Consider the following 56,827-nt stretch of genomic DNA (forward strand, 5'->3'; position numbering starts at 1 on the left):
GGCCAACACCTCCGCTACGCTACCCATGGCGGCATAACCACCTGTAACACCGTGTCCACGATCAAGGGTCAAGGCCCCACATCGAGGTCTTTCGGATAGGCGGTGTAGGAACTCCCATCATCGAAAGACCTCGATCTATTTCCTCATCGCCACTCCGGGCACCACCTCTACACCCTCAATTACGAAGAGCCGGCAAAACTGCTGAGTACTTCGGTCGCGTTCCTGCTCGGCGAAGTTGATTACGATGGAGTCTTGGTGCAGCAAGAAACCCCCGCCCCTATCGCGACGGGGGTTTCAGATCTGTGCGCCCCGAGGGATTCGAACCCCCGACCTTCTGATCCGTAGTCAGATGCTCTATCCAGCTGAGCTAGGGGCGCATTGTCGGCTTCACCAACCAGAAGAACATTACACGAGTCGGGTCTGCTCCTCAAATCAGGGTCGGCGGATCGTGTCGCGCGGGCGTGTCGCGTCTTTCCTGGTGGACCGGGCCTCCCAGTTCGAGTCAGCGACTCGCTCTGCTCGCGCCGACCGGCCGCTCCACCGATTACCCTGGTTCACGTGCCGGAGATCCAGAACGACCATCTCAACATGCCCGCCTTCCCCGATTCGAGCGCCGAGCTCGAACGAGCGGAGTCGCTGATCCTCGAGATCCCCGACTACCCGAGCGCGGGGATCCTCTTCCGCGACATCACGCCGCTGCTGGCCGATGGTGCTGCCTTCCGGGCCACCGTCGATGCCCTCATCGCACCGTTCCGCGGCATGTTCGACGTGGTCGCCGGCCTCGAGGCCCGCGGCTTCCTGCTGGCGAGCGCGGCCGCCTACGCGAGCGGCGCCGGGCTCATGCCGATCCGCAAGGCGGGCAAGCTGCCGCGCCCCGCCGCGAATGTCGGATACTCGCTCGAGTACGGCATCGCAGAGGTCGAGGCGCACGCCGATTTCCCTCGCGGCTACCGCGTGCTCGTGATCGACGATGTGCTCGCGACGGGCGGCACCCTGGCCGCCGCGCACGAGGTGCTCCGCAAGCTCGACTACGAGGTGGCCGGCACGGCGGTGCTGTTCGAGATCGAGGGGCTCGGCGGGCGCGACGCGATCGCCGACCCTCGGCTGCACACGGTCTTCCGCAGCTGAGCCGCGAGCGATGTCGGTGGTCGTCGCTAGGCTCGGATCATGCGCGGAGCACAGGGGCCGAACAGCGAGGGGCCGCATGAGTCCGATCCCTTCGACTTGGAGGGGTCCGATCCCGAGCTGCTGAACACGGGCCGGATCCCCGATCCGCAGCCCGAGCACACCGCGCTGTTCAGATGGCTCGCGGGCGTGCTCACCGCCGTCGAGGCGAGGCTGCGCGCGGTGGGCGGGGTCTCGCTGCGATGGATGATCAGGATCGCCTGCGGGCTGATCGGGGCGGTCGGCGTCTTCCTGCTGGTGGGCCCGGTCATCAACGAGCCCATGGACTTCGACGATGTGATCGCCTCGGCAGAAGTGGACGAGGTCGACTGGATCGCGCGCGACGTCGAGATCGACTACGTCGTCGAGCGGGATGCCGACGGCGCGTTCGCGTCGCGGGTGGAGGAGAGCTACACGGCCGACTTCCGCAACGGACCCGAGGCCGCGGTCGAGCGCACGATCGTCACCGAGTTCCGGGGGCACGACGTCGAGTTCGAACTCGGCGCCGTCACTGTCGATGGCGAGGAGGTCGAAGCCGAGGTCGAGCGCGCCGCGACCACGACCACGGTGCGCATCGAGCCCGCCGACGGCGGTCGCTTCGAGGGGGAGCCGCGGATCGCGATCGCGTATGAGCTGCACCATCTCATCGCGCCGGAGACCGACGAGGCGACCGGTCGCACTGTCGACAGTCTGTCGTGGCCGCTCTTCGCGCCCACCTGGCCGCAGGCGACCAAGGGCATCGACGTCTCGCTCACTCTGGCTCCCGAGCTCGACGACGCGCTCGTGCGCCAGCCTCGCGCGTATGTGGGGTGGCTCCTGGTCAGCGGCACCGCGTGGCTGTCTCCCGAGGGCGAGTCAGCGGCGGGGGTGCGATACTCCTTCAGCAACGACGACTCCCTTCCGCCCAACGCCGACATCTGGATCGACGCGAGCTTCCGCGAGGGCACCTTCGCGCAACCGCCGAAGACGACGCTGTTCTGGGTGCAGAGCTACGGCCCGCTGCTGCCGCTCGCGGTGCTCGGCGTGCTGCTGCTCTTCTCCCTCGCCGCGAGGCGCATCGTCTGGGCCGACAGCGCGGGCGAGGCCTGGTACGTGCCCCGAAGCGAGCCGCCCGACGACCTCTCGCCTGAGCTCGCGGCGCAGCTGCTGGGAAGACCGCGGCACGCGGAACTGGTCGATGCCCTGGCTGAGCGACCGACGGCGCGGCGACGCGGCGGCGGGAAGCGAGCCCCCGGCGCGGAGGAGCGCGCCCGCTGGATCGCGGGAGCGGCTCGGGCCGGCCGACGCGCCGGCAGGTGGGGGAACACCCCGTCGGCATGGCGCTGGACGAGACGGTGGAGGGTCGGCGGCGAGGTCGAGGCGCGGGGCCTGAGATGGGTGCCGGACAGCTACGTGCGCGATGTCTTCCTGCTCGCGCCTGTCGCCATCACGCTTGTGCAGTGGGGGCTCCTGCGGCAGCTGTCGCACCAGGTGATCCTGCTGGTCGTCTGGTGGCCGGTGGCCTTCGTCGTGGGCTCGACGCTGCTGGCCGTCGCGACGGTGGCGGCCGTGCGGCGACCGCGACCGCTCACCCGGGAGGGCGCGCTCAGCGTGCAGCAGCTCAAGGGCATCGAGGCGTACGCCCGCGCGGTGAGGCTGCGGGATCGGGGCCCGCTCGACGACCCTCTGCTGCCGTACGCGCTGCTCTTCGAGAGTCCCCGTGATGCGGGGCGCGCGGTGGTGGACCAGGCCGCGCGCGAGTCGGTCGATCCCGACCCGGCCGGCGGCTGGCGCACGGACCACTTCGTCTCGGTCCCCTCGCTGCTCGCGCTCGCCGCGGCGGTCGCGGTGCTCGCCGGATCCGTCATCGCGGTTTCCACGCAGCCGCCGCCGTACGACAGCTCCGTCGACCCGGTCACCAGGCACGACGAGCTGCCCGGCACCTTCTACTCGGAGGTGCAGGGCTTCGAGATCGAGGCCGAGCTGTCGCGGTCGAGCGACGGCCGTGCCGAGTTGCAGGTCACCGAGACCAGTACCGTGCGCTTCGACGGTTCGGGATCCCGGGTGCCGCAGTTCGCTCGCGAATGGCCGGATAGGAGATTCGGACAGGATCTGGGGCTCGAGGTGGGCGAGGTGCGCGTCGACGGCCGGCCCGCCCCGTTCCGCGAAATGCCGCAGCGCGAGAGCCTGGCCGTGGTCACCCAGTTCGAGGAGGTGCTCGACGGATCGCACGAGGTCGAGGTCGAGTACACGCTGACGAACGCGGCGGTCGATGCCCCCGGAGCGGCGAACTCGAACGAGCAGGTGCGATGGGCCGCCTGGTACTCGTTCTGGGAAGACGAGTTCTACACCACGGCCGGGGAATACTTCGAGGGGCGCTCTCCCGTGAGGCCCGTGCGGGTGCAGCTCACAGTCGCTCCCGATCTGGTCGGCGAGATCGTCGACGCGGGGTGGATCGCCTCCGATCACGAACGACGCAAGCACCCGGGAGAGCACGGCAACTGGATGCGGCCCTGGGTGTACGAGAACCGGGTCTACGACGATCGCGGTGATGCCTTCGACCTGCGGATCGGCTCCGAAGAGCAGCGCGACGACGGCGCCGTCGTGGTGACGCTCGACGTCGACGAGGTCGGCTCTCGCCCGGGAGCGCGGAGTGCGGCTGGGGAATCGGGGGAGCCGTTCGAGGCCGATCCGGAGGTGAACTCCTGGCTCGGCAAGCACGAGCTGAGACTGAGCTCCGACCTCGGGGCGCGGATCGACTTCGCCCCGGGCACCTTCGCGGGACTCGACACGGGCGCGTACGAACGGTATCTCGCCGGATACCGGCTCCCATTCACGACATTGCTGGGTCTCGCGGGCGCCGTCATCGCCGCATCGATCGGGGTCATCGCATACGTCGTGCGCACCTCCCGCCGGGCCGGCCTCTCGCTCGCCGCGGTCGCCGTCGTCGCGATCCCTCTCGCCGCGGTCGCGCAGTGCGTGCTCTTCTTCTGGACGGTGCCCACGATGAGCGGCAGCGATGCGCGAGGCGGGCTCGGGATCGCTGTGGGCGGTCTCATGCTCGCGGCGGTCATCACGCAGGCCATGCTCGTGCTCAGACGCCGAGCCTCGGAAGCCGATGCGCGAGGGCAAGGTGCGGATGTCGGAAGCGGATCCCGTGCCCGCGCGGCTCGGAGGAGGCGCTGACGAGGGGCAGAATAGAGACCATGACTGACATCGACGCCACGCGCGCCTTCTTCTCGGCCCGCGACCAGTTGCTCGACCTCGCGGGAGATCCTGCTCGTGCCCGCTCCGAGTTCCGCTGGCCCGATGTCGGTCAGCGCTTCAACTGGGCGCACGACGTATTCGACGCGATCGCCGAGAACAACGACCGGACGGCGCTCTGGATCTCCGAGGAGGACGGCTCCGAGACGAAGCGGAGCTTCGCCGAGCTGAAGCAGCGCTCGGATCAGGTGGCCAACTGGCTGCGGAGCATCGGCGCGAAATCGGGCGATGTCGCGATGCTCATGCTCGGCAACCGCGTCGAGCTCTGGGAGATCATGCTGGCCGCACTGAAGATCGGCGTCATCATCCTGCCGACTTCCGTGGTGCTCGGCTCGCACGAGCTGCAGGATCGCGTCGAACGGGGCCGAGTGCGGTGGGTCTTCGCCGAGGCGGAGGACGCGGCGAAGTTCACGGAGGTTCCCGGCGAGTATCGCGGAGTGGGTGTCGATCTCGAGAACGCGTCGCGGGATCATCGCGCACTGCTCTTCGACTGGATGCGCTATGAGGAATCGCGATCCGCATCGCTCGCCGCGATCCGCAAGACCACCGCGAGCGACGACCCCGCGCTGCTCTACTTCACGTCGGGCACCACGAGCCTGCCCAAGATCGTCGTGCACTCCCACACCAGCTACCCGCTCGGCCACCTCACCACCATGTCGTGGCTCGGTGTGCGCCCCGGCGACGTCCACTCCGTCATCAGCGCCCCCGGCTGGGCCAAGCATGCCTGGTCGAGCTTCTTCGGGCCGTGGCAGGTCGGGGCGACCGTCTTCGTCGCGAACCAGGCGCGCTTCGACCCCGAGGCGCTCGTCGCCGAACTCGATCGCGCCGGCGTCAACACCTTCTGCGCACCGCCGACGGTGTGGCGCATGCTGATCCAGCATCGCCTCGATCGGAAGCCGCGCGGCCTGCGCGAGGTCATCTCGGCCGGCGAGCCGCTCAACCCCGAGGTCATCGCTCGCATCCGCGAGTGGTGGGGCCTCGACATCCGCGACGGCTACGGCCAGACCGAGACGACCTGCCTCATCGGCAACATGCCGGGTGACCCGATCGTGCCCGGCGCGATGGGGAGCCCGCTCCCCGGAGTGGACGCCGTGCTCGTCGACCCCCTGACCGGCGAGGAGGCCGCCGAGGGCGAGATCTGTCTGCGGCTCGCCTCGGAACCGGTGAACCTCATGCCCGGGTACTTCGGCAACCCCGAGGCCACGGAGAAGGCTACAGCCGGCGGCTTCTTCCACACCGGCGACGTCGCGCAGCGGGATCCCGAGACGGGCGTGCTCACCTTCGTCGGGCGCACGGACGACATCTTCAAGTCGAGCGATTTCAAGGTCTCCCCCTTCGAGGTCGAGAGCGCGCTCATCGAGCACGAGCTCGTCGCCGAGGCCGCCGTCGTGGGCGCCCCTGACAGCACCCGCCTCAACGTCACCAAGGCCTATGTCGCGCTCGCCGCCGGCGCGACCTCCGATGCCGAGACGGCGCGCGCGATCCTCGCCCACGCCCGCGTCGCGATGCCGCCGTACATGCGCGTGCGGCGCGTCGAGTTCTTCGAGCTGCCGAAGACGACCTCGGGCAAGATCAGGCGCGTCGAGCTGCGGCAGCGCGAAGAGGCGGCGCACGCCGCGGGCGAGCGCATCGCGACCGAGTGGCGTGAGGAGGATTTCCCGGGCCTCAAGGGCTGAGGGCTCCGAGTCATCTGTCGTCATACTCGCCCTGAATGTCGGTGGGCTCGTTTAGATTCGGAGCATGAGCACCATCGAGACGACCACCGCGGGCAGCCTGCCCCGCACCCGTGCCCTCATCGAGGCGAACGCCGCCCGCGAGTTCGAAGACGACGGCTTCACCCTGAAAGTCACGCCCGAGTTCGACGCGCTCGTCACCGAAGCGGTGCGCGACGTGGTCGAGCGGCAGCGCGAACTCGGCATCACGCAGCCGGGCGACGGCGAGTTCGGCAAGGCCATGTCGAACGCCGTCGACTACGGCGCCTGGTGGGGCTACTCGTTCCAGCGCGTGAACGGCCTCTCGCTGACCGAGGTCAACGCGTTCAATGAGCCGCCCCGCCGGTCCGAGCCCGGCAGCATCCGGCTCACGTCGTTCCTCGACCGCCGCGACCGGCAGATCTTCGCGGATGCCTACGGCGATCCCGAGAGCGGCATCGCCACCGGCCGCAACGCCACGGCGTTCCCGACCACGACCGGTGAGATCAGCTACCGGGGGCAGCAAGCGGTGGCCGCCGACACCCGCAATCTCCGCTCGGCGCTGGGGGAGGGCGAGATCGGCTTTCTCACGGCGATCGCTCCGGGCTCAGCGGCCCGCGTGCGAAACGACTTCTACGAGACCGAGCAGCAGCACATCGATGCGTGGGTCGAGGCGCTGCGCGAGGAGTACCGCGCCATCACCGACGCGGGGCTGATCGTGCAGCTCGACGACCCCTCGCTCGCCGAGAACTGGGATCAGATCAACCCCGAGCCGAGCGTCGAGGAGTACCAGGCCTTCACGCAGATCCGCATCGACGCGATCAACGAGGCGATCAAGGGCCTGCCCAAGGAGCAGGTGCGCCTGCACCTCTGCTGGGGCTCGTGGCACGGCCCGCACACGACCGATATCGAGCTGAAGCACATCCTGAGGACCGTGCTCGGCGCGAACGTGGGCCAGATCTCGTTCGAGGCGGCCAACGCCCGCCACGAGCACGAATGGTCGGTGTGGGAGGAGAACAGGGACCTGATCCCCGACGATCTGATTCTCGTGCCCGGCGTGGTCGGTCACTCGACCAACCTCGTCGAGCACCCCGACCTGGTGGCGCAGCGCATCGAGCGTTTCGCGAGGATCGTGGGCCCCGAGCGCGTCATCGCAGCGACCGATTGCGGCCTCGGCGGGCGGGTGCACCCGCAGATCGCGTGGGCGAAGCTCGAATCGCTCGGCGAGGGCGCCCGGCGCGCCGCGACTCGCGTCTGAGCGGGTGCTGCCGGCGCGGCGCCCCGTGCTCGCACCCAGGCGCTCTGCTCAGCACCCGTGAGAGGTCGAAAAGGGCCGCGCTTTCTTTGACGATGCGCCCTTATTGACCTCTCACAGGGCGGCGAGGAGCGCGTGGCAGCGCGCCACGCGCTCCCGCCACCAGCGTTCGCGCTCGGGAGGCGCGGCGTGTCGATCGAGCAGCGCGGCATCCAACGCGGGGCGCCGCACTTCGATCGAGCCCTCGCGGGGGATCAGGGGATCGGCGGTCACGTCTCCCTCCAGCAGCGTGACCGTGCCGAGACCGCAGGCGCCGTGCAGCACCCCGGCCGATCCCGAACCCGCCGCGGATCCTGCGCCGCCGGCTGATCCTGCGCCGTCGGCCGATCCCGAGCCGAGCTCCGCTCCCGAGGCTCCCTCGTTCCCCGCAGCGGGCAGCGCCGCCGCGAGATGCAGCCCCATCGAGATGCCGACCGAGGTGTCGAGCGCGCTCGACACGACCACGGGCAGGCCGGCCTGCTCCACGATGTCGAGCGCTTGCCGGATCCCACCCAGCGGTTGCGCCTTCACGATGAGCAGGTCCGCGGCGCCCGATCGGGCCACCGCCAACGGGTCGGCGGCCTTGCGCACGCTCTCGTCGGCGGCGATGCGCACCAGGGGGGCGGGGCAGCGGACTTGTAATCCGTGGGTCGCGGGTACGGTCTCATCGAGGCCGCTCGAACCGTGCACCCGCTGATCAGGAGTCAGCCTGCGCCGCACCTCGACCAGCTCGGTGACGCTCGCGCACGGCTGCTCCGCGTAGTCGAGATCGAACTCGGCGAGGGCCCGCAGCGCGGCCTCGCCCTCCTCGACCGACCAGCCGCCGTTCGCGTCCACCCGCACCAGAGCGTCCGCGCCCATCGCCTCGCGCACGGCGCCCACCCGCGCGACGTCGTCGGCGAGGGACTGGCCGCGCTCGGCCACCTTCACCTTGGCCGTGCGGCAGCCCGGGAAGCGGGCGAGGATTCCGGGAACCTCCCCCGCCGGCACCGCGGGCACGGTGGCGTTCACGTCGATGCGATCCCGCACCGGCGCCGGCTGCTCGGCCCACCCGAAATCGAGAGCGGCCGCCAGCCACGCCGCCGCCTCCGCGTCCCCGTACTCCGGGAACGGCGAGAACTCGCTCGCGCCGAGGGGCGCATCGAGGATCACGGCCTCGCGCACCGAGATGCCCCGGAAACGGGTACGGGTCGGGATCGAGACCACACGCATCGATTCGAGCACCTCGGTGAGGGGCGGAAGAGCGGATCCTGGTCTCGAGAAACTCATGCCTCGATCCTGCCACCGAACCCGGCTACTCTGGCCGCATGAGCACTCGCGCGGAGACCATGGAGTTCCTTCTCGACCAGCTGAGCGCGCTGCCCGGGGTCCGCAGCCGCAAGATGTTCGGCGAGTACTGCGTCTATTACGACGAGAAGCCCGTCGCCTTCGTGTGCGATGACGAGTTGTTCGTGAAGCCCACCGAGGCCGGCCGCGGCTACATCGGCGACCCCGACGAGGCGCCCGCCTACCCCGGCTCGAAGATGTACTTCCGGGTGAGCGGCGACCGCTGGGAGGATCGCGAGTGGCTCGCGGGGCTCATCGACCTCACCGCCGCGCAACTGCCGGCTCCGAAGCCGAAGAAGCCCAAAGCGCCGAAGGCGCGCACCGCTCTTTGAACCTGTCGAGGGGAGCCTGCTGAAGGAGCCCTGGGATGCAGTGCCCATCCACCCCTCGAGATACGGATTTCGCACGCCGATTCGCGGTGCGGCGAGCGAGATTCGTATCTCGGCGAGGTACGAAGCGGGTGGGAAGCGCGCGGGTGACGAGGGCGCTCACGGACGCGAACTCCTATGCTGGATCGCATGACGCAGCAGGATCCGCACCCCGCCCATCCCCGCGAGACCGAGCAGCCCGAGCTGGTCTCCGATCTCTTCGATCCCGCAGAGTGGGAGGCGGCCCCCGGCTCGGCCGACTACACCGACATCACGGCGCATCTCAGCCGCGACGGCCGCATCGCCCGTGTCGCATTCGATCGACCCGAGGTGCGCAACGCCTTCCGCCCCCACACCGTCGATGAGCTCTACGACGCGCTCGAGCGCGTGCGCGTCAACCCGCGCGTGGGCGTGGTGCTGCTGACGGGCAATGGACCCTCGCCGCGCGATGGGGGCTGGGCGTTCTGCTCGGGCGGCGACCAGCGCATCCGGGGGCGCGACGGCTACAAGTACAGCGACTCGGAGACGCAGGTCGGGCCCGATGCGGCCGCGCGAGCCGGGCGCCTGCACATCCTCGAGGTGCAGCGTCTCATCCGCTTCATGCCGAAGGTCGTCATCGCGCTCGTGCCCGGGTGGGCCGCGGGCGGCGGGCACTCGCTCAACGTGGTCTGCGACCTCACGATCGCAAGCCGTGAGCACGCGAGGTTCAAGCAGACCGACGCCGATGTCGGATCGTTCGACGCCGGTTACGGCAGCGCGTACTTCGCACGCCAGGTCGGGCAGAAGAACGCCCGTGAGATCTTCTTCCTCGCCCGCGAGTACTCGGCGGATCGTGCGCGCGAGATCGGGGCGGTGAACGAGGTGGTGCCGCACGCGGAGCTCGAGCGCACCGGCATCGAGTGGGCGCGCGAGATCCTCGGCAAGTCGCCGACGGCGATCCGCATGCTGAAGTACGCCATGAACGCGGTCGACGACGGGCTCGTAGGGCAGCAGCTCTTCGCCGGCGAGACCACGCGCCTCGCGTACGGCACCGACGAGGCCGTCGAGGGGCGGGACTCGTTCCTCGAGAAGCGCGACCCCGACTGGGCGCCGTTCCCGTACTACTACTAGGGGTTTCGCTCCCCGCGCGAGGGCGGGCCGGCGTTCCGGCCTGCCTCGCGCCCGTACACCACGTCTGCCTCGCACTCCGCACACCACGCTTGCCGCACCGATCGACGTTCATGCACCGCATTCAGGTGGATCGGGGTGCGTGAACGTCGATCGGTGCGCTTGGGGCGGGGAGGTCAGGCTGCAGGCACCAGGCACCAGGCACCAGGCACCAGGCACCAGGCACCAGGCACCAGGCACCCGGCACCCGGCGGCACCCGGCTTCGCGCCGCGGGAACCGCACGGGTGTAGCATCGCAGGTGATGACGAGGCTCAACAGACGACCACCTGGCTGGGCGACTGTCGCCGCACTCGCGTTCGCGGGGCTCACCTCCGCCTTCATGTTCACGCTGGTCGTGCCGCTCCAGGGCGAGTTGCCCGAACTGCTCGACGCATCGCGCGAGGACACCACCTGGGTCGTGACGGTCACGCTGCTCGTGGCCGCGGTCGCGACGCCCATCTCGGGTCGGCTCGGTGATATGTACGGCAAGCGGCGGGTGGTGTTCGTGCTGCTCATCGCGTTGATCGTGGGTTCGCTCGTCGCCGCCCTCTCGTCCTCGATCGTCGGGGTGATCATCGGGAGGGGCCTGCAGGGCATGACGACCGGGGTGATCCCGCTCGGTATCGCGATCATGCGCGACGTGCTGCCTCCGGCGAGACTCGGCACGGCGGTCGCGCTCATGAGCGCGACGATGGGCGTCGGCGGAGCGGTCGGTATGCCGCTCGCCGCATTCATCGCGGAGACCTCCGACTGGCACGCGCTGTTCTGGATGTCAGCCGGCCTGGGCATGATCTGCATCGTGGCGGTGGTGTTCGCGGTTCCCGAGGACACGATGATCTCGGGCGGTCGCCTCGATGTCCTCGGGGCGATCGGGCTCGCCGTCGCCCTCACGGGCCTGCTGCTCTTCGTCTCCCGCGGCGCTGAGTGGGGGTGGGGTTCCCCGCTCGCCCTCGGGTCGGTCTCGGTGGGTGTGATCGTGCTGCTGGTCTGGGGCGCCTATCAGTTGCGCGCGAAGGATCCGCTCGTCGACCTGCGGGTAGCCGCGCGCCCGACGGTGCTGCTGACGAACCTCGCGGCGATCGGCATGGGTTTCTCGCTCTTCGGATCCAACGTCACCTTCCCGCAGCTGCTCGAGATGCCGCCCGAGACGGGGGCCGGCTTCGGCCTCACCATGATCGAGGCGGCGATCTGCATCATGCCGTCGGGCCTCATCATGATGGTGCTGTCGCCCCTCTCGGGCAAGCTCGAGCGGGTCTTCGGGCCCCGCCCGCTCTTCACCATCGGTACGTCGTCGATCGTGGTGGCCTACGTGTTCGTGCTGCTCTGGTCGAGCGAAGTGTGGCACATCGTGGTGGCGAACGCGATCATCGGTGTCGGGATCGCTTTCTCGTTCGCGGCGATGCCGATGATCATCATGGGTGCGGTCCCCGCGCACGAGACCGGGGTGTCGAACGGGCTGAATGCGCTGTTCCGCTCGGTCGGCACCTCGGGAGCGTCGGCGGTCATGGGCGGCGTACTGGCGGCGATGAGTTCGGAGCATGCGGGACGGGTCGTGCCCACCGCGGACGCCTACGCGGTCTGCTTCTGGATCGCGATCGCGGCGGCGGCCGTCGCGACGGTGCTCACGCTCTTCATCCCGCGAGGTCCGTGCTCGGAGCCGCGCCCCTCTCTGCCTCCGTCCCGCTGAGCCGGGCCGGATCCGCTCGTCAGACCCGGGTAGTAACCTGGACCGGTGACTGCGTCTCATGGACTCCGCGCCATCCCCACCGAGGATCGAGCCTGGCTCATGGCCGCGCTCGGCGACGCGCTGAACGGCGGTACGCCCGTTCTGCCGGTCCCCGGCGGGCAGTTCGAGGACGAGGCCGTGCTCGCCCTGCAGCAGGCCGAGCTGCCCGAGGGCACCGCGGTGGTGGTGCGCACCTCGGGGTCGAGCGGCGTGCCCAAGTCGGTCGCCCTGTCGGCCGCGGCACTGCGAGCCGGGGCGGAGGCGACGCATGTGCGGTTGGGCGGAGCGGGGCAGTGGCTCGTGGCGCTTCCCGCGCACCTGATCTCCGGGCTGCAGATGCTGGTTCGCAGCGAGGTGGCCGGCATCGCGCCGCGCTTCTTCCCGACTGCCGAGGGATTCGATCCCGGTCGACTGCTCGAGGAGGCCGAGCATCTCGAGGCCGAGCGGCGGTATGTCTCGCTGGTGCCGGTGCAGTTCTCGAGGCTGCTCGATCTGGCCGAGCAGGATCGCGACGCCGCCGACGCGCTGCGACGGTTCGATGCGGTGCTCGTCGGCGGGCAGGCAGTGCCGCTGCAGATGCGGCGGCGCGCGTTCGAGCTCGGGGTTCCGCTGAAGCGCACCTACGGCATGACCGAGACCGCGGGCGGTTGCGTCTACGACGGGGTCGAGATCGGCGACACCCGGGTGCGCATTCGCGAGGGCGAGGTGCAGCTCGCCGGGCCGTCGCTGGCGCTCGGCTACGTCGGCGATCCCGAGCTCACCGCGGAGCGTTTCATCGAGGACCGCGACCGCGACGGCACCGCGACCCGCTGGTACCGCACGGGCGATGCCGGTGAGCTGCTCGGCGGAATGCTGACCGTGACCGGGCGTCTCGACCGGGTCGTCATCTCGGGCGGGATCAACGTGTCGCTCGACGAGGTCGAGCGCGTCGTGCGTGATTTCGACGGCTGGTCGAGTGCCGTCGCGGTGGGAGCGCAGCACCCCGAGTGGGGGGAGCGGGTGAGCCTCGTCGTCGAGGCGGATCCGGGTGCGGTCGCATCCCCCGAACGTGTCGAAGGGGGCGAGCGCCCCGCGCGGGGCCGGGCCGCCACCCGGGCGAGCTTCGACGAGGTGAGCGCCGCGGTGCGGGATCGCCTCGGCGTCGCGGCGGAGCCCGTGTGGGCCACCGAGACCGACAGCATCCCGAGACTCGCGGGCGGCAAGCCCGATCTGCGAGCGGTCGAGGAGTGGTTGGAGCGTCTGCGGGCGAGCTTCCGCGAGACGCGGATCGCTGCGGGGGAGGAGCAGGAGTGAGCGCGAAGGACCGGCGAAGGTCAGGCAACCCGGCCGTGCGGGCCGCGGCCGAGCGGCAAGTCCAGGCCGGTGAGACGCCGAGGATCACCTGGCGCAGCTGGGTCGGCGGAGCGCGCCTGCGCACGCTGCCGCTCGCGGTCGCCCCGGTCGCCGCCGGATCCGGGATCGCGCATATGGTGCAGGGCTTCTCGCTGCCGCTCGCACTGCTCGCGCTCGCGGTCGCCGTCTTCCTACAGATTGGCGTCAACTACGCCAACGACTACTCCGACGGCATTCGTGGTACCGACGAGTTCAGGGTCGGACCGGCCCGGCTCACGGGTTCCGGCCTCGTGAACCCCAAGAAGGTGCTCGCGACCGCCCTGGTGTTCTTCGCGCTCGCCGCCGTGGCCGGGCTCGTGGCCGTGGTCATGAGCGGACGCTGGTGGTTCCTCGCGCTCGGAGTGCTCGCGATCATCGCCGCCTGGTTCTACACGGGCGGCAAGCGCCCCTACGGGTACGCCGGCCTGGGCGAGGTGATGGTGTTCATCTTCTTCGGGCTTGTCGCGACCGTCGGCACGGTCTACCTGCAGACGGAGATCGAGACCCAGGAGGCCTGGGTGACCGGTGCCGCGGTCGGGTTCTTCGCGGTCGCCGTGCTCGTCGTCAACAACCTGCGAGACATCCCCACGGACCGCCTCGCGGGCAAGAAGACGCTCGCGGTGAGGATGGGGAATCGCGCCTCCCGCGCTCTCTACATCGTGTGCGTGCTGCTGCCGTTCGCGGTGCCGGCGCTGTACGGGCTCGTGAACCCCGGCATGGTGCTCGTGTGGTTCGTGCTGCTGATTGTGGCGCCCTGCGTGCTCATCGTCATCACCGCGAAGACGCCGCGCGAGCTGATCCTCGTGCTGCAGCTCACCAGCCTCGCCGCGCTCGCCTACGGAGTGCTCGTCGGTATCGCCTTCGCGTTCTAGCCGGGGCGCCGTCCCGCTATTCGGAGCTCACCCGTCTTTCGGATCGATCCGCGGGTTCTCATCCGAGATACGGGTGAGCTCCGAAGTTGTGGCCGGCTCGGCGGGCCCTCCCCCGGGTGAAGCCCGGCCCGCGGGGGTCACTCCTTCGTCGCCCGCTCGGAGATGCGCACATCGAGCGGGAAGTCGACCGGGGCGCCGCCGAAGAGCAGTCGCCCCGCAGCCTCGGCCGAAGCCCTGACCGCGTCAGCGACGGTTTCCGCCTGAGACGCCGGCGCGTGCACGATGACCTCGTCGTGCAGGAAGAACACGAGATGCGGGCGGCGTTCGAAGGCGGGGCCGGAGGCGGAGGCGGGATCGACGCGCTCATCGAGCGGCAGCGCGGCGAGCCGCAGGCGCAGTTCGGCCAGCCAGGCCAGAGCCCACTCGGCTGCGGTGCCCTGGACCACGAAGTTGCGGGTGAATCTGCCGAACTCGCGGGCCGCGCGCCGCGCCGCGCCCTCGTCGCGCGAGGTGGCCCCGGGAAGGCTCGCGCGCGATTGCAGTTCCGCCCACTCGGAGCTCGGCGCGGGGGAGGACCGGCCGAGCCAGGTCGACACGATGCCGCCCTGCTCGCCGACCTCGGCGGCGCGATCCACGAGCCGCATGGCGGCGGGAAACCCCTGTCTCAGCCGGGGCACCAGGCGGCCGCTGTCGCCGGTCGTGGAGCCGTACATCGCCCCGAGCACGGCGATCTTCGCCTCCTGCCTGGTGGCGACGATGCCGCTCTCCATGATGCCCGAGTAGAGATCCTTCCCGTATCCGGCCGCGGCCATCGCGCGGTCTCCGGCCATGGCCGCGAGTACCCGAGGCTCGAGCTGCGCGACGTCGGCCGAGACGAGCATCCAGCCCGGGTCGGCCCTGAGCGCCGGACGCAGCGCGCGGGGCAGCTGCAGCGCGCCCCCGCCGCTCGACGCCCACCGGCCGGTGACCACCCCTCCCGGCACGTACACGGGGCGGTACCGGCCCTCGTGCACCCACTCGTCGATCCAGCTCCAGCCGTTCGCGTTCAGCAGCCGCGACAGCTTCTTGTAGCGCAGCAGCGGTTCGATGGCGGGGTGCTCGAACTCCGCGAGTTCCCAGCGCGAGGTCGAACCGGCGTCGATGCCCGCCCGCCTCAGGGCGCGAAGCAGCTTCGGCGGAGAATCGAGGCTCGCCTCGCGATCCCCGAGCGCCGTGCGCACCTCGTCGGCCACGGCCTGCATCTTCGCGGGCTTGAAGTCGCCCGGCGGCCGCGGGCCGAGGGCCTCGGTGAGCAGGCGATCGTGCTCGGCGGCATCCCACGGCACGCCCGCCGCCCGTAGTTCGACCGCGACGAGCGCGCCGGCCGATTCTGCGGCGAGCAGCAATCGCAGGCGCCCCGGATCGGTGCTCGCCGCGATCGCCTCGAGCTGCCGGTCGAACTCGGCGCTCACGGACGCGGTGCCGTGCGGCGCTGTGCTGGCAGGCCCGCTGGGTTCGTCGAGATCGAAGAGCGCGGTATCGGCCGACGGGCCCTCCGGCTCGGCCGTCGGTGCGGCATCCCACTCATGGGCGGCGAGCAGTGGGCCCCGATCCCGCACCAGCTCCGACTGCCGCAGGATCGCGTGCCCGAGCCGCAGATCGTGGCAGCGCTTCACGCGCACCCCGGCCGCGAGCAACTGCGGATACCAGCTCGGTGCGTCGCTCCACACCCAGCGCGGGGCAGATCCGCCTCGCTCCCGCTCCTCGACGAAGTCGGGCAGCGCCTCGCTCGCGAGACCCACCGTTTCGCCGCGGGTGCCATCGGCGCGCACGTCGACGGCGGTCACTGCCCCGGTCCCATCGCGCCCCAGCAAGCACCACCGGGGTGCTGCGGTCGCGGTCGTCTCAGTCACAGCTCAACGGTACTGCGACCGCCGGCATTCCCGCCCCGGCGGTCGCAGCGGCCGGGCCTCACCCCGAGAGGTCGAAAAGGGCTCCGGATCGCGAGAACCCGAGCCCTTTTCGACCTCTCGGCGGCTCGGGGTCCGCCCCGATCCCGATCAGCCGCGGATCACTCCGAGCGGGTGCGAGGGGAGTGCTCGGATCCTGCCGGTCGATCCCGAACCGCCTCGGCACTCTCGTCAGCGAGATCCTCGTCAGCGACTGCCTCGACCGCGTCGACGGACTCGTCCTCGACGATGTCGTCGGCCGTGCGATCCCGATTGCGCCACTCGTAGATGCTCTCCGAGGCCGCCTCGCGCGGTTTCGCCAGCAGCAGCACCGAGAGCGACACGCTGATGAGCGCCGCGAGCACCGCCGCGATGAGCGCCGAGAGCATCATCGAGAACCGCAGCGACAGGCCCAGCACGTAGATGAGCGCGAACGGCACGGCGAAGAAGAGCAGACGCAGTGCGGTGTAGGTGATCCAGGCGGAGCGGGGGGTCTTCACCCGCCCGAGTGTACCGAGGCAGTCTGAACCGCTCCTGGCCGCAGATCCGCTGTCTGCCTCTCAAACGCGGAGTGCCGAACTGCTGCAACCCCGACGGGTGATGTAGCAGTTCGGCACTCCAGGTTTGAAAGGACTCGATCTTGCAAGGCCCTGATCCTGCGGACTTCGGAGCACCGGGCCGGGAGACGGCCGGGATTGGTCCAGTTGGAATCGGTACGATGGGTATATGGTGCGGTTCGTGATTATCGGGGTCGTCATCGCCGTCGCGTTCACGCTGTACGCGCTGGTCGATGCGGCGATGACCGACGGATCGCGCGCCCGCGGCGTTTCGAAGCCCGTATGGGTGGTGCTCGTGGTGCTGCTGCCCGTGATCGGCGGCGTGCTCTGGTTCCTGATCGGCAAGGGCGCCACGCCCGCGAAGCGCCCGGTCGCTCCCGACGACGATCCTCGGTTCTCGGGAACCCGCATGTCCAAGGACGATCTCGACCTGCACATGCGCGACCTCGAGCAGCGCCTGCGCGAACTCGACGACGAGAGGTTCCCGGGCGAGGATCAGCCGCGCTCCGACACCGATCCCGACTCCACGGGCGAGGAGCAGGCGGGCCCCGACGACGACCCGGCTCAGAAGTGAGCGCGGCACCCTCCTCGGTCTTCGCGGTCGAGCTGCTCGGCGAGCTGATCCGCCGCGGCGTGCGAGACGTCGTCGTGTGCCCGGGATCGCGTTCTCAGGCGCTCGCGCTCGCCGCTGCAGCAGCGGAGCAGGCCGAGGCGATCCGCTTGCACGTGCGTCTCGACGAGCGCTCCGCCGCGTTCTTCGCGCTCGGGGTTGCACGTGAAACCGGTCTGCCGGCCCCCGTGATCGTGACGAGCGGCACGGCGGTCGCGAACCTGCTCCCGGCCGCGCTCGAGGCTCATGAGTCGCGGGTTCCGCTGCTGCTCCTCACCGCAGACCGGCCGGATGAACTGCGCGGTATCCGCAGCAACCAGACCACCCGTCAAGCGGGACTCCTCGGGGCTGCCGCACGTCTCGCGCTCGATGTTGCCGCGCCCGAGTTCGGTGCGGACGGAGATCTCGCCCGGGATCCGGATCGGGATCCCGCCGCCCTCGCCCGCCGTGCGCTGAATGCGGCCCTCGGTGAGCCCGGCGCCGCTCCGGCGGGGCCGGTGCAGCTCAATCTCGCGTTCCGCGAGCCGCTGTCGGGCACCCGGGGGTTCGAGGCGATGATCGGCCGCGGGTTCGAGGCCGCGGCCGAGGAGGGGGCGAAAGCGCGGGCGGATCGCGCGGAGAGCCGACGCGATGCCGGCCGGGGCGGCGATCGCGGCCCGAGCAGCGACACCCACGTGCACCGCGGCGACGCCCTCGCCGTGGTCATCGCGGGCGAGGGCGCCGGTCTCGAGGCCGAGGCGTTCGCCCACGCGGCAGGTCTGCCGCTGCTCGCCGAGGTCGTGAGCGGAGTGCGTTTCGGGCGGGAGGCGATCTCGGGTTACGCGACGCTGCTCGACGCGCCGCGATCCGACGGTCCGCCGCTCGGCGAACTCGTCGAGCAGGCCATCGTGTTCGGGCACCCCACGCTCACCCGGCAGGTGCCGGCCCTGCTGCGCCGCGACGACGTCGAGGTGGTCGTGGTCGATCCTCACCCCCTCGCCGAGCACTACGATCCGGGCCGCGATGCTCGCGTCGTGAGGGCGGCCGTCGTGGCCGAGGATCACGAGCCTCGGGCGCTGCGGCGCTGGCTCGGGGCCTGGGTCGTCGCAGACCGAGAGCTGCTGCGCGAGCGCACCACGGTGCACGAACCCGACCTCGACGCCGCCCTCGCGACGGGCTACAAGGAGCGCAGCGCCTACGCGCGCGCCGAGGTCGCGGTGATGCGCGAGCCGGTCTCGCGCGATCTGCTCGTCGAGAGCGTCTGGCGCGCGACCTGGCCGCACGACCGCCTGGTGGTCGCGGCCTCGCGGCTGGTGCGGGTGCTCGACGGGCTCGCCGCGCCGCGCCGCGTCGACGTGCACGCGAATCGAGGGCTCGCCGGTATCGACGGAACGATCGCGACCGCACTCGGGATCGCCGCTGCGAGCCAGGGCGACGACGACCCGGCGCGCGCCGCGGGTACTACCCGGGTACTCATCGGCGACCTCGCTCTGCTCCACGACGCCGGCTCGCTGCTGCTGCCCGAGGGCGAGGAGCACCCGCGGATCCAGCTGTTCGTCGGCAACGACGGCGGCGGAACGATCTTCGACGGGCTCGAGGTCGCGGGGGCCTCCGATCCCGAGCACTTCGCCCGCGTGATGCGCACCCCGCAGCGCGTCGATCTCGAGTCGCTCGCCGGTGCTTACGGGTGGGAGTACCGGAGCGTGGTCAACCGCGGCGAGCTCGAGAGACTGCTCACGGAGCCCGTCGCGGGACCGACCCTCGTCGAGGTGCCGCTCGCGGGGTAGGGCCCGCAACGGCTACAGCGGGCATCGATCTTTCGGGGCGGACTACCCTACAGTTGGTGAGAGACCGACGGAGGGAACGGCATGCCCAGCGAATTCTGGATCGAGGATCCGTCCCGCCTGCTGCGGGTCGGCGCCGGCTTCGACCTGCGCGCGGTGGACCCCGACGCGAAACCGGGCACCGCGGCCCGCAAGGCCGAGGGCGCCGCCGAGCTGGCTCGCGCGGCGCAGGAGCTGCGCGGCCTGCAGGAGAAGCTCTTCGCGCAGAGCCGGCTCGGGGCTCCGGACCGCCTGCTCGTGGTGCTGCAGGCCATGGACGCCGCGGGCAAGGGCGGGATCGTCAACCACGTCTTCAGCCAGGTCGAACCGTACGGTCTCGCGCTCTCGGCGTTCAAGGCGCCGACCGAGGAGGAACGGACGCACGATTTCCTGTGGCGAGTCGAGCCTCGGGTGCCGACGCCGGGGATGATCGGCGTGTTCGACCGTTCGCACTACGAGGACGTGCTGATCCAGCGGGTGCGCGGTTTCGCCCCGCCCGAGGAGATCGAGCGTCGCTACGGGGCGATCGTGGACTTCGAGCGCCGATTGGCGGAGGACGGCGTGCGGGTCGTCAAGATCATGCTGCACATCTCACCCGAGGAGCAGGCCGAGCGCCTGCTCTCCCGCCTCGACGACCCCGAGAAGCACTGGAAGTACAACACGGGCGACGTCGATGAGCGCGAGCTCTGGGCCGAGTACATGGAGGCGTTCAGCATCGCGATCGAGCGAACCGCCGCCGAGCACGCACCCTGGTACGTGGTGCCCGCGAACGCCAAGTGGTACGCGCGGGCGGCCGTGCAGCGCATCGTGATCTCGGAGCTGCAGCGGATCGACCCGCAGTGGCCCGAGGCCGACTTCGATGTGGCGGTCGAGCGATCCCGCATCGAACGGACGTCCGATCTGAGCTGGCCCTGAGGCGCGGGCTCCGTCCGCCCCTTCGACAGGCACAGGGGGCGACCCCGCGGGCTCCCGTCCGCTATGCGGCGAACGCCTCGGTGATGGGGCGCAGCTTCGACACCGTCTCGCCGAGTTCGTGCTCCGGATCGGATCCGGCCACGATCCCGCCGCCGGCGCTCGCGATCACGGCCCGCGATCCCGACCCGTCCTCGGCGTCTTCGAGCTGCGCGCAGCGCAGCGCGATCACCCACTCGCCGTCGCCGGCCGCGTCGATCCAGCCGACGGCTCCCGAGTAGCGCCCCCGATCGAACGGTTCGAGTTCGGCGATGAATGCCACGGCGGCCGAGGTCGGCGTGCCCGCGACGGCGGCGGTCGGGTGCAGCGCGCCGACCAGCTCGATCGCGGAGCTGCGCTCGTCGAGTGCGGCACCGAGGTCGGTCGCGAGATGCCAGACGTTGGGCAGACGCAGCGGGAAGGGCTCCTCGCTGGTGCTCAGATCCCGCACGTGCGGCGAAAGCGCCGTGACCACGCTCTGCACCGCGAAGGCGTGCTCGTGCTGCTCCTTGGCGCTCGTCAGCAACTCTGCGCGGGCGCGGGCGTCGCGCTGCGGGTCCTCGGGGTGCCGGGCCCGAGTGCCGGCGAGCACGCGTGCCGACACCGCGCCGCCCGTCGAGCGGATCAGCGTCTCGGGGCTCGCGCCCACGAGGCCGTCGACCGCGAACGTCCAGCAGTCGAGGTAGTGCTCGGCGAGGCGCCGCAACGGCACCCGCAGATCGGCGTCCGCGTCGATCCGCCCCTCCACCTGCCGGGAGAGCACGATCTTCTCGGCGTCGCCCCGAGCGATGCGGCGACCCGCCTCGCGCACGCCGGAGATGTAGGCCTCGACTGATCCGCGTGTCGCACCCGTGCCGCCCTGGGCGGGATCATGCGGCTCGAATGCGGTGCCGAGCCATCGCCCCGGTTCGGCCGGGGCCGGCGCCGAAGGATCCGCAGGTGCCTCGTCGAGCGGTGAGATCTCGGTGACCCAGGAGATGCCGCGGTGGCGCGCGACGATGGTGCGCGGCACGATCAGTACGCTCTCGGCGGCACTGCGGTCGTCGAACGCGAACGTTCCGAGCGCCACGAGGCCCGTGCCCGGCATAAGCACGGGATCGTCGACCTCCGCCGCTTCGGCGATGCGGCGCCAGTGCTCGGCGGCGTCGCGGAAGCGGTGCGGGCCGCGGAAGCTCAGTCGGAGCACCTCGCCGACTCCCACCAGGCCGCGGTCGTCGCGGTGCCAGAGCATGGGATGTCGGGGATCCGCGAGCGCGAGCAGATCCAGCGGCTCCGCGAGGCTGCGCGTCACCGCGCGCAGCCGGGGCACCTCGGGCTCGTTCGTCACCCGCACCAATCTACCGGCTCGGCCTGTGCGCCGTCGCGACGCTCCCGTCTCCCTGGCCTGCACCCCGCCCCACCCGTCGTCGAGACCGACTGTTTCAGCGAGCACTGTTTCAGGGCCCCTGAAACGCTCGGTTTCGCTGGAACAGTCGGTCTCGGCGCGGGAACGCGGCGGCCCACGGGTGCCATGCGAGCTCTGAGGAACGAAGAGCTAGCATGGAGGGGTGACCCGACCCGACACCGAGACCAAGCGCGCCGCCGACGTTTCCACCATGTTCGACGAGGTGTCCCCTCGCTACGATCTGATCAACGACGTGCTGACCGTGGGCAACGATCGCCTGTGGCGCATCGCCACCACGCGAGCGGTCGCACCGCGCAAGGGCATGCGGATCCTCGACCTCGCGGCGGGCACCGGCACCTCGTCGGCCGCCCTCGCGGCGCACGGCGCCCACGTGACCGCCGCCGACTTCTCGGAGGGCATGCTGGCGGAGGGGCGCAAGCGGCACGCGGGCAACGAGCTGATCGACTTCGTCTGGGCCGATGCGACGCAGCTGCCCTTCGAAGACGACAGCTTCGACGCCGCCACCATCTCCTACGGGCTGCGCAACGTGAGCGATCCGCGCAAGGCGCTCGCCGAGATGCACCGCGTCGTGAAGCCCGGCGGCCGGGTCGTGATCGCGGAGTTCTCGACGCCGCCTTCGACGCTGATCCGCCGCCCCTATCAGCTGTACGGCCGTCACGTGCTGCCTCGCATCGCGGGGCTCATCAACCGCGAGGCGGCCGAGGCGTACCGCTACCTCAACGATTCGATCGAGGCGTGGCCGGATCAGGATGAGCTCTGCCGCTGGATGCGCGGGGCCGGGTTCGAGCGGGTCGCGTACCGCAACCTCACCTTCGGCATCGTCGCGCTGCATCGCGGCTTCGTCTCGAAGCCGGCGACCGCTGACGCGAAGCGGGGTTCGAAGCCGGCGGGCGCTGCTTCACAGACCCGGGGATCGAAACCGGGTACCTCGAAGACTGATACCTCGAAGACCGACACTCCGAAGACCGACACCTCGAAGGGCGGAGCCACCCAGTGAGCCGTTCCATTGCCGAAGACACGGCCACCCAGGCGTTGCCCATGCGCCTGTTCAGGGGGGCGCAGGATCGTCGTCACGCGAAGGAGCTGCAGGAGCAGCTCGAGCAGATCGAGGTCGAGCTGACGGAGCACCTGCGCTTCGCCTCGCCCGTGGCCGACGCCCCCGCTCGCTATCTGATGGAGGCGGGCGGCAAGCGGATCCGCCCTATGCTCACCCTGCTCACGAGCGAGCTCGGCAGCGGCCCGAACGATCAGGTGCGCCGCGCCGCGCAGGCGATCGAGATGACGCATCTCGCGTCGCTGTACCACGACGACGTGATGGACGACGCGAAGCTGCGCCGCGGTGTGCCTGCCACGCAGACGGTGTGGTCGAACTCGGTGGCGATCCTCGCCGGCGACCTGCTCTTCGCGCGCGCGTCCTCGCTCGTGTCGGGGATGGGCGAGGAGGCGATCCTGCTGCAGGCCCGCACCTTCGAGCGCCTCTGCCTGGGCCAGCTGCACGAGACGGTGGGCCCGCAGGAGGGCGATGAGCCGATCGCCCACTACATCCAGGTGCTCGCCGACAAGACCGGCGCGCTCATCGCGACCGCGGCCCGTATGGGGGTGATGTTCGGCGGGGCTCCCTCCGAGTACGCCGATCCGGTGATGGAGTACGGCGAGCGCATCGGTGTGGCCTTCCAGCTCATCGACGACGTGATCGACCTGTCGCCCAAGAAGGAGCAGACGGGCAAGCGCGCGGGCACGGACCTGCGGGCCGGCGTGGCGACGCTGCCGCTGCTGCTGCTGCAGCAGAGCGCCGCCGCGGGCAATCCCGCCGATGCCGAGCTGCTCGGGCGGATCGACGCCGGAGTCGCGGCGATCCGCGAGGGGGCGGATCCCGGCGTGCTCGATCCCGAGGTCGAGCAGCTCCGCGCGCACGAGGCGACGCGCGAGACCGAGGCCACCGCGCACCGCTGGGCCGAGGAAGCGAAGTCGGTGCTCGGCGTGCTGCCGAAGTCGTCGGTGCGGCGCGCACTCGAGCGCATGGCGGATTCGATCGTGAACAGGGAAGGCTGAGAATGAGCAAGATGCGACTGGCGATCGTGGGGGCGGGCCCGGCCGGGATCTACGCGGCCGATCTGCTGCTGAAGGCGGAGCGCGACTTCGAGGTGGAGATCGACCTCTTCGAGCAGCTGCCCGCGCCCTACGGTCTGGTGCGTTACGGCGTCTCGCCCGACCACCCGCGCATCAAGGGCATCATCACGGCTCTCCGAGAGGTGCTCGACAGCGGCGACATCCGCTACTTCGGCAACGTGCGGTACGGGCAGGACATCACCCTGGAGGATCTCAAGCGGCACTACAACGCGGTGATCTTCGCGACGGGGGCGATCCGCGACGCCTCGCTGAACATCCCCGGGATCGACGCCGAGGGTTCCTACGGCGCCGCCGACTTCGTGAGCTGGTTCGACGGGCACCCCGATGTGCCGCGCACCTGGCCGCTCGAGGCGCAGTCGGTCGGTGTGGTCGGCAACGGCAACGTGGCGCTCGACATCTCGCGCATGCTGATCAAGCACGCCGACGATCTGCTGTCGACCGAGATCCCCGACAACGTCTACCAGGGGCTCAAGCAGAACCCCATCGAGGAGCTGCATCTCTTCGGCCGTCGCGGCCCGAAGTACGTGAAGTTCACCCCGCTCGAGCTGCGCGAGCTCGGCGAGGTACGGGACGTCGACATGGTGATCGACGAGCGCGACTTCGACGTCGACGACGCCTACGCCGACGAGACTCTGTCGAAGAACAAGCAGGTCGTGGTGATGACCCGCATCATGGACAAGTGGCGCGCTGAGCAGCGGCAGCGCGAGGCCGGGGAGACCGAGGCCTCGTCGCGCCGCCTGCACCTGCATTTCTGGTCGAAGCCCGTCGAGGTGGTCGTCGAGGACGGTCGCGTGGCGGGGCTCAAGATCGAGCGCACCGCGCCCGACGGGCAGGGTGGGATCGTCGACACGGGCGAGTTCGAGGTGATCCCCATGCAGTCGCTCTACCGGGCCGTCGGTTACTTCGGATCGCCGCTCGACGAGATCCCCTTCGACGACGCCCGCGGCGTGATCCCGAACTCGCAGGGGCGGGTGCAGGATCTCGAGGGCGAGCAGATCCCGGGCGTCTACGCGACGGGCTGGATCAAGCGCGGCCCCGTGGGGCTCATCGGTCACACCAAGAGCGATGCGATGGAGACGCTCGAGTGCCTCATGGAGGACCGTGAGAGCTGGTGGCAGCCGGAGGCCCCCGAGATCGAGGCGATCCCCGAGCTGCTGCACGCGCGCGAGGTGCCCTACACCACGATCGAGGGCTGGCACCGGCTCGACGAGCACGAGCTGGGGCTCGGCGAGCAAGTGGGCCGCACTCGCATCAAGGTCGTGCCTCGCGACGAGATGACCCGCATCGCCCGCGCGGAGTAGGGCGCGTCCGGGGGCTCAGCGCTGCTGGAGCCCGACGAACATCTCCCGCCGCAGCGAGCCGACGTGCGCCCGGGTCACCGCCACCGCGGCCACCGGATCGCGGTCCCGGAACGCGGCGACGAGCGCGCGGTGCTCATCGCGGCCGGTTTCGAGCTGCTCCTGAGGGTAGGGGACGAAGTATCGGAGAAGCGCCTCATACACGGCGAGGTAGGCCGGCACCTCCTGGATTCCGCTCATCTCCGCGACGAGATGGTGGAATCGGACGTCGGGCACGTGGTGCTCCATCCAGTCGGCGGCCCGCTGCGACTGGTCGATCAGGGCCTCGAGCTCATCGCACTGCTCGTCTGCGGCGCGCAGTGCGGCCTCGTGCGCGATGGCGCTCTCCATGAGGCTCCGCTGGTCGATGAGACTCCGGATCGCTTGCTCGTCGGCCCGATACGCCGAGACGGACGAGTCCTGCAGGCGCGGGGGGGCATCCGAGACGAAGGTGCCGCCACCGCGCCCTGGGCGACGCACGAGTACGCCGTCCGTGACGAGGCTTTCGAGCGCGCGCCTCGCCGTGATCGAGCTGACTTCGAGACCTGCGGCGATCAGCTCCGTGCGGGGAAGCCGGCTTCCCGGAGCGAGCAGCGCGTGCTCGATCGAGAGCAGAATCCGCGCGCGGACGGTCTCCACCGCCGACAAACGCGTGACGGCGGCCGCGCCGGGCGCCGTGAAGAGCGCGAGGTCGACGGCATCGTCGTTGGAAGCGGAAGGGGCAACGGGCATGGCTTGAGTCTACCGAGCCGGCCACATATACTGATCAAACTGATCAAGTTCAAGTTGATCAATTCACATATCAGGGAGGCCGGCGATGGATCGCGGAGTGCTTGTGATCGGGCTCGCTCAGCGGGCACCGCTCCCCGTCGGTCGGAGCCTCGATGCTTTCCGTGACGATGTCGCGCGCACGCTCGGGGCCCATCCGGAGATCGAGATGCTCGTCTACCCGGAGATGCACCTGCACGACGCGGGGCACCTCCCAGGGGCCGAGCGCGCCGAGGTGCTCGAGGCCGCCGCAGTAGCCCTCGATGACCCGTTCGTCACGGAACTCGGGTCCGTCGCCGCCGAGCATGGCATCTGGCTCGTCCCGGGCAGCATCGGCGAGCGCGCGGGGGACGGATACTTCAACACCGAGCTGCTCTTCGACCCAGAGGGGGCGCTTCGGGCTCACTATCGCAAGATGTTCCCCTGGCGTCCTTTCGAGCCCCACCGGCCCGGTACGGACTTCGTGGTGGCCGAGCTCGACGGCGGCGGCTGCCACGGGTCGATCGGGCTCTCCAACTGCTATGACGCCTGGTTCCCAGAGCACAGCAGACAGCTCGCCTGGCTCGGGGCCGACGCCATCGTCAACGTCGTGAAGACGACGAGCCAGGACCGCGAGCAGGAGCTGGTGCTCGCCAGGGCGAACGCCATCGTCAACCAGGTGTACGTGTTTAGCGTGAACTGTGCGGAGCCCGTGGGCCGAGGCCGCAGCATCGCGGTGGATCCTGAGGGCTGGGTCATCGGCGAGGCCGGCCTGGGGGAGGACACCCTCGTCGTCCGCTTCGACCCCGACCGTGTGATCGGCGTGCGTCGCGACGGCACGAGCGGCACGAACCGACCGTGGGCGCAGTTCCTGCCCGGCGACGATCCCGTCCCGCTGCCGATGTACGAAGGACGGATCGATCCCGCGCGCTGGGCGCCCGGATCCGGGCCCGCATCGCATTGACCTCTCCCGGCCGTCCAGGCCAGGGAGCCACCCCCCGATTGGAACAACGGAGTACCCATGTCGACATCCGCCGCTGCACCGCCGAGCCTCAGCCGCACCCTGCGATTGCCCTCGCTCGTCATTTTCGGACTGGCCTACCTCACCCCACTCATCGTGCTGGGCATCTTCGGCGTCATCGCCTCGGAGACCGGAGGCGCGAGCGCGAGCGCCTACCTGCTCGCACTCGTCGCCATGCTCTTCACCGCGAACAGCTACGGCCGGATGGCCGCGGCATTCCCCGTGGCGGGCTCGGCGTACACCTACGTCCGACGCACGATTGACGGCCGCGTCGGATTCCTCGTCGGCTGGGCGACCATGCTCGACTACCTGTTCCTGCCGATGGTGATCTGGCTGATCGGCGGCTCCTACCTCCAGGCGCAGTTCCCGGCCGTGCCGATGCCGGTCTGGATCATCGCCTTCATCATGATCACGACGGTGCTCAACGTGATCGGTATCAAGGTGGCCGACCGGGTGAACCTCGTGCTCATGAGCTTCCAGATCCTCGTCATCGTCTTCTTCGTGGTGCTCGCGTTCGCGGATGTCGCGCGCACCGACGGCGCGGCGGGGCTCGTGAGTGCTACGCCGTTCACGGGCATCGACGCCGGCGCGGCCGGAATCGCGGGCGGCGCGGCGATCGCAGCCTACTCCTTCCTGGGCTTCGACGCCGTGACCACGCTGACGGAGGAGGCGATCGAGCCCCGGCGCACTGTGCCGAAGGCGATCATGCTCATCGCGCTCATCGGAGGCGGTATCTTCGTGGTCGTCTCGTACGCCGTGCAATTGGTCCACCCGGGGGGCGTGTTCGAGAACGCCGACGCCGCCGCGTTCGAGATCGCGAACCGCATCGGCGGCGCCTTCTTCGGAGCGGTGTTCCTCGCGGCTCTCGTGATCGCGCAGTTCACCTCCGGCATCGCCGCGCAGGCTGCGGGGAGCCGCCTGCTCTACGCCATGGGCCGCGACGGCGTGATCCCTCGCTCGTTCTTCGGTCGGTTGCACCCGCGCTTCCGCACCCCCGTGCTCAGCATCCTCGCCATCGCCGCGGTCGGGCTCATCGCCATCTTCATGGACGTCGCCACCTCTACCTCGTTCATCAACTTCGGGGCGTTCCTCGCCTTCATCATGGTGAACCTCTCGGTCATCGCCTATTGGATGCGGGAGCGGCGCGAGGGCCGCGCGCACAGCGCGCTGCTCTACGTCGTGTGCCCCGCGATCGGCATGATCGTGATCGCATATCTGCTGACGCAGCTCGACGTGCACGCGATCATGCTCGGCTCGGCCTGGCTGGGGGTCGGGATCGTGATCCTCGCGATCGCGACCCGAGGGTTCCGTCGGCAGCCGCCCGAGCTCGCGGTCGACGCCGCGGATGCCTCCGAATAGCGGCCGGGCGGCATGGTTGAGGGCTCGGCCGTGCCGGTCGACGACGACTGTTCACACGTCGGAGCCGTCGTACGCAGCCGCGATCGCGACGAGCTCGCGCCTGACGCCTGAGAGGTCGCGGCGGGATCCACGCCAGATCGCGGTGAACGGTCGCCGGATCGGCCCCGGCGCGATAGGAATGGCGCGGATGCGCCCCAGCCTGACATCGTCGTGCACGGTGAGCTCGCTGAGCACGGCGGGCGCGACCCCTCGGGCGACGGCCGAGCGCACCGCCGCCTCCGTCGCGAGCGTGACGAGCGGGGGATTCGGTTCGCGGCCGAGTGCGCGCACGACCGCCTCCTCGAACGCCGCGCGGGTGCCGCTGCCGGATTCGCGCGCGACGAGCGCGATCGTCGCGAGGTCGGAGAGAGGGATCGAGGCGCGCTCCGCCCACGGGTGCTCGGGGGCGACCGCGGCGACCATACGATCGTGCCGCACGGCGACCGCCCCGAGGTCCGCGGGCGCTTCAGGTGACTCGATGAAGCCGAGGTCGGCCTCGCCGCCGCGCACGAGCGCGACGACATCGCTGCTGTTCGCCGTGCGCAGCGCGGTTTCCGCGGGGGTCCGACCCGCAATGCTCTGCGCGTTCCTCAGCTCGACGAGCCACCCGGGGAGCAGGTGCGCGGCGATCGTCTGACTCGCCGCGACCCGCAGCGTGCGGCCCGGTGCGCCGCGGAGCCCCGCGAGGCCCTCGTCGAGCCGATCGGCGGCCGCCAGCACGTCCCGCGCCCAAGCGAGCACGGCGTCCCCGTCGGCGGTCGGCACGACACCGGCGGGGGAGCGTCGCACGAGCTCGACACCCGCGAGCCGCTCGAGCCCCCGGATCCTCGAGGAGACCGCCTGCTGGGATATGCCGAGCTCACGGGCGGCCGCCGAGAAGCTGCCGAGCCGCACGGCGCTGTCGAGGAGGCGGAGCTCGGCGAGTGTGGGGCTGGGCATGATACCTCAGGGTACAACCTCAGATTGTGGCCGGCAAGCGGCTGTCGGCTACCCGCAGGCACCCGGTGCGGGCAGGCTGGAGGCATGCAGCTCACTCCCGTCTCGACACTCCCGGTCCGGCTCGTAGCGCGTGGGCGCGAGGTGCTCCCGGGCGCGCTCGTCTGCGCCGCGATCGCGGTCGTCGCGACCGTCATCGGGCAGGCCGTTCCTCTCCTCGGCTCGGCCATTCCCGCTGTCGTGATCGGCGTCGCGGTCGCGTGCGTGCGCCGGCCATCGGCTCGTTTCGCGCCGGGAGTCGGCTACGCGGGCAAGTTCGTGCTGCAGTGCGCGGTCGTGCTGCTGGGCGCGCAGCTCTCGCTCGCGAGCATCGTCAGGGTCGGCGCCGAATCGCTGCCGGTGATGCTGAGCTCGCTCGTCGTGTGCCTCGCCGCGGCGTGGGGAATCGGCCGAGCCATGCGGGTCGACCGGGACCTGCGGATCCTCATCGGCGTCGGCACCGGGATCTGCGGTGCCTCGGCCATCGCGGCCGTGTCGCCCGTGATCCGGGCGCGCAGCTCCGACATCTCCTATGCGATCTCGACGGTCTTCCTCTTCAACGTCATCGCCGTCGGAGCCTTTCCCGCGATCGGCCGGGCCTTCGGCATGACGCCGCACGCATTCGGGCTCTTCGCGGGCACGGCGGTCAACGACACGAGCTCCGTGGTGGCGGCCGCGAGCGTGTTCAGCGCCTCGGCGCTCGGCTTCGCCGTGGTCGTGAAGCTCGTGCGCACCCTGATGATCATCCCGATCAGCGTAGGGCTCGCGGTCGTGGAGGGGCGCCGCGGCGATGAGGGAGGCCGGCGGATGACGCCGGGCCGTGCCTTGCGGCTCGTGCCCTGGTTCCTCGTCGGCTTCCTGGCCGTCGCCGCCGTCTCCTCGACGGGCGTCGTCCCGCCGTCCGTCGTCGACGCCCTGACGACGGTCAGTGTGTTCCTCGTCGCGACGGCGCTCGCGGGCATCGGCCTGTCGACGGATCTGCGCGCGATCCGGACCGCCGGCATCAGGCCGCTCCTGCTCGGCGCCGCGCTCTCCCTGCTCGTCACGGCGACGACGCTCGTCGCGATGACGTTCACCGGCTCTCTGGGGTGAGGGCCCCGAGTCGCTCCTCGGCGAAGTCGAGCAGGGACGATGCGCGCGGCGTGAGGTTCATGTCCTCGGGCCAGATGCCCACCACGTGGGTGACGGTGACGGGCGGGTCGAGCGGTCGCACGACCACCGGTCGGCCCTCCGGGCTCATCGGAAGCGTGTTGGGTCGCCACATGAGCAGCCCGTACCCGACTCCGCGGCCGACGAGCGCCTCGACGAGGCCCATCTCCGTGACCCGGGCCTCGATCGTGGGCTCGAGCCCGCGGGCGGCGAAGGCATCCGTGACGTTGACGGTGCCCGGGGTCGCATCGAACTGGATGTATGGTTCGGCGGCGAGATCCGGGAGATCCACGGTGTCGGCGGATGCGAGCGGATGTTCCGGATGCAGGTGGACCTCGAGCTCGGTCGGGTAGATTCGGCGGCGCCGGTATCCGACCGGCAGGGACACGTCGTAGACGAGCGCCACGTCCAGGCGGCCCGCCTCGAGGGCGGAGAGCAGTTCTTCATTGGTGCCGACCATGACGTCGACGTGCACCCCGGGGTGCCGCTTGGGGAAACCCTCGAGGAGCTCCGGCACCACGTTCGTGGCGAAGGTGTAGTAGCAGCCGAGCTTCACCGGCCCCCGTAACTCCTGACCGCGCCCCGCGCCCAGCACCAGTTCCTGCGTGTCGGCGACGATCCGGCGAGCCTGCTGGGCGAACTGCTGACCCGTCGGGGTGAGGGTGAGGCCGCGCGCCTTGCGGCGCACGCACAGCTGCTCTCCCACCGCTCGCTCGAGGCTCGTGATGGCCTGCGACAGCGCGGACTCCGAGATGTGCAGATGCGATGCCGCAGCGCTGAGGGTGGGGAAGTTGGGGAGGGCAGCGAACAGCTCCAGCTGCCGCAGGCTCACGTCGACCATATGCCTCTCACCGTCGTGATGAATTCTTCAGTCAAACCAAATTTGTTCCTCATATTACCGTGATTTACACGCAGTGCGAGGCGCTTCAGGATAGGAGGAGCAGCTTTCCCGTCCTTCTGAGCGAAGGCGACAATGACGTTTAGGGACAACACGATGACCTCCTCTCTTACCGCCGCGAGGCCGGCCTCGCAACGCCGGATCGCCCTCGCGACGATCATCGGCACCACTATCGAGTGGTACGACTTCTTCATCTACGCGACGAGCGCGGGCCTGGTGTTCGCGCAGCTCTTCTTCCAGCCGGCCGGGGCGGAGATCGGGCTGCTGCTCTCCTTCGCCACCGTGGGCATCTCATTCCTCTTCCGTCCCCTCGGCGCATTCCTCGCGGGGCATTTCGGCGACATCGTCGGACGGCGCGCGATGCTCGTCATCACGCTCGTGCTCATGGGCGCCGCGACGACGCTCATCGGCCTGCTGCCGACCTACGCTCAGATCGGCGTTACGGCACCGATCCTGCTGCTCATCCTGCGCATCCTGCAGGGCCTCTCCGCCGGCGGGGAATGGGGCGGCGCGGTGCTCATGGCCGTCGAGCACGCGCCCGCGAATCGCCGCGGCCGGGCCGGGTCGTGGCCGCAACTCGGGGTTCCGCTCGGCTTCCTCCTCGCGTCGGGCATGACAGCTCTCATGACGGGCCTCGTCTCCCCGGGCGAAGCGTACCTCCAGTGGGGGTGGCGAGTGCCGTTCCTCGTGAGCATCGTGCTCATCGTCGTCGGTTTCGTCATTCGCCGCTCGGTCGATGAGAGCCCCGTCTTCGCCGAGATCGCGGAGCGCGGCAAGCAGACTCGGGTTCCGATCCTGACGCTGTTCAAGCACCACTGGCACCTCGTGATCCTCGCTGCGCTGGTGTTCGCGGGCAACGGCACCCTCGGCTACATGACGACGGGCGGGTTTCTCAACAACTACGCGATCAACGCGCAGAGCCTCGACACCACCTCCGTGCTCGTCGCGGCAGCGGTCGCGGCCGCCGTGTGGTTCTTCTCGACGCTCATCGCCGGACGCCTCTCCGATGCGATCGGCCGGCGGGCCACGTTCCTCATCGGCTTCGCGCTGCAGGCCCTTGTCGTCTTCCCGGTCTTCTGGCTCGTCGACCACGGGGGTTTGCCCGGCCTCTACGCCGCGCTGATCCTCATCTCGACCAGTCTCGGTCTCACGTACGGTCCGCTGGCCTCCTGGTACTCCGAGATATTCCCCGCCTCCATCCGCTTCTCGGGCGTCTCGATCACCTACGCGATCGGGGCGATCCTGGGCGGTGCGTTCGCACCGATGATTGCGCAGATGCTGCTCGACGCCACCGGCACGACCGCCGCGGTCTCGGGGTATCTCCTCGCGGCCTCCCTTCTCGGCGGCGCGGCGACGCTGTGCCTGCGGGATCGCTCGGGGATTCCACTGGGTCCCGATCACGAGGCCGAGCAGGCGAGCGGAGCCACCGTGTTCGCGTCGCGCACCCCGGTCCCCGAGTTCGCAGGAGCCCGATAGGGATCGTGCGTGCTGCGCAGTCCAGACAAGGAGAAGCAATGGTAAGTCAGGCCACCAGAATCGCGATGATCGGCGGGGGGATGGGCGGGCTCACCGCCGCGATCGCTCTGACGAGGATCGCCAGCGTCCAGGTCACCGTCTTCGAGCAAGCCAGCAGGCTCGGTGAGGTCGGGGCCGGCGTCACGGTCGCCCCGAACGCGGCGCGCGTGCTTGACAGGCTCGGCGTGCTCGAGAAGATCAGGCGGGTGGGAGCGGTCCCGGACGGGCACGGCGTCTATCTGGACGCGATGGGCAACCTCGTCACGGATGCGGCCTGGGAGGATTCGGGTCGGCAGTACCGGAACATCGGCATGTACCGGCCGGACCTCATCGATGCCCTCGCCGGCGAGGTCGACCCCGACACGGTCCGCCTCGGCCACCGGCTGACGTCGGTGGAGACGCTGGACTCGGGCGTTCGCGTCGAGTTCGACAACGGTGTGCAGGAGGTCTTCGACGCGGTAGTCGGAGCAGACGGCATCCACTCGGTGGTGCGGAAGGCCGTGGGACAGCATCCGGAGCCCGTCTACTCGGGATACCTCGTCTACCGCGGCGTGGTCGACGCGTCCCGCCTGCCCGACGACTGGCCCATGATCAGCCAGGTCTGGATGGGGAACAGCCGGCACTTCATGTGCTACCCCCTGCAGCAGCGCAAGCTGTTCAACTTCGTCGCCGGCATTCCGAGCGACAGGCCGCTCCACGGACCCTGGTCGGGGCCCGCGGAAGTGAGCGAACTCGCCGCCGAATTCGCGGGTGATGGCTGGGATCCGAGGCTCCAGCGCTTCATCGGAGCGATCGAGAAGACCTTCTGGTGGGGTCTCTTCGATCACGAACCCCTCACCAACTGGTCGCGCGGACCCATCACCCTGCTCGGTGACGCGGCGCACACCATGCTGCCGCACCAGGGCCAGGGCGTGAACCAGGCGATCGAGGACAGCATGGCCCTTGCCACCTTCCTCGCGGCCGCCGAAACCACCGCTGATATCCCGGAGGCGTTCCGGCGCTACACCGCGGTGCGTATGCAGCGCACGGCGATTCTGCAGAACGGCTCCCGCAGGGCCGGGGCCATGTTCGACGCGCAGTACGAGTTCGCGAACCTCGAGAAGCGCGACGCCGACATCCGCGTCGGCCGAGATTTCCGCCGGAGCGCGGTGTTCGACTACGACGCCCAGAAGGTCGCAGAGCAGGCACTCAACCGATTCAGGAGGACTCCGGTCGCATGACATCGATCAGCATCATCGGCAGCGGCAAGATGGGCGCGGCGATCGCCGAAGTCGCCGCACGAGCCGGTTCGAACATCCAGATCATCAAGCGCAGCGCCGCGAGTCCGTCGGCCGCGCGCCCCGGGTTCGAGTACGGGGTCATGGGCGACGACCTGACCGGCGATCTCGTCGTGCTCGCCGTCCCCTATTCGGCGTATCCGAGCATCCTCGAGCTTTACCGGGATCAGATCGGTGAGAGGGTCGTCATCGACATCAGCAACCCGATCGACTTCTCCACGTACGACGCGCTGAAGTCGCCGCCCGACTCCTCGACCGCCGCCGAGCTCGCTCGTCAACTCCCCGAGGGCGCGGCTGTCGTGAAGGCGTTCAACGTCAACCTCGGCGACACGCTCGTCTCCGGTACGAACGGCACCACGACCACCACCGTTCTGTTCGCCGGCGACTACGCCGACGCGAAGGAGGCCGTCAGGGAGCTCATCGAGGCGGCGGGAATGCGGGCGGTCGACGCCGGCCCGCTGACGCGCGCACGCGAACTCGAAGCGATGGGCTTTCTGCAGATCATCATGGCCGCGCTCGGCAAGACGCGTTACGAATCGGGATTCACCCTGCTGCCGTGAGTGCTGCGCAACTGCAGCCACGCGACGAGCAGCTCGTCGGAATCCTCGAGGGCGACGCCGTAGTGCTCGCGCGCGCGGCCGAGCCGGTAGCGCACGGTGTTCTCGTGGATCCCGAGCTCTCGCGCCGTGCGCGCGACGTTGCCGAAGCAGCCGCACCAGACCGCGAGCGTCTCGGTCACTGACGGATCCTCGGTGCGCATGCGCTCGAGCTCGGGCGAGCACAGCTCGGGCGCCTCCTGGAGGAGCGCGGATACGCGCTCGAAGACGAGTTCGGGGCGCAGCGCCTCGACCGTGAGAATTCGGCCGACGGCTCCCTTCGGCGGGCTCGGGCGTGCAGGCGAATCGGCTCTCGCGTCGGAGCGCGCGGGATCGACGGCGAAGAGGCGATCCGCGAGTGTCCGCAGTGGCGCGACCTCGGCCGGGCGATGAGCGATCCCCGGGAGCGCGACGCGCACGCCGTCGCCGAGCAGGCGACCGATGACCGGCAGCATGGGTTCGACGACTTCGTGCACCCGGCGCGAGAGCTCGAGCTCGAAGAGCGCGTACACGCGTCCGCCGCGAACCGCAGTGACGACCTCGGGACGCTGCAGCGCGAAATGGCGCTGCACGAGCGAACGCAGCTGAGCGGGCACGGAGACGTGCTCCTCCCGCTGCGGAGAGAAGACCACCAGCACGGCCCCGCGCTCCTCGGACACCCCGAGCTCGGCGAACTCCGACCCCACGACGTCGTTTCCGTCGAGCATGGTGCGGAGACGGTCCTCGCGCGGTTGCTGGGTGGCGCGCCGCACGCGGAGGTCATCGAGCATATGCGAAGCGGCGAGGGCCGAGGCGCCGCGCATGCGCTCCTCCTGCTGCGGTGTGAGTTCGCCTTCTCCGGAAGCGTCGATCGCCCAGATCGTGCCGAGCGGGAGGGTGCCTGCGCGAATGGCGAAGGTCACGCGCGGCTCCTCGTCGTCGAGGCGCGGGTACTTCAGCGGTCGCTCCGATCGGAGCACGGTGCGGTACTGGTCGTCGTTGAACGGCGAGTCCGGTACCCGGCGGGTGAGGATGCCCTGGGTGCGCAACCGGTCGATGAGCTGACCGGGCACGGATGAGTAGGCGACGATCCGACGCCCGAGATCCTCGATCGCGACAGAACCGCCGAAGAACTCCGCGAGTTCGTTCGCGAGTGAGAAGAGCGGTTCCGCCCCGCGATCGCGATGCGTGTCCTCGCTGAAACGATGCTCTCCGAGGAGTTGCGCGAGAAGCGCATCGAATATGCGCCAGCTCACGCGTTCGTTCAGTCTGACGAATGGGATGCCGATCGCGAGCGAGAGCGCGGTGAGGCGCTCGACATCGCGGTCGTGGCACTTCACTGCGATCGCGGCATAGCCGAGGCGCGCCGCCTCTCGAGCGAGAAGCTCGAGTGCCGCTCCGATCTCGTGGGCTGCAGAGGGAGCCAGCAGCAGCGTATCCGGTTCGTCGGGAAGCTCCTCGAGCGCATCGTGGAACTCCGTGTCCCGTACTGCTCGGCCTTCCGGCGGCGCGCCGAGCAGAGTCGCGGAGTGAGGTCCCAGTTCGGCGATGAGCTCGGTGAGTGTGACGGATACCTCAGGAGTGATTGTAGAAAATGCTCTTCTCATTCGTTAAAAATATAGGAAAAACACAAAACGGAGAAGAGTTCCCGCCCATATGGTGGTCACGCAACGATGTGTACGGAGGAACTCTTGGCAAACGATCAGACTCTCGCCCAGCCGGCAACCGAGGGGACCCGCCTCGGCGAACTGTGGAGCATCCTGCCCGAGGAGTCGTCTCGCATCGACGGACCCGCCGGCGGCGAACTGGCCATCGGAGGAGTGGGCGTCACCGAACTCGCCGAGCGGTACGGCACCCCGCTGCACATCATGGACGAGGCCGGCCTGCGCAGGCAGATCCGCCGGTTCGTCGACGGAATGCGGGATCGCTGGCCGGAATCGGAGGTGCTGTTCGCATCGAAGTCGCTGCCGGTGCCCGGCATGTACCGCATCGCGCATGAGGAGGGTCTGTCGGTCGACGTGGCGGGCGGAGGAGAGCTGCAGCTGGCGCTCGCCGCCGGGGTGCGCCCCGAAAAGCTGCACTTCCACGGCAACGCCAAGACCGACGCCGAGCTGCGGATGGCGCTCGACGCCGGCGTCGGCGCGATCATCGTCGACAACGAAGACGAGATCGACCGCCTCGAGCGTCTGCTCGAGCGGCCTCAGAAGCTGCTGCTGCGCGTGATCCCCGGTGTGGACGCCGAGACGCACGCCTCGCAGGCGACCGGCGGTGCGAAGTCGAAGTTCGGGCTGCCGGTCGAGCAGGCGGTGCGCGCGATCGAGCGCATGCGTGCGCACCCGCTCATGGAGTTCGAGGGCGTGCACCTGCACATCGGATCCCAGATCCTCAACACGCATCAGTTCGCCGAGGCGGTGGCCAAGATCTCGACGGTCGGGGAATTCGGCACCTACGACGTCGGCGGCGGCCTCGGGGTCAAGTACACCTACGACGAGACGCCTCCGACCGTGGACGAGTACCTCGACGCGATCGTCGCCGCCGCGCGCGAGCACCTGCCCGCAGGAGCCCGCATCATGATCGAACCCGGGCGCTCGATCGTGGCCCGCGCCGGAGTCACGCTCTACCGCGTGGTGACGGTGAAGCGCACGGGCGACGTGTTCGTCGCCGTCGACGGCGGCCTCGCCGACAACCTCGACATCGCGCTCACGGATCAGCGTTACGAAGCGCTGCTGGCCGATCGCATCGACGAGCCCTGGACCGAGACGGTGCAACTCGTGGGCCGCCAGTGCGAGTCGGGCGACCTGTTCATCGACGGCGCTCCCATGCCGCCGGCGAAGCCCGGCGATCTCGTGGTGATGCCCGGCACCGGCGCCTACAACTACACGCTCGCGAACAACTACAACGGTGCGCTCAAGCCCGCCATCGTGTTCGTTCGCGACGGAGAGGCGCGGCTCGTCACGCGGCGGGAGACCTACGAGGATCTGCTCCGGCTGCACGCCCCGCTGCTCGACGAACTGAACTAGTCCACGGCGGGCGGCGAGGCCCCTTGCCGCCCACCCCGACCCCCACGCAATCCTCCAACGACGAAGGAGCACTCATGAAGAAGACCACACTCGCACTGATAGCTGCTTCGGCTGTTCTCGCGCTGGCCGCCACAGGCTGCGCGAACGGCGGCGGCGATTCGGGCGGCGCAGAACCCGCGAAGAGCTCCGAGGGTTCGAACCTGCCCGTGGGCGACGAGATCAGCACGACCGTCGATCCGGAACTCACGGAGATGCTTCCCCAGAGCGTCGTCGACAAGGGGCGGATCGACGTGGCTGTGGATATCCCCTTCCCGCCGATGGCCATGTACGACGAGAACAACCGGGAGATCGGATTCGATCCCGAGCTCGGCCGTCTCATCGGGCAGAAGCTCGGCATCGATGTCTCCCTGAACAAGCAGGCCTTCGACTCGGTGATTCCTTCGCTGCAAGCCGGCAGGAACGACATCATCATGAGCGGCATGAACGATACCCCCGAGCGCCAGGAGACGCTGAGCTTCGTCGACTACACGTATGGCGGGTTCGCCATCGCCGTGAAGAAGGGCAACCCCGAGGGGATCACCACGCAGAAGGACCTGTGCGGACTCACCGTCTCCGTGCAGAAGGCGACCGTGCAGGGAGACCTGCTGCGTGCGATGGACTGCGGCATCAACGTGATGGAACTCCCCTCGGACCTCGATGCGCAGACGGCCCTCCGTGCCGGCAAGAGTCAGGCCTATACGGCAGACGCCGTCGTGGCGGAGTACGTCGTCGCCACCACCGACGACGGCAACGCGTTCGAGATCGTGCGCGACCCGGAAAATCCTTCCGGCTTCAACCCGGTCTACAGCGGCATCGGCATGCTCAAGAGCGAGACCGAGCTCATCGAGGCGGTACAGGCCGCGCTGCAGGCGCTCATCGACGAGGGCACGTACCAGGAGGTGCTCGACCGCAACAACATCGGCGCCTACGCCGTCGAATCCGCCGAGGTGAACCAGGGGGCCGACGCCTCGTGAACGCTTCGACCGTCCTCCCCGCTCACACAGAGCCGAACCGGGTCTTCTCGACCGAGGATGATGTCGAGGCGATCCCTCTGCGCCGCCCCTGGCGGTGGATCAGCGCCGTCATCGTGCTCGCCATCGTCGTGTGGTTCGTCACGGTCATCGCGACGAACCCGAATCTCGACTTCGACGCGGTCGGCGAGTTCATCTTCGACGCCCGTATCCTCGAGGGCGTCTGGCTCACCATCCTCATCACGGTCATCTCGATGGTGGTGTCGACCGTGCTGGCGATCATCATCGCCGCGATGCGCCTGTCCTCCAACCCCGTTCTCGTGAGCGTCGCCTGGTTCTACGTGTGGGCGTTCCGCGGTACGCCGGTGCTCGTCCAGATCGTGCTCTGGGGCTATCTCGGGCTGCTCTTCGATCAGATCCGCCTGGGCATCCCCCTCACCGACGTGGTCTTCTGGTCGATGGATACGAACGCCCTGGTCACCCCGTTCGTCGCCGGTCTGCTCGCGCTCACGCTCAATCAGGCAGCCTACTCGTCCGAGATCGTGCGAGCCGGCATGATGTCGGTGGACGAGGGGCAGCGCGAGGCCTCGTACTCGCTCGGGATGGCGCCGCTCTACACCTTCCGGAGAATTCTTCTGCCGCAGGCGATGCGAGTCATCATTCCGCCGATGGGCAACGAACTCATCTCGATGCTGAAGAACACGTCGCTGCTCTCGGTGATCGCGGTGATGGAGCTGTATACGCAGGCCTCCGTTATCTCCTCGTCGAACCTCAAGCAGGTCGAACTGCTCATCGTCGTGAGCATCTGGTATCTCTTCATGACGAGCGTCCTTTCGGTGCCGCAGTACTATCTCGAACGTCGCTTCGGGCGCGGGAGTTCGCGCAATCTGCCGCCCACGCCGCTCCAGCGGGTCAAGGCTGCTCTGGGGAACCGCAAACCGGGTCCGGCCCCGGCCCCGCCGACCAACGTCGTAGAGGTGATTGGAGAATGAGCGTGACCGAGATCAATGCGCCCGCGGAGCCCTCGACCGCGCCCTCGCCCGACGCCCTCGTGCAGATCCGCCGGGTGCGCAAGAGCTTCGGCGCGCACCAGGTGCTGCGCGACATCTCGCTCTCCGTTCCAGCGGGGTCGGTGACGGTTCTGCTCGGGCCGTCAGGGTCGGGCAAGTCGACGCTGCTTCGTTGCGTGAACCACCTGGAAACCATCGACGGCGGTCGAATCATCGTCGACGGTGACCTCATCGGCTACCGGCAGAACGGGCAGAAGACCCACGAGATGACGCCCCGCCAGATCGCGAAGCAGCGGCGGAACATCGGGATGGTCTTCCAGCGTTTCAACCTGTTTCCGCACCTCACCGCCCTCGAGAACATCATGGAGGCTCCGGTCGGCGTGGCCAAGCGGAGCCGCGAGGCCGTGAAGAAGCAGGCGTTCGAACTGCTCGAGCGCGTCGGACTCTCCGAGTTCGCGAAGCACTATCCTGCCCAGCTCTCGGGCGGTCAGCAGCAGCGCGTCGCCATCGCCCGGGCGCTCGCGATGGATCCGAAGCTCATGCTCTTCGACGAGCCGACCTCGGCGCTCGACCCAGAACTCGTGGGGGATGTGCTCGACGTGATGAAGGAGCTCGCCCGTGACGGCATGACGATGATCGTGGTGACGCACGAGATCGGTTTCGCGCGAGGGGTGGCGGATCAGGTCGTGTTCATGGACGGGGGAGTGGTCGTCGAGGCCGGACCGCCGAGCGAAGTGCTCGACAACCCGCAGCGGCAGCGCACGCGCAACTTCCTCGAGAGCGTGAAGTAGTCGCGCGACTTCAGCCGAGTGCGGCGGTGAGGGCGGTGAGCGTCTCGCTCGTGCCGCCCTCGATTCGCACCCGCGTCGATTCGCGGTGATCCGCCGATGTCGGGCCCCGGTTGATCACCGCGACCGGGATCCCGCGCCGCTCCGCCCGGTGCACGAGCCGCACGCCGGTGTTCACCGCGAGCGAGGTGCCGACGAGCAGCAGGGCGCTCGCGTCGCGCACGAGAGTCTCCGCCACGGCGAAGACCTCGGGCGGCACGGTCTCGCCGAAGTAGACCACGTCGGGGCGCAGGATCCCGCCGCACACGGCGCAGCTCGGCACCTCCACGCGATCCGTGTCCGAGACCCTGGCGTCGCCGTCGGGAGCGATCTCGGCCCCCGCGTGCTCCTCCGCGAAGCCGGGGTTGAGATCGTCGAACCAGCTGAGCACCTCGGCGCGGCTCCACCGGTTGCCGCAGTCCACGCAGCGGATCACGCTGCCGTTGCCGTGCAACTCGACGACGGTGCGCGATCCCGCCCTCCGATGCAGGTTGTCGACGTTCTGGGTGATGACGCCGTCGATGCGTCCCGCGGCCTCGAGCCGTGCGAGCGCGAGGTGCCCGGCGTTCGGCGCGACGTTCGCCGAGCGCAGGAACCCGACGCGCGCACCCGCCCAGAACCTGCGGCGGTAGGCCTCGTCGTGCATGAACTGCGAGATGCTCATCGGCGTGCGCGGCGGCGTGCCGGCGCCGCGGTAGTCGGGGATGCCGGAGTCGGTGCTGACCCCCGCCCCCGTCAGCACGGCGGCTGGGCCATGCTCGAAGAGCGCGGCGAGCGCGGCGAGCGCGTCGATCGGATCCTGCGGCCCCTTGGTCCCCATGGCCCCCACGGTACCTCAGCGCCGGCATCCGGCCGTGCGGCAGCCGGCATCCGCCATCCGCCATCCGTCATCCGCCATCCGTCATCCGTCATCCACCATCCGTCATCCACCATCCGCCAGGGAGGCGATCGTCTCCCATGCGGTCCGTTCCCGGCAGATTCGCCCGCCTGAAACGCGATCTCCTCCCTGGCGGCGGGTGGGTTGGCGACGGATGGGTGGGTGTCTGCTGGGGTGGCGGCGGGTGGGTTAGCGATGGGTTGGCGGCGGGTGGCTGGGCTGGCGGGTAGGGAATGGGCTGGGCCGTCTGGCTGGGCCGGCGGCGGATAGAATCGATCCCATGACGACTGCGCGCGAACAGCTCATCGACCTCATCACGAGCGAGGCCGTGTTCCACGGCGACTTCACCCTCACGAGCGGCAAGAAGGCCACCTACTACATCGATCTGCGCAAGCTGAGCCTCGACCACCGTGCGGCTCCGCTCATCGGACAGGTGATGCTCGATCTCATCGACGACATCGACGGTGTGGTCGCGGTCGGCGGCCTCACCATGGGGGCCGACCCCATCGCCTCAGCGATCATGCACCAGGGCGTCGCGCGCGGCAAGGTACACGACTCGTTCGTGGTGCGCAAGGAGCCGAAGGACCACGGCCGCGGGCGTCAGGTCGAGGGCCCCGACCTCGAGGGCAAGCGCGTCGTCGTGGTCGAGGACACCTCGACCACCGGCGGGTCGCCGCTGAAGGCCATCGAGGCGCTGAAGAAGGTGGGTGCCGAGATCGCGGCGGTGGCCGTGGTGGTGGATCGCCAGGCCCCGGCGAAGGCCCGCATCGAAGAAGCGGGCTACGAGTACCGCTACGCCATCGGCCTCGACGACCTGGGGCTGCAGCCGCAGTAGCAGCCTTGGCGGCGGCCCGTCGTAGTACGGCCGCCGACCCTCACTCCTCCAGCGGCTCGAGCACGCGGCTACGCGCTGACTGATAATTCTCGAGCTGATCATTATCACTTACGGGCTTAAGTGATAATGCCCGAAAGGCGGAAATCGCATGACGTGCGCACGCACGTCATGCGATTTCCGCCTTTCGCGTATGGGTGCCGTTCGGATCCGCCGCACCCGGGCCGAGGCACCCGCCGTGTATCGATCTTGTTGCGGGCTCGAAAAATATCCGGCCGCGGGGTTTTGCTCTTTCTCCGATCGCTGTAGCATCATCAACAGTCGGTCATTTGGTCTGACCAATAATCCGACTATTCCGATGTATCAATGACGATCAGAAGGAGAAACATAGTGACTGTTTCATATGAAGCACGCGTGGCGGAGCTGGGCCTTGATATCCCTGATTACAGCAACGGCGGCTACCACGGGACCCATTACGGCTCGATGAAGGCGTTTCACAAGACCGGAAATCTGCTTTTCCTCTCGGGCCATGTGGCCGATATCGTCGGGCACAACGGCCAGCCGACGCACGCCGGTCGTCTCGGAGCCGAGGTGACCATCGAGCAGGGCTACGCCGAGGCGCGCCAAACCGCGTTGAACTGCCTGGGAACTATGCGCCTCGCACTCGGCTCTCTCGACAAAGTGAAGTGCTTGGTGAACTCGCTGAACTTCGTCGTCGCTGCGCCGGACTTCGTGGACGTGAACCTGGTCTCCTCGGGTGCCACCGATCTCTTCCGAGACGTGTTCGGCGAGGAGAACGGCCTTGGTGGCCGCGCTACGATCGGCGTCACCTCACTCGCAGCGAATCACTGCTTTGAAAACTGGATGACGATCGAGACGATCGACTGACCTCCGAACCGACGGAAGTGATGAGAATGTTGAGCAAGAGAACAGCCAAGCTGGCGGCCGTCGCGGGGATCGCGGTGCTCGCGCTGAGCGCGTGCTCCTCCGGAGGCTCGGATGGCTCGGGCGACGGGGGAAACTCGGAGGGTGCCATCCCCATCGGGTACACCGCCACTCTGTCGGGTGACTTCGCCAGCTACGGCCTTGAGATGCGCGAGGGCATCGACCTCGCGATCGAGGAGATCAATGCGGGTGGCGGGGTGCTGGGTCGCGATCTCGCTCTCGACGGCGTGGATGACGAGGGCAAACCCGCCAACGGTCCCGTGATTGCGCAGGAGTTCTGCGACGACGCCGAGGTTCCGGTAGTTCTCGGTTTCAGCTTCTCGAGCGTCGCGTTGTCCGGGCTGCCGATCTACACCCAGTGCGGCTTGCCGATCATCGCGTCGGCGGTAACGTCTCCCGAGTTGAGCGGAGCTAGCGACATCTTCTTCCGTACCGTGTTCACTGACGCCTATCAGGGTGCAGAAGCGGCGAAGTTCATCTCCGAGAACCGAGGTGTGAAGAAGGTCGCGGTGCTGTATCAGCAAGACGACTACGGGAAGGGTGTCGCCGATGCCTTCTCGGAGGGCATCGAGGAGGCCGGAGGAACGGTCACGAGTTCGCAGGCCTACCAACTGGGCACCGTGAACTTCGCCAGCACGGTAGACGCGGCGCTGAAGGACGACCCCGATGCGGTCTTCATCGGCGGCTTCTACACGGAGGCGGGCAAGATCGTGAATCAGATCCGCGACGCCGGATCCGAGTTGCCGATCTTCGCTTCGGACGGTGCGGCCAGCCCGCTCTTCCTGGATCTCGCAGGTGCTAACGGGGAAGGCGTGGAAGTCTACTCGGCCTTCTCCGCCAGCGATGACAGTCCAGAAGCCAGCGCCTTCGTCGAAGCATTCAAGGCGAAGTACGACAAGGAGCCGAGTTCCTGGGCCGCACTCGCGTACGACGCCACCAACATCGCCGCCCAGGCGATGGAGAGCGCGGGATCGACTGATCGCGCAGCTGTCGCCGAGGCCATTGCAGCAACGGAGGGGTTCGCGGGAGTGTCGGGTGAGATCAGTTTCGACGAAGGCGGTGATCGCGTCGGTGACCTCACCTTCCAACGCGTCGAGGACGGAGAGTTCGTAGTCATCAAGGAATAGGCGCCTCGGTGGGTACCTGATCGTGTTTCAGGTGCCCACCGGGAACCTTAACCCGTTCCCGAGCATGCTACGGAGATAGGCAATGCAAGAAATTATCAACGGACTCGCGGTCGGCGGCATCTATGGGCTCCTCGCCGTTGCATTCAGCGTGGTCTACGGAGTTCTCGGCATGGTGAACTTCGCCTTCGGCGAGATATTCATGTTCGGGGCCGTCGGCGCTCTTGTCGCTGGCCAGACCAACATCGTCATCGCGGACGCGAATGTCGCCGGGCCGGCTCTGCCAGGTTGGGCGGCGATTCTCTTCGGACTCGTCGTCGGTTCACTCATAGGGTGGCTCATCGAAAGGGTTGCCTACAGACCGTTGCGCAACGCACCGATCCTATCCATGTTGATCACCGCGATCGCGGTATCGATGCTGCTGCGGGCCGTGGCGACCTTCCTCTTCGGCGCGGCTCAGCTTCCAGTACCCCGTCCTGAGTTGGGAGACCCGCTCAACATCCTCGGCGCGAGGGTGCAGCGTATAGACGTCATCGTGCTCGCGGTAGCCGTGGTCGTGACGCTTGCCTTCTGGGCGGTGATCCGATTCACCCCGATCGGACGTGCCATTCGCGCGACCGCCGAGGATAAAGATGCGGCGCGGCTCATGGGAATCGGGGTCGACAGGGTCATCTCGACGACGTTCGTGCTCGGCTCCGCACTCGCGGCTGTGGCGGGTTTGCTCTACTCGCAGCGCTACGGCTTCGCAGCCGCGACGATGGGTTTCCTGCCGGGTCTCAAAGCCCTGGTCGCCGCGGTGCTCGGAGGAATCGGGAGCATTCCCGGCGCCTTCGTGGGCGGCCTGGTACTCGGCGTCAGTGAAGAGCTCGCCGCCGCCTACGTTCCCCAGGGATCCGCCTACCGCGACGTGATCGCTTTCGGAATCCTCGTGATCATCCTCTGGCTCCGCCCGCAGGGACTGCTCGGCCGTCGAGAAGTACAGAAGGTCTAACGATGTCGAACACCTACACCGCCCCCATCGTCGTCCTCAAGCAGGATCACGGCCTCAAACGCTGGGTCTGGCCCGGGATCTTCCTGCTCGTGGGGCTTCTCGCCCCGCTCGCTCTGCCCGGAGACAAGTGGATCCGCGTCGCGGCCCTCGCACTCGTCTACGTCGCGCTCGCCTCGGGATTGAACATCCTGGTCGGCATCACCGGCCTCCTCGATCTCGGCTACATCGCCTTCTTCATCGTGGGTGCATACACGACGGCGATATTCTGCACTCGAACCTTCGGCGCAGATCTCGCCGACAACCCCGCGGCGCTCGCCTGGATACTCCCGGTCAGTATCGTGGCGGCGATCATCTTCGCGGGCATCGCGGGCTCGATCATCGGATATCCGACGCTCCGCGCCCGCGGCGACTATCTCGCCATCATGACCCTCGCCTTCGGAGAGATCGTCCGCATCGTGTCGATCAACTGGACAGATTTCACCGGCGGCGCGGTCGGCATTCGGAACATCCCCGCGCTCACCTTCACCGGCGAGATCGTGCCACCGCTGACGACTTACTACATCGTCTTCCTCGTCGTGGTCATCCTCGTGGTGGCGCTGGCCTCGCTCATCGCGTCTCCTGTCGGCCGGGCATGGGTGGCCATCCGCGAGGACGAACTCGTGGCATCTTCGATGGGGATCCGCACGCGCCGCTACAAGCTGCTCGCATACGTGGTCGGAGCTTCCACGGCCGGTGTCATCGGAGTGTTCTTCGCCCATATGAATCAGTTCGTGAACCCCGATAGCTTCACACTCGAGGACAATTTCATCGTGCTGAGCCTGGTCATTCTCGGCGGAGCGGGCACGCTCTGGGGGCCGGTCACCGGGGCGGTGCTGTGGATCTTCTTCCAGGCGGTCGCGAAGGACATCCCCCTCATCCAGGCCCACCCCGAGTTCCGCACCGGCTTCCTGGCACTCATCGTCGTGATCCTCATGATCCTGCGCCCCGGCGGGATCATCTCGAAGCGACTCGAACTCACCCGGGCTCGCGGCAGGAAGGAAGAGCCCGTCGGCAAGCTCGTCGTGAACGAGTCGGCGGCTCCAGAGGCCACAGGCGAGCCGGTGCTGCGGGTGGAGAACGTCAAGCAGGTCTTCGGCGGGCTCGTCGCGCTCGAGGCGGTGACATTCGAGCTGAGACACGGGGAAGTTCTCGGCCTCATGGGGCCGAACGGGGCCGGTAAATCCACCCTGCTCAACGCGATCTCCGGGGTCACCAGAGCGACTTCGGGCACTATCGAACTGCGCGGGGAACAGACGCAGAGCCTCGAATCCAGTGCGGTCTCCATGCGCGGCATCGCGCGGACATTCCAGACGGTACGACTGTTCTGGGACATGACGGTGCTCGAGAATCTCCTGGTCGGCGGCCACTCCCGACTCGCCGGCTTCGCGCCGAAGTTCCTCTCCCCCTTCCCATTCGTGCGCCGCCCCGAGCGTGTAACGGTGGAGGAGGCCGAGCAGGTGCTCGCGTTCATGGATGCCTGGGACAGCCGAGACAAGCGCGCCTCCTCGCTTGACGCCTATCAGCAGCGTCGCGTGGAGATCGCGCGGGCGCTCATGACCCGGCCGAACGTGCTGCTGCTCGACGAGCCGGCGGCTGGCCTGAACGAGAGCGAAACGCGGGATCTCGCCCGCCATATCGAGCGGATTCGAGAACGCGGGATCGACGTCATCCTCATCGAGCACGATATGGATCTGCTCATGGGCGTCTCTGATCGGATCATCGTCCTCGACCACGGCGTGATCATCGCGGATGGTACACCTGCTGAGATCCGAGTGAATCCCGAAGTGCTCGAAGCCTACCTTGGGAGTGATGCGAAGTGAGGATCCTCGATATCGAAGACCTGAATGTCCGATACGGCGTAGTCAGGGCAGTCACCGATGTCGACATGCATGTGGACGATGGTGAGCTGGTGGTTGTGGTAGGAGCGAACGGGGCGGGCAAGAGCAGTCTGTTGCGTTCGATTGCCGGACTCTGCAAGAGCCGAGGCAGGATCGGTTTCCTGGGAACGGACGTCTCGGCGCAACGCGCGGAGCAGCACGTGCGGTCCGGGCTCTCGCTCGTGCCCGAAGGCCGGCATATCTTCGGCAGGATGTCGGTGTATGAGAACCTGCAGATCGCTCACTGGGGTGCGTCGTCCGATTTCTCCGCAGAGATCGGGAGCGTTTTTGAGCTCTTTCCACGCCTCGAGGAGCGCCGGAACCAGATCGCCGCGACGCTTTCAGGAGGGGAGCAGCAGATGCTCGCACTTTCTCGGGCACTCATCAGACGTCCGCGATTGCTTATGCTGGATGAGCCGTCGATGGGTCTGGCCCCGAAGGTGGTTGCGCAAATGTTCGAAGTGATTGCTGAAATCAACCGATCGGGCACGAGTGTGCTGCTGATCGAGCAGAACGCCAGAATGGCGCTCGCAATCGCGGACAGGGGCTACCTCATGGAAACCGGGAGGATCTCAGGTGGAGGTGATGCGAAGGCCATGCTCGAGGACGAGCAGCTGCACGAAGCCTACTTCGGCAAGAGCACGGAAACGTGACGTCGGGAGGGGACGAGAGCGGCCATCGGGCCTGCATGGAGGCAAACGAAGCGAGAATGGAAGTGCACAATGGATTGGGAATCGATCAGCAGAGGGGAGACTCTCTCGGTACCCGACCGGCTCTCGGTCGATCTCGAGCGTCTGATTCTCGAGGGTGATCTCACCCCCGGAGAGAAGCTTCCCGCCGAACGGGAACTCGCGCAGCATCTCGGAGTCTCCCGGGTCTCGATCCGAGAGGCACTGCGTGAACTCGAGAACCGTGGTCTCATCGATCGCAAGCCCGGACGAGGCACCATCGTGCTCCGGCCGGGGGAACGGGCCGCGATCTCCGACGATCTGCTCGACACGGTTGCCGCGTTGCAGCCGGCTCTCCAGGACATCATGGAGCTGCGTGCGATCGTGGAGCCGCCGATCGCCCGACTTACCGCGAGCCGGGCGACGCCTCGCGACCTGGCGCAGCTGCGTGAGCTCGTCGAGGCGATGGAAAAGGACGTCACTAAGGAGCGTTACGCGGAGCTCGATCGGGCTTTCCATCAGTCCATTTCCCAGTACACCCACAACCCGTTGCTCGCGCTCATCAACGAGCAGATCGCGCAGCAGATTGCCCCGAGTCGTGCGAATCGATATCAGACGAAGGAACGGCGGGAAGCATCGAGCGCGGCCCACCGGCGCATCTTCGAGGCGATCGCCGCGCGCGACGGTGCTCTCGCAGAGCGCGAGGCCCGCGAGCACGTACTCGATATCGCGCAGCAAATCGCCCTCGCCGGGCGGGAGAAGGAGACGAAGCTGCCATGAATCATCCACGCGGAGCGATCTCGACCTCGCATCACCTCGCCACCGAGGCGGGAGCGGCGGAGCTCGAGGCCGGCGGCAACGCGATCGACGCGGCGCTCGCCGCAGCGGCGGCGCTGTGCGTCGTGTATCCGAACAACGTGGCGCTCGGCGGGGACCTGGTCGCGCTCGTTCGCAGCCCCGAGGGAGAGATCCGCTTCCTGAACGCGACGGGCACTGCGCCGGCTGCGCAGTCGCTCGACGCGCTTCGCGAGGCCTACGGAGAGATGCTTCCGCTGCGGGGGATCGACACCGTGACCGTGCCCGGGGGCGTGCGCGGTTGGGCGGCGCTGCACGAGTTCGGCGCCACTCGCAGCTGGGCCCAGCACTTGGAGGCCGCGATCCGCTACGCCGACGAGGGGGTGCCGACCGCCCGATCGGTGGCTGCTGCCATCGTCGCGGAGCGCGAGGTGCTCGACCTCGATCCGGGGTGCCGCAGCGTGTTCATCCCCGACGGCCTCCCGCTCGTGCAGGGGCAGCCCCTCGTGCAGCCGGCGCTCGCAGCCTCCCTGCGCCGCCTGGCGGAGCGCGGAGCCGACGAGTTCTACGAGGGCGAGCTCGCGCAGCGCTGGGTGGCGGGGCTGCAGGCGCTCGGCTCGAAGATCTCCCTCGAGGACGCGGCCGGGTACACCGCCTTCTGGGACGACCCGCTCGAGGGCGACTTCGACGGACATCGCGTCATCACGGGTCCGCCGAACACCTCCGGGTTCATCCTGCTGCGCGCGCTGCAGGACATCGCGGGCGGTATCGGCGACCCGCTGGGCGCGGGCGCCGGGGCGCTCGCCGATTCGTTCAGGGGCGGCAACGCGGTGCGCGCGGCGTACCTCGCCGATCCCGCCGCCGGCGGCCCGACCGGAGCCGAACTCATCGCGATGCGGCGGCCCGAGCACCCGCCGCCGCGCGAGGCGAAGCCGAGCGGCGACACGGTCGGGCTGAGCGCCGTCAGCGCCGACGGCTGGGCGGTGTCGCTCATCAACTCGGTGTACTTCGGCTTCGGGGCGGCGGTGCTCGAACCCGAGACCGGCATCCTGTTCCAGAACCGCGGCACGTCGTTCTCGCTCGACCCCGCCTCGCCGAACGCGTTCGCCCCCGGTAGGCGCCCGCGGCACACGCTGATGCCCGTGCTGATCCTGCGCGGCGACGAGCTCGCGTGGGTGTCCGCGACGATGGGCGGATCGGCGCAGCCGCAGATCCACACCCAGCTTCTGCTGCGCTCTCTCGCGGGCGCCACGCCGCACGACGCCACCCACGCGCCGCGCTGGATCGTGGAGGAGCCCGGCGCCGACGGTGTAGTGCGGGTGCTCATCGAGGACGACGTCCCCGACGCCGCTCGCGAGGCCATCGCCGCCCGGTTCGAGCTCAAGACGGTCCCCGCGTACACGGAGGATCTGGGGCATTCGAACCTGATCCGCGTCACCTCGGAGGGGTACGAAGCGGCGAGCGATCCGAGGTCGGACGGCTCGGCGATCGTGGTCGACGGCGCGGGTTGAACGGCGCCGCCGCCTCCGCTCAGCCGAACCGCCCTCTCCTAGAAACGATCTCCATGACTCAATCCATCCGTCCCAGCATCATCGTCCTCGCGCTGCTCGGCGCAGCCACAGGCCTGCTCTCAGGTCTCTTCGGCATAGGAGGCGGTGTGGTGCTCGTGCCGATGCTCGTGATGTTCCTCGGCTTCGAGCAGCGTCTCGCCGCCGGAACGTCGGTCGCCGCGATCCTCCCCGCTGCCGTCGTCGGCGGCATCGGATACTCGCTCCAGGGCAATGTCGACTGGATCGCGGCCGTGCTGCTCGCCGTCGGTGTTGTGATCGGCGCGCAGATCGGCAGCTACCTGCTCTCGAGGGTGCCCACCGGCTTCCTGCGCTGGATGTTCATGGCCTTCCTGCTCGGAGTCGTGATCAGTCTGTGGTTCGTGATCCCGCAGCGAGACGCCGAGATCGACATCACGCTGCTCACCGGATCGCTGCTGGTGCTGACCGGTCTGATCACCGGTGTGCTCTCGGGGTTGCTGGGCGTGGGCGGCGGTGTGATCGTCGTGCCGGTGCTGATGTTCTTCTTCGGATCGAGCGACCTCATCGCGAAGGGCACGTCGCTGATCATGCTCATCCCGGGATCGATCTCGGGCACACTCGGCAATGTGCGCCGCCGCAACGTCGACCTCAGGTCCGCCGCAGTGCTGGGCATCGCCGCGAGCGTGCTCTCCCCCCTCGGCTCGGTGATCGCGACGCACATCCCGCCATTCTGGTCGAACGTCGCGTTCTCGATCCTGCTCGCCTTCATCCTGGGTCAGATGCTCTTCAAGGCGCTGCGCAAGAGGTAGCCGACCGCGCGAGGTTCAAGAGCTCCGGGTCGCAGGAGGCAGCACGACGTCGCTGCGCTTGTGCATGGTGAGCAACCGCTCGGTCTCGACCGTGAGCCGGTCGTCGGCGAACCGGGCCGCGAGGTCGGACACGGCGGACGGCACCTCGCCGCTGTTCCGGCAGGCGAGCATCGCACGCACCGACCCGTCGGCAGTGGTCTCGGCCACCCATCGGGCGCGGGAGTCGGCTGCGATCAGCTCGGCGAGCTCGTCGAGTCGTGAGAGCGGCGCACGCGCGGTGAGGAAGATCTCGTGCGGGAACCCGAGCAGTGCCGGCTCGAGCACCGCCCGGATGCTCACGCGGTCCGAGTGCTGCATGAACTGGATGCGGCGGCGCACCGTCGCCTTCGCGAGGCCGAGCTCGGAGGATATGGCGTCGATGCTCATGCGGCCGTCGCGGATGAGGAGGTCGAGGATCTCGCGATCGACCTGATCGAACTCGTCGAGGGGCCCCTCGGAAGCGTTCAGCGCCGAGGTCTCGTCCTCGCCGAGCACGGCGAGCTGGCCCCGGTCGAGGATGTCGGGCTGCCAGCCGCGCACCGTGCGCCGGTAGTGGTGCAGCGGCGCGAAGGAGTAATCGGTCACCTCCTGAAACGGCAGCTCGCGCTCGATGAAGGCCGCCTGTTCCTCGGGACGTATGAAGCACTCCGCCAGCACGGCGCTCTGCGACATGAGCGTGGAGACCCACAGGGTCTCAGGCCGGTGCGCCAGCCACCGGGCGACGTGCGGCATTTGCCCGGGGCGGCAGCTGAACCGGGCGAGGAACGCGTCGCCACGGCCCGCGAGCAGCGGGTGGGCGAAGGCGGTCACCCGCACGAGACCCTGCTCGAACAACCGGGTCGCCCGTCGTGAGACGGTGCGCTCCTGCAGCCCCGTCGCCTGGGCGATGAGCCGCCAGGGCGCGCGGCCGTTGCGCAGCAGCGCCGCGCAGATGCTCCGGTCGGCCTGGTCCAGCGTTTCGGTCATGAGGGTCATGCGCGCTCGCTCTCACTGTTTCGGTCGCGGATCAACGCCGTGGTGACCGTCGACTTCGAAGCGGCCGAGCGCGCGGCTCGCGCTTCGGACGCGCGCCGGGAACAGGGGCTCGCGCCGCGGCCGCTCGAGGGCCTGCCCGTCGCCGTCAAGGATCTCGAGGACACCGCGGGGCTGCGCACGACCTACGGATCCCTGCTGTACGCGGACCACGTTCCCGAGCAGGACGCGCTCATCGTGCAGCGCATGCGCGACGCGGGTGCCGTGATCTACGGGAAGACCAATACCCCCGAGCAGGGCACCGGATCCCACACCTACAATCGTGTGTTCGGCACCACGACCAACCCGTACGCGACCGACCGCAGCGCCGGCGGATCGAGCGGCGGGGCCGCATCCGCGCTCGCCGCGGGGCTCACCTCGGTGGCCGACGGCTCCGACATGGGCGGATCGCTGCGCAACCCCGCAGCGTTCTGCAACGTGGTCGGTATCCGTCCGACCATCGGGCGCGTGCCCGACCGGCCCGTCTCGGACAGCTGGGACACCCTCGTGACGGGCGGGCCCATGGGCCGCACCGTCGCCGATACCGCTCTGCTGCTCTCGGCGCTCTCGGGAGAGGATCCACGCTCGCCGCTGTCGATCCCTGAGGTCTTTCCCGGAGAGGTGCCGCAGTCGGAGGGTCCGCTCAGGGTGGGGTGGAGCCGCACGCTCGGAGGCCTCGAGATCGAGCGGGGGATATCCGAGGTGCTCGACGGCTCCGGGCTCCCCGCGCTGCGTGAGCTGGGCCACCTCATCACCGAGGTCGAGCCGGATCTCGCCGAGGCCGATCCCGCCTTCCGCACGCTCAGAGCGTTCGGCTACGCGCGGAGTTTCGGCGCTGCGCTGCGGAGCGACCGGGATCGCCTGGGTGTCGAACTCATCGAGAACACCGAGGCGGGCCTGCGCCTCGGGATCGACGACCTGCAGCTGGCGATGGCGCAGCGCGAGCGCATGCTCCAGCGCATGATGAGCCTGTTCGACGACATCGACGTGCTCGCCGCCCCGGTCACCACCGCGCTCCCGTTCCCCGCCGAGAGCTCCTGGCCGCGCGAGATCAACGGCGTGAGCCAGCCCGATTACCTCGAGTGGATGCGGGCCGCGACCCGCATCTCGATCACCGGCTTCACGGCGCTGAGCGTGCCCTGCGGGTTCACGCCAGAGGGGCTCCCCGTCGGGCTGCAGCTGATCGCCCCGCCCCGTCGCGAGGGCAGGATCCTCGCGCTCGCAGCCCAGATCGAACGGCTGCAGCCGCACTGGCTCCGCACGCCCGCGGTCCTCGTCGACTGACCTCCGCTCTATCCAAAACCTGACACCAGATGTGAAGTGCAAAGGAGCATCATGAAACCGAAATTGTTGACGCCGGGAAGGGCCGTGATCGCGGCCATCCCGGTGGCGGGGTTCTTCGCGACCCCGTTCCTCCCGTTCGCGAACGAGCCCACCCTGTGGTTCGGGATCCCGGCGGTGCTCGTCTGGACCGCGGCTCTCGTCCTGCTGACGGTGCTCAGCCTGCAGCTCGTCGAGTCGCTCTACCTGCGTAACGGCGGGCGCGAGCACGACCGGTCGGAGCGCGAGCGCCTCGCCACCGAGCAGATCGAGGCGCTCCGAGCCGAGCGTATCGCCGCCGAGAAGGAAGAGGGTCTGCGATGACCGTCACCGTCATCATCGTTCTCGGGCTCCTCGTCATCGGGGCACTCGACATCGCCAGCCGGCGGCGCCAGAAGAGCATGAGCAACTGGACCGTCGGCAAGCGCGACATCCCCAAGTGGACGTCGTGGTTCCTGCAGGCAGGGGAGTCCCTCACCACCTTCAGCTTCCTGGGGCTCGCCGGATCGCGGGCGCGGTCGCCGCGCACCAGGCCGAGGGCCTGCCGTACCTCACCTACCTGCGGCATCCGTCGACCGGCGGCGTGCTCGCCTCGTTCGGATCGCTCGGGTAGGTCTCGGTGGCGGAGCCGGGCGCGCTGGTCGGCTTCCTCGGCCCGCGCGTCTACGAGGCGCTGTACGGTGAGAAGTTCCCCGAGGGGGTGCAGTCGGCCGAGAACCTCGCGAAGCACGGCGTCATCGATGGCGTCCTGCCGCCCGAGGAGCTGCGCGACATGATCCAGCGGGTGCTGCGCCTGCTCGACCCGCCTACCCGCGCCGAGATCATCGCCCGGGCGGCCGACCCGGGGCGGGCAGGGGAGGAGTCGGCGGGCTCGAGCGAGACGTGGGCCTCGGTGCTGCGCACGCGGGACCGTCGCAGGCCCGGGCTGCGGGAGCTGCTGCGGTACGCGGCGACCGACGTCGTGCCCCTGTCGGGCACGGGGCAGGGAGAGCGGGATCCCGGACTGTCGCTGTGCCTGGCGCGCTTCGGTGGGATCCCCGCCGTCGTGGTGGGGCAGGATCGCCGGATCCAGCGCTCGCACGCGCCCCTCGGGCCGGGCGGGTTGCGCGCGGCCAGGCGCGCGATGCACCTGGCGGAGGAGCTCAAGCTGCCGCTGGTGACCGTGATCGATACGCCGGGCGCGGCACTCTCCCAGACCGCGGAGGAGGGCGGGCTCGCGAGCGAGATCGCGCACTGCCTCGCCGACCTCGCGACGCATCGCGGAGCGACGCTGTCGGTGCTGCTGGGCGAGGGTACCGGGGGCGGGGCCCTCGCGATCCTGCCCGCCGACCGCACGCTCGCCGCCGAGCACGCGTGGCTCTCGCCGCTGCCGCCGGAGGGCGCCTCCGCGATCGTGCACCGCGACACGGAGCACGCACCCGAGCTCGCCGAGCAGCAGGGCGTCGCGTCGGCGAACCTGCTGGCCAACGGCATCGTCGACCGGGTCGTGCCCGAGCTGCCCGATGCGTCGACCGAGATCGAAGCGTTCTGCGCGCGCATGGGCGATGCCATCACCCAGGAGCTCGCCGCGCTCAGCCTGCAGCACCCGGACCGACGCCGGATCGCGCGCCACGACCGATACCGCAGAATCGGGCTGTAGGCGGGGCGGGGCGCCGCGCCGGGGCTCCGGCGCAGACCTCCCGCACCGATGTAGACCTCGCGCACCGTATCGCGGGTCTGCATCGGTGCGGGAGGTCTACGCCCGCGGCACGCCAGCGTTCGCTTCGACGACGCTGGAATTCACCCGGAAAGCGAACGCCCGCGCGGCAGGCGGGGCTCGGCCCGGGCTCACAGCGGGCCGGGCCTGCCCGCCGGGCTCGGCCCGAGCGCCCTGGCGGCCCGGAGCCGACGGCACCCTACCGGGCTAGACCCGAGCACTTGCCTGGTTACTCGCCGAAGACCCGCTTCGCGATGGCCTGCACGTCGCGATCGAGGTTATCGACGCGGGCCTCGAGGCGCTCGAAGCGCGCTTCGAGCTTGGTTTCGACGATCTCGATCTTGCTCGTGATCTGCGCGACGTGCCCGGCCAGCGCGCGCATGAACGAGTAGCCCATGAAGGTGAGCATGCCGAAGAGCGCGGCGGCGAAGACACCGATGATGGTCCACATCTGAGGATCATTCAAGCTGCTCACATTCCCATCTTGTCGTGGAATCGGTCTGGGGTACAGCCGATCCTGACAGAGGGCAGACCCTTGCCGGCCCTGGATCCGGAATCTGTGGACAACTCGTTGAGAACCGGGCCTAAGCCGCGATTGTGAGCGAAGTTCGGGGCGCGCCCTACTCGCCGGGCAGCAGCTCGGCGACCGAGGAGAGGATCTCGTCGGGCCGAAACGGGAACTTCTCGATCTCGCGGCGATCCGAGATCCCCGTCATCACGAGGACCGTGTGCAGCCCCGCCTCCATGCCGGCCACAACGTCGGTGTCCATGCGGTCGCCGATCATGCCGGTGTTGTGGGAGTGCGCGCCGATCTGGTTGAGCGCGGAGCGGAACATCATAGGGTTCGGCTTGCCCACGATGTAGGGCACCTTGCCGGTCACCTTCGTGATGAGCGCGTTGATCGCCCCGGTCGCGGGGAGCGGACCGTCGGCGCTGGGGCCGGTCGCGTCAGGGTTCGTCGAGATGAACCGCGCGCCGTTCATGATGAGCCGCACCGCCTTGGTGATCGCCTCGAACGAGTAATTGCGGGTCTCGCCGACCACCACGAAGTCGGGATTCGACTCGGTCATCACGTAGCCGGCGTCGTGCAGGGCGGTGAGGATGCCAGCCTCGCCGATCACGAACGCGGAGCCGCCCGGCTTCTGCTGCTTGAGGAAGGCGGCGGTGGCGAGCGCGCTCGTCCAGATCCGCTCCTCGGGCACGTCGATGCCCGAGGCGGCGAGCCGGGCGCTGAGGTCGCGCGCCGTGAAGATCGAGTTGTTGGTGAGCACGAGGTAGGGGATCTCCTCGGTGCGCCAGTGCTGGATCAACTCGGCGGCGCCCGGGATCGCGCGCTCCTCGTGCACCAGCACCCCGTCCATGTCGGTGAGCCAGCACTCGATCTCGTCGCGCCTGGTGGTGATCACGCTCTCGTCCATGCCTCCAGCGTAGCCCCGCTCTGTGAACGAGCGGTATCGCCTCTTCCCTCTCGCGGCGGAGCCCTCCGCCGCCCCAAACGCACAGATCGGCGTTCAAACACACCGAATCGGGCGATCGATGTGTTTGAACGCCGATCTGTGCGCGGGAGAAGACGGCAGGGGTGAAGCGGAATGGAAACGGAGCGGTAGCGGAGAGGGGCAGAGCGGTAGCGGAGAGAGGCGGAGCGGTAGCGGGGAGTGCGGGCGGGGATCGGGGCTGGCACACTGGAGACATGCATGAGAGAGCAGGGCAGCCCGCGCAGCAGCAGGATCTCATCGATGTCGAGGCGCTTCTCGCCGCGTACTCGGAGGTGATGCCGGATCCCGCCGATCCCGCCCAGCGAGTCGTGTTCGGCACCTCGGGGCACCGCGGGTCCTCGCTCAAGGGATCCTTCAACGAGGCCCACATCGTCGCGATCAGCGCCGCGATCGCCGAGTACCGCGCCGCGCAGGGCATCGAGGGGCCCCTCTTCA

The 56,827-nt window shown here is 68.9% G+C and carries 51 protein-coding genes and 1 tRNA gene (1 of these 52 cut by a window edge); 39 read left to right on the plus strand and 13 right to left on the minus strand.

The genetic code is table 11. The features are described 5' to 3' along the window. Positions 1–303 precede the first annotated feature (303 nt). Positions 304–377 (minus strand) — tRNA-Arg (locus AC0KXF_RS11745). Positions 378–588: 211 nt separating this feature from the next. On the opposite strand from AC0KXF_RS11745, the gene AC0KXF_RS11750 reads away from it, so the two are divergent. From AC0KXF_RS11750 to AC0KXF_RS11765, 4 genes are all read left to right on the plus strand, one after another. After that, positions 589–1,128, plus strand: a complete 540-nt coding sequence (locus tag AC0KXF_RS11750; protein ID WP_473109474.1) for an adenine phosphoribosyltransferase — start codon at positions 589–591, stop codon at positions 1,126–1,128. Between the two features lie 39 nt (positions 1,129–1,167). Continuing rightward, a complete protein-coding gene (locus AC0KXF_RS11755; protein ID WP_473109369.1) occupies positions 1,168–4,329 on the plus strand; it encodes a serine/threonine-protein kinase in 3,162 nt (1,053 codons plus the stop codon). 20 nt (positions 4,330–4,349) lie between these two features. Further along, entirely contained in the window at positions 4,350–6,083 is a 1,734-nt protein-coding gene (locus AC0KXF_RS11760) for an AMP-binding protein (protein WP_473109370.1), read from the plus strand. 64 nt (positions 6,084–6,147) lie between these two features. Then, entirely contained in the window at positions 6,148–7,356 is a 1,209-nt protein-coding gene (locus tag AC0KXF_RS11765; protein WP_473109371.1) for a cobalamin-independent methionine synthase II family protein, read from the plus strand. A 111-nt stretch (positions 7,357–7,467) separates the two neighbouring features. Here AC0KXF_RS11765 and AC0KXF_RS11770 read toward each other — a convergent pair whose 3' ends face one another. Further along, a complete protein-coding gene (locus tag AC0KXF_RS11770; RefSeq protein WP_473109372.1) occupies positions 7,468–8,661 on the minus strand; it encodes an o-succinylbenzoate synthase in 1,194 nt (397 codons plus the stop codon). Positions 8,662–8,699: 38 nt separating this feature from the next. On the opposite strand from AC0KXF_RS11770, the gene AC0KXF_RS11775 reads away from it, so the two are divergent. From AC0KXF_RS11775 to AC0KXF_RS11795, 5 genes are all read left to right on the plus strand, one after another. Then, complete coding sequence (locus AC0KXF_RS11775) at positions 8,700–9,050, plus strand: TfoX/Sxy family protein (protein WP_473109373.1); 351 nt, start codon at positions 8,700–8,702, stop codon at positions 9,048–9,050. A 186-nt stretch (positions 9,051–9,236) separates the two neighbouring features. Next, a complete protein-coding gene (locus AC0KXF_RS11780) occupies positions 9,237–10,196 on the plus strand; it encodes a 1,4-dihydroxy-2-naphthoyl-CoA synthase (RefSeq protein ID WP_223045040.1) in 960 nt (319 codons plus the stop codon). A gap of 299 nt (positions 10,197–10,495) precedes the next feature. Then, positions 10,496–11,920, plus strand: a complete 1,425-nt coding sequence (locus AC0KXF_RS11785) for an MFS transporter (RefSeq protein ID WP_223045039.1) — start codon at positions 10,496–10,498, stop codon at positions 11,918–11,920. 45 nt (positions 11,921–11,965) lie between these two features. After that, on the plus strand, positions 11,966–13,252 hold the full coding sequence (locus AC0KXF_RS11790; protein ID WP_473109374.1) for an AMP-binding protein: 1,287 nt from the start codon (positions 11,966–11,968) through the stop codon (positions 13,250–13,252). Continuing rightward, on the plus strand, positions 13,249–14,202 hold the full coding sequence (locus AC0KXF_RS11795) for a 1,4-dihydroxy-2-naphthoate polyprenyltransferase (RefSeq protein WP_473109375.1): 954 nt from the start codon (positions 13,249–13,251) through the stop codon (positions 14,200–14,202). Before AC0KXF_RS11790 ends, AC0KXF_RS11795 begins: the two co-directional genes overlap by 4 nt. 137 nt (positions 14,203–14,339) lie before the next feature. Here AC0KXF_RS11795 and AC0KXF_RS11800 read toward each other — a convergent pair whose 3' ends face one another. Both AC0KXF_RS11800 and AC0KXF_RS11805 read right to left on the minus strand, forming a co-directional pair. After that, complete coding sequence (locus tag AC0KXF_RS11800) at positions 14,340–16,094, minus strand: bifunctional 3'-5' exonuclease/DNA polymerase (RefSeq protein WP_473109376.1); 1,755 nt, start codon at positions 16,092–16,094, stop codon at positions 14,340–14,342. Between the two features lie 158 nt (positions 16,095–16,252). Then, complete coding sequence (locus AC0KXF_RS11805) at positions 16,253–16,630, minus strand: DUF4229 domain-containing protein (protein WP_473109377.1); 378 nt, start codon at positions 16,628–16,630, stop codon at positions 16,253–16,255. Between the two features lie 226 nt (positions 16,631–16,856). Between AC0KXF_RS11805 and AC0KXF_RS11810 the strand changes: the two genes are divergently transcribed. From AC0KXF_RS11810 to AC0KXF_RS11820, 3 genes are all read left to right on the plus strand, one after another. Continuing rightward, positions 16,857–17,261: a PLDc N-terminal domain-containing protein gene (locus tag AC0KXF_RS11810; RefSeq protein WP_473109378.1), complete on the plus strand. Its 405-nt coding sequence runs from the start codon at positions 16,857–16,859 to the stop codon at positions 17,259–17,261. Continuing rightward, positions 17,258–19,063, plus strand: a complete 1,806-nt coding sequence (gene menD, locus AC0KXF_RS11815) for a 2-succinyl-5-enolpyruvyl-6-hydroxy-3-cyclohexene-1-carboxylic-acid synthase (RefSeq protein ID WP_473109379.1) — start codon at positions 17,258–17,260, stop codon at positions 19,061–19,063. Before AC0KXF_RS11810 ends, menD begins: the two co-directional genes overlap by 4 nt. Positions 19,064–19,144: 81 nt before the next feature. Continuing rightward, positions 19,145–20,014, plus strand: a complete 870-nt coding sequence (locus AC0KXF_RS11820) for a PPK2 family polyphosphate kinase (RefSeq protein ID WP_473109380.1) — start codon at positions 19,145–19,147, stop codon at positions 20,012–20,014. Between the two features lie 61 nt (positions 20,015–20,075). Here AC0KXF_RS11820 and AC0KXF_RS11825 read toward each other — a convergent pair whose 3' ends face one another. Next, on the minus strand, positions 20,076–21,377 hold the full coding sequence (locus tag AC0KXF_RS11825) for an isochorismate synthase (protein WP_473109381.1): 1,302 nt from the start codon (positions 21,375–21,377) through the stop codon (positions 20,076–20,078). A gap of 220 nt (positions 21,378–21,597) precedes the next feature. On the opposite strand from AC0KXF_RS11825, the gene ubiE reads away from it, so the two are divergent. Genes ubiE through AC0KXF_RS11840 form a run of 3 tightly spaced genes read left to right on the plus strand, consistent with a single transcriptional unit; the run spans position 21,598 to position 24,886 of the window. Then, the gene (gene ubiE, locus AC0KXF_RS11830; protein ID WP_473109382.1) at positions 21,598–22,452 is read left to right on the plus strand and encodes a bifunctional demethylmenaquinone methyltransferase/2-methoxy-6-polyprenyl-1,4-benzoquinol methylase UbiE; all 855 of its coding nucleotides are present in this window, start codon (positions 21,598–21,600) and stop codon (positions 22,450–22,452) included. Positions 22,453–22,493: 41 nt separating this feature from the next. Then, positions 22,494–23,507 (plus strand): polyprenyl synthetase family protein, encoded by a 1,014-nt coding sequence (locus AC0KXF_RS11835; protein ID WP_473109475.1) that lies wholly within the window; start codon positions 22,494–22,496, stop codon positions 23,505–23,507. Positions 23,508–23,509: 2 nt separating this feature from the next. After that, positions 23,510–24,886 carry an FAD-dependent oxidoreductase gene (locus AC0KXF_RS11840; protein WP_473109383.1) on the plus strand — a complete coding sequence of 459 codons (1,377 nt, stop codon included), beginning with the start codon at positions 23,510–23,512 and terminating at the stop codon, positions 24,884–24,886. A gap of 15 nt (positions 24,887–24,901) precedes the next feature. Here AC0KXF_RS11840 and AC0KXF_RS11845 read toward each other — a convergent pair whose 3' ends face one another. Next, complete coding sequence (locus AC0KXF_RS11845) at positions 24,902–25,654, minus strand: FadR/GntR family transcriptional regulator (RefSeq protein WP_223045030.1); 753 nt, start codon at positions 25,652–25,654, stop codon at positions 24,902–24,904. A gap of 85 nt (positions 25,655–25,739) precedes the next feature. Between AC0KXF_RS11845 and AC0KXF_RS11850 the strand changes: the two genes are divergently transcribed. Both AC0KXF_RS11850 and AC0KXF_RS11855 read left to right on the plus strand, forming a co-directional pair. Next, entirely contained in the window at positions 25,740–26,633 is an 894-nt protein-coding gene (locus tag AC0KXF_RS11850; RefSeq protein WP_473109384.1) for a carbon-nitrogen hydrolase family protein, read from the plus strand. Between the two features lie 57 nt (positions 26,634–26,690). Continuing rightward, positions 26,691–28,049 (plus strand): APC family permease, encoded by a 1,359-nt coding sequence (locus AC0KXF_RS11855; protein WP_473109385.1) that lies wholly within the window; start codon positions 26,691–26,693, stop codon positions 28,047–28,049. A gap of 51 nt (positions 28,050–28,100) precedes the next feature. Here AC0KXF_RS11855 and AC0KXF_RS11860 read toward each other — a convergent pair whose 3' ends face one another. Beyond that, on the minus strand, positions 28,101–29,027 hold the full coding sequence (locus tag AC0KXF_RS11860) for a LysR family transcriptional regulator (RefSeq protein ID WP_473109386.1): 927 nt from the start codon (positions 29,025–29,027) through the stop codon (positions 28,101–28,103). Between the two features lie 84 nt (positions 29,028–29,111). On the opposite strand from AC0KXF_RS11860, the gene AC0KXF_RS11865 reads away from it, so the two are divergent. Further along, positions 29,112–30,155: a YeiH family protein gene (locus AC0KXF_RS11865; RefSeq protein WP_473109387.1), complete on the plus strand. Its 1,044-nt coding sequence runs from the start codon at positions 29,112–29,114 to the stop codon at positions 30,153–30,155. Here AC0KXF_RS11865 and AC0KXF_RS11870 read toward each other — a convergent pair. Further along, entirely contained in the window at positions 30,136–31,053 is a 918-nt protein-coding gene (locus AC0KXF_RS11870; RefSeq protein ID WP_223045025.1) for a LysR family transcriptional regulator, read from the minus strand. The genes AC0KXF_RS11865 and AC0KXF_RS11870 overlap by 20 nt on opposite strands. Before the next feature lie 153 nt (positions 31,054–31,206). On the opposite strand from AC0KXF_RS11870, the gene AC0KXF_RS11875 reads away from it, so the two are divergent. Genes AC0KXF_RS11875 through AC0KXF_RS11885 form a run of 3 tightly spaced genes read left to right on the plus strand, consistent with a single transcriptional unit; the run spans position 31,207 to position 34,462 of the window. Beyond that, the gene (locus AC0KXF_RS11875) at positions 31,207–32,586 is read left to right on the plus strand and encodes an MFS transporter (RefSeq protein WP_473109388.1); all 1,380 of its coding nucleotides are present in this window, start codon (positions 31,207–31,209) and stop codon (positions 32,584–32,586) included. 38 nt (positions 32,587–32,624) lie between these two features. After that, complete coding sequence (locus AC0KXF_RS11880) at positions 32,625–33,845, plus strand: FAD-dependent monooxygenase (RefSeq protein WP_473109389.1); 1,221 nt, start codon at positions 32,625–32,627, stop codon at positions 33,843–33,845. After that, positions 33,842–34,462, plus strand: coding sequence for an NADPH-dependent F420 reductase (locus tag AC0KXF_RS11885; RefSeq protein WP_473109390.1), 621 nt, complete (start codon positions 33,842–33,844; stop codon positions 34,460–34,462). Before AC0KXF_RS11880 ends, AC0KXF_RS11885 begins: the two co-directional genes overlap by 4 nt. Here the strand turns inward: AC0KXF_RS11885 and AC0KXF_RS11890 are convergent. Continuing rightward, positions 34,432–36,084 (minus strand): PucR family transcriptional regulator, encoded by a 1,653-nt coding sequence (locus AC0KXF_RS11890; protein ID WP_473109391.1) that lies wholly within the window; start codon positions 36,082–36,084, stop codon positions 34,432–34,434. The two genes, AC0KXF_RS11885 and AC0KXF_RS11890, sit on opposite strands and share 31 nt — an antisense overlap. 84 nt (positions 36,085–36,168) lie before the next feature. On the opposite strand from AC0KXF_RS11890, the gene lysA reads away from it, so the two are divergent. The 4 genes from lysA (at position 36,169) to AC0KXF_RS11910 (ending at position 40,308) form a co-directional block, all read left to right on the plus strand. Then, positions 36,169–37,497, plus strand: coding sequence for a diaminopimelate decarboxylase (lysA, locus tag AC0KXF_RS11895; RefSeq protein ID WP_473109392.1), 1,329 nt, complete (start codon positions 36,169–36,171; stop codon positions 37,495–37,497). 74 nt (positions 37,498–37,571) lie between these two features. Continuing rightward, on the plus strand, positions 37,572–38,510 hold the full coding sequence (locus AC0KXF_RS11900; protein WP_473109393.1) for an ABC transporter substrate-binding protein: 939 nt from the start codon (positions 37,572–37,574) through the stop codon (positions 38,508–38,510). Beyond that, a complete protein-coding gene (locus AC0KXF_RS11905) occupies positions 38,507–39,499 on the plus strand; it encodes an amino acid ABC transporter permease (RefSeq protein ID WP_473109394.1) in 993 nt (330 codons plus the stop codon). The genes AC0KXF_RS11900 and AC0KXF_RS11905 overlap by 4 nt, the downstream gene beginning before the upstream one ends. Beyond that, a complete protein-coding gene (locus tag AC0KXF_RS11910) occupies positions 39,496–40,308 on the plus strand; it encodes an amino acid ABC transporter ATP-binding protein (RefSeq protein ID WP_473109395.1) in 813 nt (270 codons plus the stop codon). The genes AC0KXF_RS11905 and AC0KXF_RS11910 overlap by 4 nt, the downstream gene beginning before the upstream one ends. A gap of 10 nt (positions 40,309–40,318) precedes the next feature. On the opposite strand, the gene AC0KXF_RS11915 is transcribed toward AC0KXF_RS11910, so the two are convergent. Then, on the minus strand, positions 40,319–41,164 hold the full coding sequence (locus AC0KXF_RS11915; RefSeq protein WP_473109396.1) for a Sir2 family NAD-dependent protein deacetylase: 846 nt from the start codon (positions 41,162–41,164) through the stop codon (positions 40,319–40,321). A 337-nt stretch (positions 41,165–41,501) separates the two neighbouring features. On the opposite strand from AC0KXF_RS11915, the gene pyrE reads away from it, so the two are divergent. From pyrE to AC0KXF_RS11960, 9 genes are all read left to right on the plus strand, one after another. Then, complete coding sequence (pyrE, locus tag AC0KXF_RS11920; protein ID WP_473109397.1) at positions 41,502–42,056, plus strand: orotate phosphoribosyltransferase; 555 nt, start codon at positions 41,502–41,504, stop codon at positions 42,054–42,056. 387 nt (positions 42,057–42,443) lie between these two features. Then, positions 42,444–42,941, plus strand: coding sequence for a RidA family protein (locus AC0KXF_RS11925; protein ID WP_473109398.1), 498 nt, complete (start codon positions 42,444–42,446; stop codon positions 42,939–42,941). Positions 42,942–42,970: 29 nt separating this feature from the next. Next, complete coding sequence (locus AC0KXF_RS11930; RefSeq protein ID WP_473109399.1) at positions 42,971–44,125, plus strand: ABC transporter substrate-binding protein; 1,155 nt, start codon at positions 42,971–42,973, stop codon at positions 44,123–44,125. 82 nt (positions 44,126–44,207) lie between these two features. Further along, positions 44,208–45,113, plus strand: a complete 906-nt coding sequence (locus AC0KXF_RS11935; protein ID WP_473109400.1) for a branched-chain amino acid ABC transporter permease — start codon at positions 44,208–44,210, stop codon at positions 45,111–45,113. A 2-nt stretch (positions 45,114–45,115) separates the two neighbouring features. After that, on the plus strand, positions 45,116–46,972 hold the full coding sequence (locus AC0KXF_RS11940; RefSeq protein WP_473109401.1) for a branched-chain amino acid ABC transporter ATP-binding protein/permease: 1,857 nt from the start codon (positions 45,116–45,118) through the stop codon (positions 46,970–46,972). Next, a complete protein-coding gene (locus AC0KXF_RS11945; protein WP_473109402.1) occupies positions 46,969–47,682 on the plus strand; it encodes an ABC transporter ATP-binding protein in 714 nt (237 codons plus the stop codon). The genes AC0KXF_RS11940 and AC0KXF_RS11945 overlap by 4 nt, the downstream gene beginning before the upstream one ends. A gap of 69 nt (positions 47,683–47,751) precedes the next feature. Next, complete coding sequence (locus AC0KXF_RS11950) at positions 47,752–48,477, plus strand: FadR/GntR family transcriptional regulator (protein WP_473109403.1); 726 nt, start codon at positions 47,752–47,754, stop codon at positions 48,475–48,477. Beyond that, the gene (locus AC0KXF_RS11955; protein ID WP_473109404.1) at positions 48,474–50,003 is read left to right on the plus strand and encodes a gamma-glutamyltransferase family protein; all 1,530 of its coding nucleotides are present in this window, start codon (positions 48,474–48,476) and stop codon (positions 50,001–50,003) included. The genes AC0KXF_RS11950 and AC0KXF_RS11955 overlap by 4 nt, the downstream gene beginning before the upstream one ends. 53 nt (positions 50,004–50,056) lie before the next feature. Then, on the plus strand, positions 50,057–50,830 hold the full coding sequence (locus tag AC0KXF_RS11960) for a sulfite exporter TauE/SafE family protein (protein ID WP_473109405.1): 774 nt from the start codon (positions 50,057–50,059) through the stop codon (positions 50,828–50,830). A 15-nt stretch (positions 50,831–50,845) separates the two neighbouring features. Here AC0KXF_RS11960 and AC0KXF_RS11965 read toward each other — a convergent pair whose 3' ends face one another. Continuing rightward, a complete protein-coding gene (locus tag AC0KXF_RS11965) occupies positions 50,846–51,835 on the minus strand; it encodes an Lrp/AsnC family transcriptional regulator (RefSeq protein WP_473109406.1) in 990 nt (329 codons plus the stop codon). Between the two features lie 24 nt (positions 51,836–51,859). On the opposite strand from AC0KXF_RS11965, the gene AC0KXF_RS11970 reads away from it, so the two are divergent. From AC0KXF_RS11970 to AC0KXF_RS11985, 4 genes are all read left to right on the plus strand, one after another. Next, positions 51,860–53,164 carry an amidase gene (locus AC0KXF_RS11970; RefSeq protein ID WP_473109476.1) on the plus strand — a complete coding sequence of 435 codons (1,305 nt, stop codon included), beginning with the start codon at positions 51,860–51,862 and terminating at the stop codon, positions 53,162–53,164. A 51-nt stretch (positions 53,165–53,215) separates the two neighbouring features. Next, positions 53,216–53,524 (plus strand): hypothetical protein, encoded by a 309-nt coding sequence (locus tag AC0KXF_RS11975; protein WP_473109407.1) that lies wholly within the window; start codon positions 53,216–53,218, stop codon positions 53,522–53,524. A gap of 124 nt (positions 53,525–53,648) precedes the next feature. Further along, positions 53,649–53,813 (plus strand): hypothetical protein, encoded by a 165-nt coding sequence (locus AC0KXF_RS11980; protein ID WP_473109408.1) that lies wholly within the window; start codon positions 53,649–53,651, stop codon positions 53,811–53,813. Positions 53,814–53,819: 6 nt separating this feature from the next. Further along, positions 53,820–54,839, plus strand: coding sequence for a carboxyl transferase domain-containing protein (locus AC0KXF_RS11985; RefSeq protein WP_473109409.1), 1,020 nt, complete (start codon positions 53,820–53,822; stop codon positions 54,837–54,839). 286 nt (positions 54,840–55,125) lie between these two features. Here the strand turns inward: AC0KXF_RS11985 and AC0KXF_RS11990 are convergent, their stop codons facing one another. Both AC0KXF_RS11990 and AC0KXF_RS11995 read right to left on the minus strand, forming a co-directional pair. Beyond that, the gene (locus AC0KXF_RS11990; RefSeq protein WP_473109410.1) at positions 55,126–55,347 is read right to left on the minus strand and encodes an FtsB/FtsL family cell division protein; all 222 of its coding nucleotides are present in this window, start codon (positions 55,345–55,347) and stop codon (positions 55,126–55,128) included. Between the two features lie 169 nt (positions 55,348–55,516). Continuing rightward, positions 55,517–56,314 carry an HAD-IIA family hydrolase gene (locus AC0KXF_RS11995; protein WP_473109411.1) on the minus strand — a complete coding sequence of 266 codons (798 nt, stop codon included), beginning with the start codon at positions 56,312–56,314 and terminating at the stop codon, positions 55,517–55,519. 272 nt (positions 56,315–56,586) lie between these two features. Between AC0KXF_RS11995 and pgm the strand changes: the two genes are divergently transcribed. Then, positions 56,587–56,827, plus strand: the beginning of a protein-coding gene (gene pgm, locus AC0KXF_RS12000; RefSeq protein ID WP_473109412.1) for a phosphoglucomutase (alpha-D-glucose-1,6-bisphosphate-dependent). The gene runs 1,409 nt beyond the window's last position; the window shows 241 of its 1,650 coding nt (coding positions 1–241); the start codon lies at positions 56,587–56,589; the stop codon falls past the right edge of the window.

The organism is Leucobacter holotrichiae, assembly GCF_055791005.1.

Excerpts from the sequence above, each read along its gene's own strand:
- AC0KXF_RS11860 (WP_473109386.1), bottom strand. The coding sequence starts at position 29,027 with ATGCCCAGCCCCACACTCGCCGAGCTCCGCCTCCTCGACAGCGCCGTG.
- AC0KXF_RS11865 (WP_473109387.1), top strand. The coding sequence starts at position 29,112 with ATGCAGCTCACTCCCGTCTCGACACTCCCGGTCCGGCTCGTAGCGCGT.
- AC0KXF_RS11950 (WP_473109403.1), top strand. The coding sequence starts at position 47,752 with ATGGATTGGGAATCGATCAGCAGAGGGGAGACTCTCTCGGTACCCGAC.
- AC0KXF_RS11835 (WP_473109475.1), top strand. The coding sequence starts at position 22,494 with ATGCGCCTGTTCAGGGGGGCGCAGGATCGTCGTCACGCGAAGGAGCTG.
- AC0KXF_RS11785 (WP_223045039.1), top strand. The coding sequence starts at position 10,496 with ATGACGAGGCTCAACAGACGACCACCTGGCTGGGCGACTGTCGCCGCA.
- AC0KXF_RS11890 (WP_473109391.1), bottom strand. The coding sequence starts at position 36,084 with ATGAGAAGAGCATTTTCTACAATCACTCCTGAGGTATCCGTCACACTC.
- AC0KXF_RS11870 (WP_223045025.1), bottom strand. The coding sequence starts at position 31,053 with ATGGTCGACGTGAGCCTGCGGCAGCTGGAGCTGTTCGCTGCCCTCCCC.
- AC0KXF_RS11820 (WP_473109380.1), top strand. The coding sequence starts at position 19,145 with ATGCCCAGCGAATTCTGGATCGAGGATCCGTCCCGCCTGCTGCGGGTC.
- AC0KXF_RS11880 (WP_473109389.1), top strand. The coding sequence starts at position 32,625 with ATGGTAAGTCAGGCCACCAGAATCGCGATGATCGGCGGGGGGATGGGC.
- AC0KXF_RS11960 (WP_473109405.1), top strand. The coding sequence starts at position 50,057 with ATGACTCAATCCATCCGTCCCAGCATCATCGTCCTCGCGCTGCTCGGC.
- AC0KXF_RS11760 (WP_473109370.1), top strand. The coding sequence starts at position 4,350 with ATGACTGACATCGACGCCACGCGCGCCTTCTTCTCGGCCCGCGACCAG.
- AC0KXF_RS11780 (WP_223045040.1), top strand. The coding sequence starts at position 9,237 with ATGACGCAGCAGGATCCGCACCCCGCCCATCCCCGCGAGACCGAGCAG.
- AC0KXF_RS11995 (WP_473109411.1), bottom strand. The coding sequence starts at position 56,314 with ATGGACGAGAGCGTGATCACCACCAGGCGCGACGAGATCGAGTGCTGG.
- AC0KXF_RS11900 (WP_473109393.1), top strand. The coding sequence starts at position 37,572 with ATGAAGAAGACCACACTCGCACTGATAGCTGCTTCGGCTGTTCTCGCG.
- AC0KXF_RS11915 (WP_473109396.1), bottom strand. The coding sequence starts at position 41,164 with ATGGGGACCAAGGGGCCGCAGGATCCGATCGACGCGCTCGCCGCGCTC.
- pyrE (WP_473109397.1), top strand. The coding sequence starts at position 41,502 with ATGACGACTGCGCGCGAACAGCTCATCGACCTCATCACGAGCGAGGCC.
- AC0KXF_RS11850 (WP_473109384.1), top strand. The coding sequence starts at position 25,740 with ATGGATCGCGGAGTGCTTGTGATCGGGCTCGCTCAGCGGGCACCGCTC.
- AC0KXF_RS11775 (WP_473109373.1), top strand. The coding sequence starts at position 8,700 with ATGAGCACTCGCGCGGAGACCATGGAGTTCCTTCTCGACCAGCTGAGC.
- AC0KXF_RS11755 (WP_473109369.1), top strand. The coding sequence starts at position 1,168 with ATGCGCGGAGCACAGGGGCCGAACAGCGAGGGGCCGCATGAGTCCGAT.
- AC0KXF_RS11975 (WP_473109407.1), top strand. The coding sequence starts at position 53,216 with ATGAAACCGAAATTGTTGACGCCGGGAAGGGCCGTGATCGCGGCCATC.
- AC0KXF_RS11990 (WP_473109410.1), bottom strand. The coding sequence starts at position 55,347 with ATGTGGACCATCATCGGTGTCTTCGCCGCCGCGCTCTTCGGCATGCTC.
- AC0KXF_RS11935 (WP_473109400.1), top strand. The coding sequence starts at position 44,208 with ATGCAAGAAATTATCAACGGACTCGCGGTCGGCGGCATCTATGGGCTC.
- AC0KXF_RS11910 (WP_473109395.1), top strand. The coding sequence starts at position 39,496 with ATGAGCGTGACCGAGATCAATGCGCCCGCGGAGCCCTCGACCGCGCCC.
- AC0KXF_RS11875 (WP_473109388.1), top strand. The coding sequence starts at position 31,207 with ATGACCTCCTCTCTTACCGCCGCGAGGCCGGCCTCGCAACGCCGGATC.
- AC0KXF_RS11855 (WP_473109385.1), top strand. The coding sequence starts at position 26,691 with ATGTCGACATCCGCCGCTGCACCGCCGAGCCTCAGCCGCACCCTGCGA.
- AC0KXF_RS11940 (WP_473109401.1), top strand. The coding sequence starts at position 45,116 with ATGTCGAACACCTACACCGCCCCCATCGTCGTCCTCAAGCAGGATCAC.
- AC0KXF_RS11840 (WP_473109383.1), top strand. The coding sequence starts at position 23,510 with ATGAGCAAGATGCGACTGGCGATCGTGGGGGCGGGCCCGGCCGGGATC.
- AC0KXF_RS11965 (WP_473109406.1), bottom strand. The coding sequence starts at position 51,835 with ATGACCGAAACGCTGGACCAGGCCGACCGGAGCATCTGCGCGGCGCTG.
- AC0KXF_RS11845 (WP_223045030.1), bottom strand. The coding sequence starts at position 25,654 with ATGCCCGTTGCCCCTTCCGCTTCCAACGACGATGCCGTCGACCTCGCG.
- AC0KXF_RS11770 (WP_473109372.1), bottom strand. The coding sequence starts at position 8,661 with ATGAGTTTCTCGAGACCAGGATCCGCTCTTCCGCCCCTCACCGAGGTG.
- AC0KXF_RS11750 (WP_473109474.1), top strand. The coding sequence starts at position 589 with ATGCCCGCCTTCCCCGATTCGAGCGCCGAGCTCGAACGAGCGGAGTCG.
- AC0KXF_RS11885 (WP_473109390.1), top strand. The coding sequence starts at position 33,842 with ATGACATCGATCAGCATCATCGGCAGCGGCAAGATGGGCGCGGCGATC.
- AC0KXF_RS11810 (WP_473109378.1), top strand. The coding sequence starts at position 16,857 with ATGGTGCGGTTCGTGATTATCGGGGTCGTCATCGCCGTCGCGTTCACG.
- AC0KXF_RS11955 (WP_473109404.1), top strand. The coding sequence starts at position 48,474 with ATGAATCATCCACGCGGAGCGATCTCGACCTCGCATCACCTCGCCACC.
- AC0KXF_RS11765 (WP_473109371.1), top strand. The coding sequence starts at position 6,148 with ATGAGCACCATCGAGACGACCACCGCGGGCAGCCTGCCCCGCACCCGT.